This is a genomic window from Actinotalea soli (genome assembly GCF_017565425.1).
Classification (GTDB): domain Bacteria; phylum Actinomycetota; class Actinomycetes; order Actinomycetales; family Cellulomonadaceae; genus Actinotalea; species Actinotalea soli.
In genome coordinates this window covers 114,347-165,195 of the sequence record NZ_JAGEMK010000009.1, presented here as the reverse complement: position 1 = coordinate 165,195, position 50,849 = coordinate 114,347, and the positions used below count along the sequence as shown (strand labels likewise).

The 50,849-nt window shown below is 73.4% G+C and carries 45 protein-coding genes and 1 pseudogene (1 of these 46 cut by a window edge); 25 read left to right on the top strand and 21 right to left on the bottom strand.

Annotated features, from left to right (window positions below; translation table 11 throughout):
* Both J4G33_RS14840 and J4G33_RS14835 read left to right on the top strand, forming a co-directional pair.
* Positions 1–239, top strand: a pseudogene (locus J4G33_RS14840) (DEAD/DEAH box helicase); the annotation flags it as partial.
* Positions 240–300: 61 nt separating this feature from the next.
* Positions 301–882, top strand: coding sequence for a 1-acyl-sn-glycerol-3-phosphate acyltransferase (locus J4G33_RS14835; RefSeq protein ID WP_208056755.1), 582 nt, complete (start codon positions 301–303; stop codon positions 880–882).
* Between the two features lie 31 nt (positions 883–913).
* Here J4G33_RS14835 and J4G33_RS14830 read toward each other — a convergent pair whose 3' ends face one another.
* From J4G33_RS14830 to J4G33_RS14815, 4 genes are all read right to left on the bottom strand, one after another.
* Positions 914–4,345, bottom strand: coding sequence for an EAL domain-containing protein (locus J4G33_RS14830; protein ID WP_208056754.1), 3,432 nt, complete (start codon positions 4,343–4,345; stop codon positions 914–916).
* 106 nt (positions 4,346–4,451) lie between these two features.
* Positions 4,452–5,309 carry an anti-sigma factor gene (locus J4G33_RS14825; protein WP_208056753.1) on the bottom strand — a complete coding sequence of 286 codons (858 nt, stop codon included), beginning with the start codon at positions 5,307–5,309 and terminating at the stop codon, positions 4,452–4,454.
* Entirely contained in the window at positions 5,306–5,914 is a 609-nt protein-coding gene (sigK, locus tag J4G33_RS14820) for an ECF RNA polymerase sigma factor SigK (protein WP_208056752.1), read from the bottom strand. The genes J4G33_RS14825 and sigK overlap by 4 nt, the downstream gene beginning before the upstream one ends.
* 76 nt (positions 5,915–5,990) lie before the next feature.
* Complete coding sequence (locus J4G33_RS14815) at positions 5,991–7,283, bottom strand: hypothetical protein (protein ID WP_208056751.1); 1,293 nt, start codon at positions 7,281–7,283, stop codon at positions 5,991–5,993.
* A gap of 176 nt (positions 7,284–7,459) precedes the next feature.
* Between J4G33_RS14815 and msrB the strand changes: the two genes are divergently transcribed.
* Both msrB and J4G33_RS14805 read left to right on the top strand, forming a co-directional pair.
* Positions 7,460–7,873, top strand: a complete 414-nt coding sequence (gene msrB / locus J4G33_RS14810) for a peptide-methionine (R)-S-oxide reductase MsrB (protein ID WP_208056750.1) — start codon at positions 7,460–7,462, stop codon at positions 7,871–7,873.
* Positions 7,870–8,502: a hypothetical protein gene (locus J4G33_RS14805; RefSeq protein WP_243759163.1), complete on the top strand. Its 633-nt coding sequence runs from the start codon at positions 7,870–7,872 to the stop codon at positions 8,500–8,502. The genes msrB and J4G33_RS14805 overlap by 4 nt, the downstream gene beginning before the upstream one ends.
* Positions 8,503–8,828: 326 nt before the next feature.
* On the opposite strand, the gene J4G33_RS14800 is transcribed toward J4G33_RS14805, so the two are convergent.
* The 4 genes from J4G33_RS14800 to mshD form a co-directional block, all read right to left on the bottom strand.
* Complete coding sequence (locus J4G33_RS14800; protein ID WP_208056749.1) at positions 8,829–9,764, bottom strand: hypothetical protein; 936 nt, start codon at positions 9,762–9,764, stop codon at positions 8,829–8,831.
* Positions 9,765–9,974: 210 nt separating this feature from the next.
* On the bottom strand, positions 9,975–10,961 hold the full coding sequence (locus J4G33_RS17875) for an NUDIX domain-containing protein (RefSeq protein WP_307793934.1): 987 nt from the start codon (positions 10,959–10,961) through the stop codon (positions 9,975–9,977).
* 10 nt (positions 10,962–10,971) lie between these two features.
* Positions 10,972–13,242, bottom strand: coding sequence for an RNA degradosome polyphosphate kinase (locus tag J4G33_RS14790; RefSeq protein ID WP_208056748.1), 2,271 nt, complete (start codon positions 13,240–13,242; stop codon positions 10,972–10,974).
* Between the two features lie 99 nt (positions 13,243–13,341).
* Positions 13,342–14,271: a mycothiol synthase gene (mshD, locus tag J4G33_RS14785; RefSeq protein WP_307793933.1), complete on the bottom strand. Its 930-nt coding sequence runs from the start codon at positions 14,269–14,271 to the stop codon at positions 13,342–13,344.
* A gap of 211 nt (positions 14,272–14,482) precedes the next feature.
* Here mshD and J4G33_RS14780 point away from each other — a divergent pair, with 211 nt between their 5' ends.
* The 3 genes from J4G33_RS14780 (at position 14,483) to J4G33_RS14770 (ending at position 17,061) form a co-directional block, all read left to right on the top strand.
* Positions 14,483–14,959: a PAS domain-containing protein gene (locus J4G33_RS14780; protein ID WP_307793932.1), complete on the top strand. Its 477-nt coding sequence runs from the start codon at positions 14,483–14,485 to the stop codon at positions 14,957–14,959.
* On the top strand, positions 14,956–15,912 hold the full coding sequence (locus J4G33_RS14775; RefSeq protein ID WP_208056747.1) for a methyl-accepting chemotaxis protein: 957 nt from the start codon (positions 14,956–14,958) through the stop codon (positions 15,910–15,912). Before J4G33_RS14780 ends, J4G33_RS14775 begins: the two co-directional genes overlap by 4 nt.
* Positions 15,913–16,002: 90 nt before the next feature.
* Entirely contained in the window at positions 16,003–17,061 is a 1,059-nt protein-coding gene (locus tag J4G33_RS14770) for an NAD(P)-binding domain-containing protein (protein ID WP_208056746.1), read from the top strand.
* A gap of 143 nt (positions 17,062–17,204) precedes the next feature.
* Here J4G33_RS14770 and acs read toward each other — a convergent pair whose 3' ends face one another.
* Both acs and J4G33_RS14760 read right to left on the bottom strand, forming a co-directional pair.
* On the bottom strand, positions 17,205–19,193 hold the full coding sequence (acs, locus tag J4G33_RS14765) for an acetate--CoA ligase (protein ID WP_208056775.1): 1,989 nt from the start codon (positions 19,191–19,193) through the stop codon (positions 17,205–17,207).
* A 124-nt stretch (positions 19,194–19,317) separates the two neighbouring features.
* Positions 19,318–20,268, bottom strand: a complete 951-nt coding sequence (locus J4G33_RS14760; protein ID WP_208056745.1) for a hypothetical protein — start codon at positions 20,266–20,268, stop codon at positions 19,318–19,320.
* A 197-nt stretch (positions 20,269–20,465) separates the two neighbouring features.
* Here J4G33_RS14760 and J4G33_RS14755 point away from each other — a divergent pair, with 197 nt between their 5' ends.
* From J4G33_RS14755 to J4G33_RS14735, 5 genes are all read left to right on the top strand, one after another.
* Positions 20,466–21,857, top strand: coding sequence for an L-lactate MFS transporter (locus J4G33_RS14755; protein WP_208056744.1), 1,392 nt, complete (start codon positions 20,466–20,468; stop codon positions 21,855–21,857).
* 1 nt (position 21,858) lies between these two features.
* A complete protein-coding gene (locus tag J4G33_RS14750; protein WP_208056743.1) occupies positions 21,859–22,041 on the top strand; it encodes an MFS transporter small subunit in 183 nt (60 codons plus the stop codon).
* A gap of 77 nt (positions 22,042–22,118) precedes the next feature.
* Positions 22,119–23,201: an NADH:flavin oxidoreductase/NADH oxidase gene (locus J4G33_RS14745; RefSeq protein ID WP_208056742.1), complete on the top strand. Its 1,083-nt coding sequence runs from the start codon at positions 22,119–22,121 to the stop codon at positions 23,199–23,201.
* Positions 23,202–24,023: 822 nt separating this feature from the next.
* Positions 24,024–24,770 carry an RHS repeat-associated core domain-containing protein gene (locus J4G33_RS14740; protein ID WP_208056741.1) on the top strand — a complete coding sequence of 249 codons (747 nt, stop codon included), beginning with the start codon at positions 24,024–24,026 and terminating at the stop codon, positions 24,768–24,770.
* Positions 24,771–25,118: 348 nt separating this feature from the next.
* Positions 25,119–25,802, top strand: a complete 684-nt coding sequence (locus J4G33_RS14735) for an RHS repeat-associated core domain-containing protein (RefSeq protein WP_208056740.1) — start codon at positions 25,119–25,121, stop codon at positions 25,800–25,802.
* 1,031 nt (positions 25,803–26,833) lie between these two features.
* Here J4G33_RS14735 and J4G33_RS14730 read toward each other — a convergent pair.
* Positions 26,834–28,243: an NAD-dependent malic enzyme gene (locus J4G33_RS14730; RefSeq protein WP_208056739.1), complete on the bottom strand. Its 1,410-nt coding sequence runs from the start codon at positions 28,241–28,243 to the stop codon at positions 26,834–26,836.
* A gap of 29 nt (positions 28,244–28,272) precedes the next feature.
* On the opposite strand from J4G33_RS14730, the gene J4G33_RS17870 reads away from it, so the two are divergent.
* A complete protein-coding gene (locus J4G33_RS17870) occupies positions 28,273–29,121 on the top strand; it encodes a Fic family protein (protein ID WP_208056738.1) in 849 nt (282 codons plus the stop codon).
* Between the two features lie 281 nt (positions 29,122–29,402).
* On the opposite strand, the gene J4G33_RS14720 is transcribed toward J4G33_RS17870, so the two are convergent.
* Positions 29,403–30,182 (bottom strand): HAD family hydrolase, encoded by a 780-nt coding sequence (locus J4G33_RS14720; RefSeq protein WP_307793936.1) that lies wholly within the window; start codon positions 30,180–30,182, stop codon positions 29,403–29,405.
* A 242-nt stretch (positions 30,183–30,424) separates the two neighbouring features.
* Here J4G33_RS14720 and J4G33_RS14715 point away from each other — a divergent pair, with 242 nt between their 5' ends.
* From J4G33_RS14715 to J4G33_RS14685, 7 genes are all read left to right on the top strand, one after another.
* Positions 30,425–31,330, top strand: a complete 906-nt coding sequence (locus J4G33_RS14715) for a CpaE-like family protein (protein WP_208056736.1) — start codon at positions 30,425–30,427, stop codon at positions 31,328–31,330.
* Complete coding sequence (locus tag J4G33_RS14710; protein ID WP_208056735.1) at positions 31,327–32,496, top strand: TadA family conjugal transfer-associated ATPase; 1,170 nt, start codon at positions 31,327–31,329, stop codon at positions 32,494–32,496. Before J4G33_RS14715 ends, J4G33_RS14710 begins: the two co-directional genes overlap by 4 nt.
* A gap of 100 nt (positions 32,497–32,596) precedes the next feature.
* Entirely contained in the window at positions 32,597–33,214 is a 618-nt protein-coding gene (locus tag J4G33_RS14705; RefSeq protein WP_208056734.1) for a type II secretion system F family protein, read from the top strand.
* 221 nt (positions 33,215–33,435) lie between these two features.
* Entirely contained in the window at positions 33,436–33,843 is a 408-nt protein-coding gene (locus J4G33_RS14700; RefSeq protein ID WP_208056733.1) for a type II secretion system F family protein, read from the top strand.
* Positions 33,844–34,000: 157 nt separating this feature from the next.
* Positions 34,001–34,303 (top strand): DUF4244 domain-containing protein, encoded by a 303-nt coding sequence (locus tag J4G33_RS14695; RefSeq protein WP_208056732.1) that lies wholly within the window; start codon positions 34,001–34,003, stop codon positions 34,301–34,303.
* An 86-nt stretch (positions 34,304–34,389) separates the two neighbouring features.
* Entirely contained in the window at positions 34,390–34,707 is a 318-nt protein-coding gene (locus J4G33_RS14690) for a TadE family type IV pilus minor pilin (protein WP_307793931.1), read from the top strand.
* Positions 34,704–35,123, top strand: a complete 420-nt coding sequence (locus J4G33_RS14685; protein ID WP_307793930.1) for a histidine kinase — start codon at positions 34,704–34,706, stop codon at positions 35,121–35,123. Before J4G33_RS14690 ends, J4G33_RS14685 begins: the two co-directional genes overlap by 4 nt.
* 80 nt (positions 35,124–35,203) lie before the next feature.
* Here the strand turns inward: J4G33_RS14685 and sftH are convergent, their stop codons facing one another.
* Positions 35,204–37,594, bottom strand: a complete 2,391-nt coding sequence (sftH, locus tag J4G33_RS14680; RefSeq protein WP_307793929.1) for a DEAD/DEAH box helicase — start codon at positions 37,592–37,594, stop codon at positions 35,204–35,206.
* Positions 37,595–37,764: 170 nt separating this feature from the next.
* Here sftH and J4G33_RS14675 point away from each other — a divergent pair, with 170 nt between their 5' ends.
* From J4G33_RS14675 to J4G33_RS14665, 3 genes are read left to right on the top strand one after another with little or no spacing between them, the layout of a single operon-like run.
* Positions 37,765–39,906 carry a ribonucleoside triphosphate reductase gene (locus tag J4G33_RS14675; protein WP_208056730.1) on the top strand — a complete coding sequence of 714 codons (2,142 nt, stop codon included), beginning with the start codon at positions 37,765–37,767 and terminating at the stop codon, positions 39,904–39,906.
* A complete protein-coding gene (locus J4G33_RS14670; protein WP_307793928.1) occupies positions 39,903–40,613 on the top strand; it encodes an anaerobic ribonucleoside-triphosphate reductase activating protein in 711 nt (236 codons plus the stop codon). The genes J4G33_RS14675 and J4G33_RS14670 overlap by 4 nt, the downstream gene beginning before the upstream one ends.
* 39 nt (positions 40,614–40,652) lie before the next feature.
* The gene (locus tag J4G33_RS14665; RefSeq protein ID WP_208056729.1) at positions 40,653–40,994 is read left to right on the top strand and encodes an STAS domain-containing protein; all 342 of its coding nucleotides are present in this window, start codon (positions 40,653–40,655) and stop codon (positions 40,992–40,994) included.
* An 87-nt stretch (positions 40,995–41,081) separates the two neighbouring features.
* Here the strand turns inward: J4G33_RS14665 and J4G33_RS14660 are convergent, their stop codons facing one another.
* The 7 genes from J4G33_RS14660 to J4G33_RS14630 form a co-directional block, all read right to left on the bottom strand.
* Positions 41,082–42,350, bottom strand: coding sequence for a hypothetical protein (locus J4G33_RS14660; protein ID WP_208056728.1), 1,269 nt, complete (start codon positions 42,348–42,350; stop codon positions 41,082–41,084).
* Positions 42,347–42,925 (bottom strand): sigma-70 family RNA polymerase sigma factor, encoded by a 579-nt coding sequence (locus J4G33_RS14655; RefSeq protein WP_243759162.1) that lies wholly within the window; start codon positions 42,923–42,925, stop codon positions 42,347–42,349. Before J4G33_RS14655 ends, J4G33_RS14660 begins: the two co-directional genes overlap by 4 nt.
* A 149-nt stretch (positions 42,926–43,074) precedes the next feature.
* Positions 43,075–43,329, bottom strand: a complete 255-nt coding sequence (locus J4G33_RS14650; protein WP_208056727.1) for a hypothetical protein — start codon at positions 43,327–43,329, stop codon at positions 43,075–43,077.
* 255 nt (positions 43,330–43,584) lie between these two features.
* Positions 43,585–44,472, bottom strand: a complete 888-nt coding sequence (locus J4G33_RS14645) for an SDR family oxidoreductase (RefSeq protein ID WP_208056726.1) — start codon at positions 44,470–44,472, stop codon at positions 43,585–43,587.
* A 71-nt stretch (positions 44,473–44,543) separates the two neighbouring features.
* The gene (locus tag J4G33_RS14640) at positions 44,544–45,245 is read right to left on the bottom strand and encodes an HAD family hydrolase (RefSeq protein WP_208056725.1); all 702 of its coding nucleotides are present in this window, start codon (positions 45,243–45,245) and stop codon (positions 44,544–44,546) included.
* A gap of 45 nt (positions 45,246–45,290) precedes the next feature.
* Positions 45,291–46,544 carry a hypothetical protein gene (locus J4G33_RS14635; protein WP_208056724.1) on the bottom strand — a complete coding sequence of 418 codons (1,254 nt, stop codon included), beginning with the start codon at positions 46,542–46,544 and terminating at the stop codon, positions 45,291–45,293.
* Positions 46,541–47,149 carry a sigma-70 family RNA polymerase sigma factor gene (locus J4G33_RS14630; RefSeq protein WP_243759161.1) on the bottom strand — a complete coding sequence of 203 codons (609 nt, stop codon included), beginning with the start codon at positions 47,147–47,149 and terminating at the stop codon, positions 46,541–46,543. The genes J4G33_RS14635 and J4G33_RS14630 overlap by 4 nt, the downstream gene beginning before the upstream one ends.
* Before the next feature lie 200 nt (positions 47,150–47,349).
* On the opposite strand from J4G33_RS14630, the gene J4G33_RS14625 reads away from it, so the two are divergent.
* Positions 47,350–49,644 carry a sodium-translocating pyrophosphatase gene (locus tag J4G33_RS14625; protein ID WP_208056723.1) on the top strand — a complete coding sequence of 765 codons (2,295 nt, stop codon included), beginning with the start codon at positions 47,350–47,352 and terminating at the stop codon, positions 49,642–49,644.
* Between the two features lie 9 nt (positions 49,645–49,653).
* Here J4G33_RS14625 and J4G33_RS14620 read toward each other — a convergent pair whose 3' ends face one another.
* The gene (locus J4G33_RS14620) at positions 49,654–50,292 is read right to left on the bottom strand and encodes a hypothetical protein (protein WP_208056722.1); all 639 of its coding nucleotides are present in this window, start codon (positions 50,290–50,292) and stop codon (positions 49,654–49,656) included.
* A 139-nt stretch (positions 50,293–50,431) separates the two neighbouring features.
* Between J4G33_RS14620 and J4G33_RS14615 the strand changes: the two genes are divergently transcribed.
* A protein-coding gene (locus J4G33_RS14615) for an endonuclease/exonuclease/phosphatase family protein (RefSeq protein WP_208056721.1) crosses the window boundary here: on the top strand, positions 50,432–50,849 show its 5' portion. It continues 266 nt past the right edge of the window; 418 of the gene's 684 nt are visible here — the first part of the coding sequence; the start codon lies at positions 50,432–50,434; its stop codon lies off the right edge, out of view.

Sequence of the window (50,849 nt, the reverse complement as noted above, 5' to 3'; positions counted from 1 at the left end):
GAGCCGGCGCCCCGCAGGGTGCGGGGCGCGGCCGTCCCGAGCGCTCCGCCTCGGGCTCGGCCCCCAGCGGGCAGGGCGGCGGCGCAGGCCGTGGCCGTGCCTCGGGTGGCTCGAGCCGCTCGGCCGCGCAGGGCCGTGACGCGATCTCCCGCTTCCCCTCCCAGGGCGGAGGGTCGGGGCGCAGCGGTGCCGTCGACATGTCGCGCGGCAGCGGCGCGGGCCGTCGCCGTGGCCGCTGAGCCAGGCTCGCACCCGGCAGGAGGCCCGGGGCCTGAGCGCTCCGGGTCGCGGCGGGCGGGGATGCCGGTCCGCCGCACCCTCGCCCGCCTGCTGTTCCGGCTGAGCGGGTGGCGGGCCGTCGGCGACGCGCCCCGCTCGGGGCTGTTCATCGGTGCGCCGCACACCTCGAACTGGGACTTCGTCCTGACGCTCATGGTGCTGTGGAACGCGGAGGTCAAGCCCCGCATGCTGGTCAAGCGGGAGCTGTTCTGGTGGCCCTTGGGCCCCGTGCTGCGCGGGCTGGGAGCGGTGCCCACCGACCGGCGCGGCGCGGGTGGCCTCGTCCAGCGCCTCGTCGAGGAGGCGGCCGGCACCGAGGACTTCGTGCTGGTGATCGCCGCCGAGGGCACGCGGCGTCGGACCGACCACTGGAAGACCGGGTTCTACCGCCTGGCCCTGGGCACGGGCCTGCCGCTGACCCTCGGGTTCGTCGACGGCCCCACGCGCACCGCCGGGGTCGGCGAGACCTTCGTCGTCACGGGGGACGTGCGCGCCGACATGGACCGGATCCGCGCCTTCTACGCCGACAAGCACGGCGTGCGCCCCGAGCGGGCCGGCACGCCGCGCCTGCGCGAGGAGGAGCCGGACGGCCCGGCCGTCTAGACCTCGCGGCCGACGAGCCCCGTGACGGCCGTCAGGCCCGCGGGTGCCGGACTCCCAGGAGGGCGCTGCTCTGGGGCGGCACGGCCGTCCCGAGCAGGGGCGTGACCTGCGCAGCCGGCAGGGCCCGCGAGTACAGCCAGCCCTGCGCGTAGGTGCAGCCCAGCAGGCGCAGGTGGTCGGCCTGGGCGCAGTGCTCGACGTGCTCGGCGACCACCGCGAGGTCCAGCGTCCGGCCCATGTCGACGATCACCCGCAGCAGCTCGGTGGTCTGGGTCGAGACCCCCAGCTCGCGCACGAACGACCCGTCGATCTTGAGCGCGTCGAAGGGGAAGGTGCGCAGGGCCGTCAGCGAGGACTGGCCCGTGCCGAAGTCGTCGATGTGCAGCCGCACCCCCTGCGCCCTGAGGTCCTCCATCACCTGACGGGCCGTGTCCGGCTCAGCCATGAACACCCCCTCGGTGATCTCCAGGACGAGGTTCGCCGGGGGCACCTGGTGGCGGGCGAGGGCATCGGCGACGCGCTCGGCCAGCCCAGGGGCCCAGAACTCGCGGTGCGCCACGTTGAGGGCCACGCTCACGTCGTCGAAGCCCGCCGAGCGCCAGGTGGCGACCTGGCGGCAGACCTCGTCGAGCATCCACCCGCCGAGGGTCAGGATCATCGCCGTGTCGCCCTCGAGGGTCGGCAGGAACTGCGCCGGGCTCAGCAGGCCGCGGCCGGGGTGCCGCCACCGCACCAGGGCCTCGAGGTGGCGCAGCGGAGCGCCGCCGAGGTCGACCACCGGCTGGTAGTGGACCTCGAACTGCTCGTGGGCCAGGGCGGTGCGCAGCTCGGCCCTGGTCCGCAACCTGCCTGCGGCGCGCACGTGCATCGCGGGGTCGAAGATCCGCACGCTCCCGGGCTCGGCCTCCTTGGCGTGGTGCATCGCGAGGTCGGCGTCGCGGAGGGCGTCGTCGGCCGAGGCGTACCGCCCGGCCGAGGTCACGATCCCGATGCTTGCGGTGATCGTGACCTCGTGGCCGTCCAGGGTCACGGGGGCGGCCACGCGTCGCTGGAGCTCCTCGACCGTGGCGAGCAGGTCGGGGGGCACGGGGTGGGTGAGGAGCACCGCGAGCTCGTCCCCGCCGAAGCGGGCGGCGACGTCCAGGGCCCGGACCCCCTCGCGGAGCCGGTCGGCCATGACGCGCAGCAGCTCGTCGCCGCTGAGGTGGCCGAGGGAGTCGTTGACCAGCTTGAAGCCGTCGAGGTCGAGGAACACCAGCGCGAACTCCGCGCCCGGGTTCGCGGCGCACCGCTGGACCACGCGCTCGAGGTAGCGGTGGAAGGTGCGGCGGTTGGGCAGCCCGGTGATCGTGTCGAAGGAGGCGGCCTGGTGGAGCTCGGCCTCGAGGGCCTTGCGCCCGTCGATGTCGGTCAGGGTGCCGAGGAGCCGGACGACGATCCCGTCCTCGTCCGCGACGCCCAGGGCACGGGCGAGCAGCCAGCGTGAGGTGCCGTCGGCGCGCCGGACCCGCAGCTCGACGGAGGCGGGGGCGTCGGCGTGCCAGAAGAGCGCGCGGAGCGTGCTGCGGACGTGGCCGCGGTCCTCGGGGTGCACGCGGTCGGCCCAGGTCTCCGCGCTGAGGACGAACCCCTCGGGCAGGTCGAGGAGCTCACGGGCGCGGCGGGACAGCTCTGCGGTGCGCGTCACCACGTCGAGCTCCCAGAACCCGTCGTTCGCGGCCTCGGCCGTCATCGCGTAGCGCTCACGGCTCGCCCGGACGTCCTGCGCGAGCCGCTCGCTCTCGAGGGCCATGCACAGCGCACCCGCCCACTCCTGGTAGGGCTCGCGCTCCCAGCGCGTCGTCAGGTGCCCGAGCAGGGCGAGCAGCCCCCAGTCCCCGCGCGGCCCTCGGACGGGCACGACGACGCACACCTCACCCTCGGCCTGCCGTGCCCGGTCCACGAGTGCGGCAGGGGGGAAGTCCTCGACCGCGACCGCGGCACCGAGGAGGGGGAGCGGCAGCCCTGCCACCGAGGCGCCGTCGTCGTCCCCCGAGGCCGTCGCGGTGCGCTCGTCGTGGACTCCGACGACCCGCAGCTCACCACCCGGCCGACCCGCCCACAGCCCGAGCACCGCAGCCCGCACGTGGGTGCCGGCCAGCCAGTGCAGCTCCTGGGACTCGGCCGCGGTGCTGCGCAGCAACCGGGCCACGCCTTCCCCGGCCTCGACCACCGAGGCCTCGCGCTGACGGCCCAGGTGCACCGCGCCCCAGGCCTGCACCTGCCACAGCGCAGCCGCCAGGGCCGTACCCCCGGGGGAGCCGGCCCCGGTCCCGGTGCTGGCGAGCCGCTGGAGGTAGTCGGTCAGCGCCACGACCACCTCGTGCATCGTGTCGGTGCGGGGGGCGCTGCGGGACAGGGCGCGGGTCAGCCCCAGGACCTCCTCGCGGTCCACGTCACCCGGGCGCCCGATCACGGCGTCGACCTGCTCCAGGACCAGGTCGACCACGGCGGGGGTCACCGTGCCGTTGCCCCGGTCGTCGAGCACGGCGTGCAGCAGGGCCCCGAGCTCGTCGCGGCTGGTGGGTACGGCCGAGGCCCGGTCGTGCGGACGGGAGCGGTCCTCGGCCACGAGGTCCGCCCGGCAGCCGCACGAGCCGCGGGGGACCACCACGCTGGTGGCGGCGAGCTGCGCGTCCGGTCGCACGCTCTCCCCGCGGGCCATCGCGACCGCGAGCCTCCCGGCCTGCGCCCCGACGGCGTCGAAGCGCACGTGCACGCTCGACAGGCTGGGTGTGGCGTAGGCGGCGTCCTCGATGTCGTCGAACCCCAGGACGGCGACGTCCTCCGGGACCCGTAGGCCGGCGGCCGTCAGGCCCGCGACCAGGGCCAGGGCACCCCGGTCGGTCGCGGCCATCACGGCCGTGGGGCGGTCCGGGAGCCCGAGCAGGGTCGTGACGGCACCGTGCGCGTCGGACGGTCCGTAGGGGGTGTCCACCAGCGGCAGCTCGACGACCGGGAGCCCGTGCTCGGCCATCGCCTCGCGGTAGGCCTCGCTGCGCGCGCACAGGTCGTGCTGGTCCAGGTCGGCCGCGAAGGCGATACGTCGGTGCCCGTGACGCAGGAGGTGCTCGAGCCCGGCCCGCACCCCGCCGCGGTTGTCGGGGCTCACGCTCGGGGCGATGCCCTCGGGGCACTCCTGGCTGGTGAGGACCACCGGCACGGGCGAGGCGCGCAGGGCGGCCACGTAGGGAGCGGCGGAGGCCGGGGCGATCGCGACCACGGCGTCGACCGTGCGCGCCGCCATGGGCATCGCGAGGGGCGTGGGGGACGCCGAGCCACGCTCACCGGAGCTCGCGGTCTGCACGACGACGAGCCGTCCCCCCGCGGCGGTCACCTCCCGCAGGATCCCGCTGAGCACCTCACCCCCGTAGGGGCCGCTGATGTGCTCGGCGAGGGCGAGGACCGTGGATCGAGAAGGCACGACTCGCCCTCCTCCGGTCCGACCGCTCACGGGGGCCCCATCGGCACCGCGAAGAACGGTGTGAGGGAACACCCCGGACGTCACCCGGGCGAGGACCTGCGGGGTCTCAGCCCGGCAGCAGCACCACCACGGGCTCGGTGGTGGGCTGCGCGGAGCCGCCGGCGGGCTCGACCGACACCGCGAGGCCGTCCCCCGGCTGGTACTCGGCAGGGGTCGCCTGGACCTGACCCTCGCGCACCTCGAGCAGCCCCGCGTCCACGGGGACGCCGTCGCGCATGGCCCACAGCTGGTAGACGGTGTCCGCGTCGAGGTCGGGCAGGTCGCTCGCCACGAGGGCCGCGCTCCGGTCGCCCAGCAGCGCGACGGCCTCGCCCCCGCCGGTGACCTCGCCCCGGACGAGCACGGTCTGCGCACCGCCCAGGAGCTCGGTGAGGGTGGAGGCCTGGGCCTCGGCCTGCTGGGCACGCTCGGCCTGCTGCCAGGCCACCACCCCGGGGACCGCGAGGACGGCGACGGCCGCTGCCGCCGCAGCGAGCATGAGGGGGGAGCGCCGGCGTCGGCTCAGGTCCGTGGGGGCGGGCTCGGCCGCGCGGGTCGGCGTGACCGTCATGATCGGGGTGACCGGGTGCAGGCCCGACGGCGTCGTGCTGGCGTGGGAGCCCGCCGTCGTGCCGTCGGTGACGTCCGGGGCGGCCTCCTGCGGAGTGCGGGCGGCCTCGGCCAGGACGGCTTCGCGGAGCGCGGCGGGCGGGGCGAGGGCCGCGGCCTGCCCGAGGTGCGCGGCAGCGGCCTGGAGCCCGGCCAGCTCGCCCGCGGCGTCCTCGTCGGTCGCGACCAGGCGTTCGACCTGACGGCGCTCGACGTCGTCGACCGCGTCGACCGCGTAGGCCCCGAGCAGGGTGCGGGGGTCCTCGGGCGGGGTGCCCTGGGTGCCCTGGTTGCCGGTGGGCTGGTCGGTGCTCATGCGGGGACCCCCAGGCAGTCGCGCAGCCGGAGCAGGCCGTCGCGGATCCGGCTCTTGACGGTGGGCAGCGGAGCCGTGAGGCGGGCCGCGACCTCGCGGTAGGTGTGGCCGCCGTAGTAGGCCATCAGCACCGCGTCACGCTGGGTGTCGGTGAGGCTGCCGAGGCAGTCACGCACACGTGCTCGTTCCATCTCGTCCTCGACCTCCTCTGCCACCACGTCGAACGGGGGATGGTGCATGCCGTCCAGGGAGCGCTGGTCGCGCTCGCGCTGGGACTGGACCGCGCGGACCCGGTCCACGGCCCGTCGGTGGGCCAGGGTCATGACCCAGGTGCGGGCCGAGGCCCGGGTGGGGTCGAAGCGGGCCGCGGTCCGCCAGACCTCGAGCATGACCTCCTGGGTGACCTCGGCCGCGTGGTCGGGGTCCCGCAGCACGGCCCGGGCGGTGCCGTGGACCCCCGCGGAGAGCCGGTCGTAGAGCTGGGCGAAGGCCTGCTCCTCACCCCGTGCCGTGGCCAGGAGCAGGTCCTCGGCCGACGGCGCCGTCGGCTCGGTCCGGCTGGGCGGGGGAGCCGCAGCGGAGTCAGGGGCCTCGGGCGAAGTCACGGAGGTCAGTGTGCCCCAGGTGGTGCCGGCATGCGCCACCGGCACCCCTGGGGCACGGTCTGGACCCCTCAGCCGATCACTCGACCAGGGCTGCCGAGAGCGAGTCGATCGCCCCCGCGAGGGTCTCCACGTGGTGCGTCAGGCCCTCGGCCACGGCGTCGGACGGGAGCTCGCCACCACTGACCTCCTCGAAGAAGTCACCGGCCTGCGGGCGGTACCCGTCGAGGTTGCGCAGGGCGTCCTGCGTGCCCTGCTCGTCGCCACCGGCCCGGGCCACCGCGTAGTCGACGAAGTAGCCGATGTGCTCGCGCCACAGGTCGAGGAAGGCAGCGCCGTTCTCGTCCCCCGCGAGGGAGGTCACGGCCTCCGAGAGCGCGACGGAGTTCTCGTCCAGCACGCCGGCCGCGGCGGTGAAGGCCTCGGACTCGGGGCCGCCCTCGGCCGTGTACGCGGTGAAGACCGAGACGGCGGCCAGGTAGACGTGCTCCTGGAGGAGGTACGTCATGTCGGACCGCAGGGTCGAGGCGGGGTCGGACGGGTCGCCCTCGAGGTCGAGGGCGGTGTCCAGGCCCCCCGCGATGGTCTCGGCGGCCATCCCGACGTGGGACGCGGCCTCCTGGAGCGAGGCGTAGGCGCCGGTGTCGCCGGCGGCGAGGCCGTCGATCGCGGCGGTGAGGGTCGTGATGTGCATCTCGAGGGACTCGGCGATCGCGGCGGCCGGCAGCTCGCCGGCACTGATCTCCTCGAAGAAGGCACCGGCGTCGGTCGTGTAGCCCTGGAGGGAGGCGAGGGCCGCGTCACGGGCCTCGGCGTCCCCGGCCTGCTGGGCGACGGCGTAGTCGACGAAGAAGCCGACGTGCTCCCGCCACAGCGCGAGGAACTCCGCCTCGGCCTCGTCACCGGCGAGCTCGCCGATCGCGGTGGACAGGTCCACCGAGTTGCCGTCGAGGGCCTCGGCCGCGAGGGCGAACTCGTCGGAGTCGGGACCGGTGGTGTAGGCGGTGGCGACCGCGGTCCCGGCCAGGTAGACGTGCTCCTGGAGGAGGGCGGTCAGCCCGGCGCGAAGGTCGGCGGCGGCCGAGTCGACGTCACCCTCGGTGCCCGTCGCAGCGGCCAGGCCGGTCGCGAGGGTCAGGGCGGTCTCGGGCATGTGCGCCGCGGCGGTGCGGGCGTCGGCGAACGGGTCGCCGGTGCCCATCGGCATGAGGGCGGACGTCTCGGTCATGTCCTCCATGGCCGCGTCGTCGGGCATCTCCTCGGTCATGGTGGGCTCGTCCGCTGCCGGCTCCTCGCTCGAGCACGAGGTGAGGGCGAGGGTGGCGGCGACGGCCGCCACCACGGCGGCGTTGCGGGTGCGTGCGTGACGCATGGGGTCCTCCGTCGATCGTGGGATCTGCTGTCGGCTGTGGTTCGGAGCGACGCGGGAGGCGGATGGGTCGATCGGCGACGTAGTTTGGAGCCGTGGCACCGCGGGGTGCCGGGTGGGGCGCCGTCGGCGACGAGCCGAGCGGGCGCCGCGCCGCGCCAGGTGACAGGAGGACGGCCATGACGTACCAGGTGAGCAAGAGCGAGGACCAGTGGCGCGAGGAGCTGTCCGCCGACGAGTTCGCGGTGCTGCGTCAGGCCGGGACCGAGCGACCGTGGACCGGTGAGCTCCTCGACGAGAAGCGTGTGGGCACCTACTCGTGCCGTGCGTGCGGGGCCCAGCTCTTCCAGGCCGAGACCAAGTTCGACTCGCACTGCGGCTGGCCCAGCTTCTACGCCCCTGCCGAGGGGGACGCCGTCGAGCTGATCGAGGACCGCAGCCTGGGGATGGTGCGCACCGAGGTGCGCTGCGCCCGGTGCGGGTCCCACCTGGGTCACCTGTTCGACGACGCCCCGCAGACCCCGACCGGGGACCGGTACTGCATGAACTCGGTGTCCCTGACCTTCGAGCCGCAGCAGGACGCCCCAGGATGAGCGAGGCCCGCCGGCCCCGCCGCCCCGCGATGCTCGACCCGCGCGCGGCGGACGAGCTGCCCGGGGACTCCGACCCGGCGCTGCGCCAGGAGGTCGCGCACATGACGGCCAACGTCATCGTGCGGCAGGCCCGGGCGGCCGAGGACCCGGAGGTCGTGGACCGGCTCGTGCGACTGGTCGAGGCCGAGGGGCTCGACACCGTGGCGGCCATGTGGTCGGACAGCCCCGCGACGACCCTGCCGGGGGCCCTGTGGCGGCTGTACGTGCTGCGCGAGTGGGTGCGACGGGACCCGCACATCGTCGCCGAGCGGTACCGGACGGGCGTCGTCCGGGCCGAGGTGCACGACGTCGTCGCCGGGGTCGCGAGCCCGCCCGGCCCGAGCGACGTGTCCCGGGTGGTGGACGCGGTGCTCTCGGGGGTGTTCACGGCGGACCTGGCGATCGCCCTCGAGCGGGGGGCGGCCTTCTGCCGGGTCCTGGCGACGGGGGCCGCCTTCGACGCCGACCACGTCGAGGACCGCGACGTCGAGCTCGCCGCGCACATGACCCGGGGGGCCTCGGGGCTCGTCCGCACCGCCGAGGAGCTCGAGGCCGCTGCTGCGCTGTGGCGGGCCGACCGCCTCGAGTGAGGCTCATGTCACCGCCCGATGAGGCTCATGTCACCGCCCGGGGAGCTGCCCTGACGGGACCTGGGCCGGGCGGGCCGTTAAACTAGGGGGGACGCCGGGCCGCGGTAGCCCCGGGCTCCACACAAAGCCGCTTCGAGCGGCCTTCGCGCCGACAGGCGCTCCCGGTCCGGCGTCGCCCCCTTCCCCCTTCCCCCTTCCCCCTCCCCACATCTCGTGTCAGAACCTGGGATACCTCTGGGTACCTGTGCTTCTGACACGAGATCGCGCCCACCTCGTGTCAGAACCTGGAGTACCCAGAGGTATCTGTGCTTCTGACACGAGGTTGGTCAGGGGGCGATGAGGTGGCGGCGGAGGATGGCCAGGACGCGGTCCGGGTCCGTGCGAGCCGCCGCGGCGGGGAGCCGGAGGAGGGCGCGGGCGTCCGGCACGGGCAGCTCGGCGGTACGGAGCAGGTCGTCGTACCACCGCTCCTGCTCCATGTGCCCGATCCCGTCGATCTCGAGCAGCAGGCGGCGCCCACCGCTCAGGTCCCACTCGGCGTCGAGGTACCGCCACCGGCCCCGGCTGTCCCGACGGCGGGACTGACGACGAGGCTCGGGGAGCCCTCCGCGTCGGCACAGCCGGACCAGGTCGATCTCCGCGAGGCTCTGAGAGCCCCCGGCCAGGTCGTCGAGGGACCGACGCCTCAGCAGGTGATAGCGCACGCGTCCCGCCGTCAGCAGCGCCTCGTGCAGCTCGGCGACCGTCGCGCGTCGTTGCTGCACCACGGCGGCCAGGAGCCCGACGGCGGTGCGTGGCGACCTGCTCCAGGCCGCCGCGTCCACCGCCGCCCGAGCGCAGGGGTGAGCGCGCAGACCACGGTGCACCACGACGTCGTCGGACCGGTGTCTGCGGGACTCGTGCAGGACCACGCCAGGCAGGACGTCGGGGCGCGCACCGCGTGGCACGACGACGTGCACCGCCGACCTCTGCCAGCCCTGGAGTCCCCACAGCTCGAGCGCGGTCCAGCTCGCGAGGGCCGACGTCGGTCCGCAGCTCAGGAGGGCGGCCCACAGCCGCGAGGTGCCCACGACAGGGCCCGTGTGCAGCGCGACGACCTCTCGGCCGAGGACCTGCCAGCGTTGAGCGGCCACCTGGTGGGCGATGTCGTGCGCGGTGACGCCGAGGTCGCGGAGCTGGTCTCGGCTGACGATCATCGCCTGGGCCGCAGCGAGCTCCTGCAGGCCCGGGACGGTGGCGAGGGCGTCGGCTGCTCCGGACATGAGCCGAGCATCGACGCCAGGCCTACCGGGTGCCGACGCCGACACCACTCCCTGTGGACCCCGGGCCCCACCCGCCCCCTGTGCACACCCCCACCTCGTGTCAGAAGCTGGGATACCCAGGGGTACCCGTGCTTCTGACACGAGGCGGGGGCGATCTCGTGTCAGACGCTGGGGTACCCAGGGGTACCTGTGCTTCTGACACGAGATGGGTTAGAGGGTGGAGGGGGGGCGGTGGCGCTCGACGGCGACGATGCGGGCCTTGTCCCCCTCGCCGGCGACGTGGGCGACCATGATCTCGCCCGTGCGCAGGTACGGGTCCTTGGCGGGCAGGGTGCCGACGGTCCAGCGACGGGTCGCCTCACCCACGGTGTCGACGACGTCGCCGAGGACGGGCCGGTGCGTCGAGACGGCGGCGTCGCGCGGGTGGACGATGAGCTCGCCCATCACCTCGGAGGTCGCGGCGGGATCGTCGGCGTGCGCCGCCTCGGTCAGGGCCTTCTGGCTCACCAGCGTGATCCCGGCCTTCGAGGCGTAGGGCTCGATCGTGTCGAGGCAGCGCTTCCACGGGCTGGTGACGACCTCGCGCACCCCGAAGGCGGCGAGCACGGGCACCAGCGCCACGGCCTGCGCGGCGCCCTTGGGGGTCAGCGGCCGGGAGGACTCGCCACGTCGCCAGGCCGACCGTCGTCGGGCCCGGCCGTGGCGGACCACCGTGACCGTGCGCGTCGCGAGACGGTCCCGGGCCCAGAAGGCCGTCAGGGTCGCGAGCGGCGAGCGGTCGGCCCGGCGGGTGAGCAGCTCCTCGGCCGTGGCCGCCCCGACCCACACGGCCTCGTCGACCTCCTCCGGGCTGGCCAGCTCGATCGGGGGGCGCACCGAGAGCGGGGCGGCGTCGGCCTCCTCGGCGGGCCGCGCGGCCCAGTAGTGCACCTGCTTCACCCGGCCGTCGGACAGCGCGTAGCGCAGGCCGGGCAGGGGGATGCCGAGGACGACCTGGAGCCCGGTCTCCTCGGCGACCTCGCGCACGGCCGCGGCGGGCAGCGACTCACCCGGGTCGACCTTGCCCTTGGGCCAGGACCAGTCCTTGTAGCGGGGCCGGTGCACGAGCATGACCTCGAGCCTGTCCTCACGCACCCGCCAGGGGATGGCGCCCGCGGCATGCACGGCCGTCGGCCGCCCGTTGCTGACCTCGCTCACCGCGCGCGACTCACCGGTCGCGGTGGTGGCGACGGCGCTGACGCTTGATCAGCATCGCCTGGAGGTCCTGGAGAGGCGTGCCGTCCTCGCCCTGGCTGTGCCGCTCCCAGGTCGCGTCGGGGCCCAGGTGCCAGGAGGCGGTCTCGGGCGACATGGAGATCTCGAGCAGCTCGATCAGCTCGGCGATGTGCTCGGGGTCTTGCAGGCTCACGAGGGTCTCGACGCGCCGGTCCAGGTTGCGGTGCATGAGGTCCGCCGAGCCGATGAAGACCTCGGGCTCGCCCCCGTTGGCGAAGGCGAAGACCCGCGCGTGCTCGAGGAAGCGCCCGAGGACCGAGCGCACCCGGATGGTCTCGCTCAGGCCGGGCACCCCCGGGCGCAGCGCGCAGATGCCGCGGACCACGAGGTCGATCGGCACCCCCACCTGCGAGGCACGGTAGAGGGCGTCGATGGTCTCCTCGTCGACCACCGAGTTCACCTTGAGCCGGATCCACGCGGGCTGGCCGGCCTGGTGCGCCTGGGCCTCGCGCTCGATCCGCTCGACCAGCCCCGACCGCACGCTGCGCGGGGCCACGAGCAGGCGGTGGAAGCGGGACTTGGGCGCGTACCCCGAGAGCTGGTTGAACAGGCGCGTGAGGTCCTGGCCCACCTCGGGGTCGCAGGTCAGCAGGCCCAGGTCCTCGTAGAGCCGCGCCGTCTTGGGGTTGTAGTTGCCGGTCCCGACGTGGCAGTAGCGGCGCAGGCCGTCGCTCTCCTGACGCACCACGAGGGAGAGCTTGCAGTGCGTCTTGAGCCCGACGATCCCGTAGACGACGTGCACGCCGGCCTGCTCGAGCTTGCGCGCCCAGGAGATGTTGGCCTGCTCGTCGAAGCGGGCCTTGATCTCGACGAGGGCGAGCACCTGCTTGCCGGCCTCGGCGGCGTCGATGAGGGAGTCGACGATCGGGGAGTCCCCCGAGGTCCGGTACAGGGTCTGCTTGATCGCCAGGACCTGGGGGTCGGCGGCGGCCTGGGCGAGGAAGGTCTGCACCGACGTCGCGAAGGAGTCGTACGGATGGTGCAGCAGGACGTCCCGGCGTCGTAGGGCCGCGAAGACGTTGGTCGGCTTGGCGCTCTCCACCTCGGCCAGGTGCCGGTGGGTGCCACCGACGAACCGGGGGTGGTGCAGGTCCTGGCGGTCGAGGTCGGCGATGAGGTTGAGGCCGGTGAGGTCGAGCGGGGCGGGCAGCTGGTAGACCTCGGACTCGTCGACGCCGAGCTCGCGCACCAGCAGCTCGCGCACGCGGTCGCCGATGTCCGCCGCGAGCTCGAGGCGCACGGGCGGCCCGAAGCGCCGCCGCAGCAGCTCCTTCTCCATGGCCTGGAGGATGTTCTCGGCGTCGTCCTCCTCGACCTCGAGGTCCTCGTTGCGGGTCACCCGGAAGGTGTGGTGCTCGACGACCTCCATCCCGGGGAACAGGTGGTCCAGGTGCTGGGCGATGACCTCTTCGAGGGGCACGAAGGAGGTCGGGCCCTTCTCCGGGTCGGCCGCCTGGGTGCTGGGGGCGCTGGGCCGGCCGCGCTGGTCGACGGCGATGAACCGCGGCAGCAGGGGCGGCACCTTGACCCGCGCGAAGTGCTCCTTGCCGGTCGACGGGTTGAGCACGACGACGGCGAGGTTGAGGGACAGGCCCGAGATGTACGGGAAGGGGTGGGCAGGGTCAACCGCGAGCGGGGTCAGCACGGGGAAGATGTGCTTGCGGAAGAACTTGTGCAGCCGGTCCTGCTCGGTCGGGGCGAGGTCGTCCCAGTGGACCAGGGTGATGCCCTCGGCGGTCAGGGCGGGCTGGACGGAATCGGTGAAGACCCTCGCGTGCCGCTCCATGAGCTCCTGGGCGCGGGCGTCGATGGCCTCGAGGACCTGCCGCGGGCTGAGGCCCGAGACGGCGGTCACGGCCATCCCGGTCGCGATGCGCCGCTTGAGGCCGGCGACCCGCACCATGAAGAACTCGTCGAGGTTCGAGGCGAAGATCGCGAGGTAGCGCACCCGCTCGAGCAGCGGCACCGACTCGTCCTCGGCCATCTCGAGCACGCGCTGGTTGAAGGCCAGCCAGTCGATCTCGCGGTCGCTAAACCGGTCGGTCGGCAGCGGGACGAGCGCGGCCTCCTCGGGCTCGGTGCCCGACGGCGCCTGCGACGGTGCGACGCCGTCCTGGCCGGGCTCGGCGTCGGTGCCGGGCCGGGCGGCCGCGCCCCGACCCTGGCCGGAGGCTCGCGTGCGGGCGTCGGGCTGCGCAGTCATGGGTGCATGGTCGCACCCCCGGGCGGCCTCCGGGAACCCGGGCGGCGCGTCGGCCGGAGGACCACGGGCCGACGTGCCGTGCCTCCTCGACGCCTCGGCTCAGCCGTACTGGACGTCGACCCGGGAGCGCTCGAAGCCGGCCCTGGTGTAGGTGCGTACCGCGGCGGCGTTCTCGGCCTCGACGTAGAGGGTGGCTCGCGCGAGCCCGCGGTCGCGCAGGTGGGCCAGCACCAGGGCGGTCAGGTGCCGTCCGAGCCCCGACCCCTGGGCCGCGGGGTCCACGCCCAGGGCGTAGAGCTCGCCGTCCTCGGCCCCGGGCTCGACCTTCATCCACGCCGAGGCGACCAGGCGTCCGTCCTGCTCGGCGAGCAGCAGGTCCTCGGCGCGGAACCAGGGCTCGCCCTGCCGCGCCTCGACGTCGCGCAGGGTCATGCGGCCCTGCTCGGGGTGGTCGGCGAAGGCGCGGGCGTTCACCTCGAGCCACGCCTGCTCGTCCTGCCCGACGACGAAGGGCCGCACGGTGACGCCGGGGGGCGTGACGCCGGGGGGCGTCGCGGTCGCCGGGCCCGCCGCCTCGGTCAACGGGCGACTCATCTGCCAGAGCTCGCGCCGCACGACCAGACCGCTGCGGGCCGCGAGGGCCTGGGCCCCGGGGAGGTCGCCGTGGGCCCAGACCCGCAGGTCCGCGAGACCGGTCGCCGCACCCTCGGTGAGCACGGCCCCGAGCAGCGCGCTGCCCCGGCCGGCCCGGCGGGCGCCCGGGTCCACGACCAGCTCGGCGCTCGCCGTCCCGCGGTCGAGCTGGGCGTACCCCGCGAGGGGGGCCGCGGCGGTCGATCCGCCTTCCGTCCCAGCGTCCCGGTCGAGGAGCAGGTGCACGACGTCGGCCTCGCCCGTCAGCTGCAGGAGGGTCTGCTCGCCGAGGGCCTCGATGCCGTCCTCGGTCTCGGCGCGGAGGGCGAGGTCGCGGACCGCCCGGGCGACGGCGGGGTCGAGGTGGTCGAGGCGGGTCACGGGGTGGTCGCTCACCTGGCCATCCCATCACGCCGGCGCACCTCGCGGCCGGGTCGGCGGGCGGTCGGGCTTCACCCGGGAATCCCCTCAGCCGTGACCCCGGGCTGCCGATCCGACCTCCATGTCACACCAGACCATGACTGCCGCGCCGGAGCGGGCCTGCCAGGCCTCGGGAGGCGTGCGCCCCACGGGGGTCGAACGTCGCCTCGGTGCGGAGGAGCTCATCGTGACGAAGACCGACCTGCAGGGCCGGATCACGTACGCGAACGACACCTTCCTGCGCATCTCGGCCCTCGTCGAGGAGGAGACCCTCGGCCGCCCGCACAACATCATCCGGCACCCGCAGATGCCCCGTGGGCTCTACTCCTGCCTGTGGTCGACCATCGCCGCCGGCGAGGAGATGTTCGCGTACGTCAAGAACCTCGCGACCGACGGGGCCCACTACTGGGTGCTCGCCCATGTCACACCGTCCATCACCCCGGACGGCAAGCCCTGCGGCTACCACTCGAACCGCCGCTCGCCGTCCCGCTCGGCCCTGCCCGTGGTCGAGCAGCTCTACGCCCGCATGCTGCGGGCCGAGCGCGGCCTCCCCGCCAACGAGGCTGCCCGTGCCGGGGTCCAGGTGCTCGAGGAGGCTCTCGCGGAGGCCGGGACCACCTACTCGGGCTGGATCTGGTCTCTCGAGGAAGAGGGTGCGTCATGATCGGCTCCCGACGACGGGTCCGTGAGCTCGAGTCGCAGGTCGCGGCCTACCGCGAGCTCGTCCAGGTGATCGCGGCGACGGTCGAGCGTGCCTCGACGGGTGACCTCGAGGCGCGCATGCCCACGCCCCCGGTGCTCGGTGACGGGGGGTGCGACGGCGAGGTCACGCGGGTGCGCAGCCACCTCAACCACCTGCTCGACGTCGTCGACGCCTTCGCCCGCGAGGCCGGCGCCTCGCTGACGGCCGCCGCGGCGGGGGACCACCAGCGTCGACTGCTGCTGCGCGGCCTGCCCGGGGCGTTCCGTGAGCGCGCCCAGGTGATCAACCGGGCTCGTGACCACCTGAGGCTCTCCGAGGAGGAGGTCACCCGCGGGGTCGATGCCCGTGAGGCCCTCGCCGCCGACTTCGAGCGTGAGGTGCTGGCCTCGAGCTCGGCGCTCGGCGAGCAGGCCCGCGCGATGGCCGGCAACGCGAGCTCCCTCGCCCGGTCGGCCGGTTCAGCGGTAGCCCAGGCCGACGGCGCCCACGTGGCCGTCAGCCGGCTCGAGGAGGCGGCCGGGGTGATCAGCGAGGTGGTCCGGCTCATCGCCGAGGTCGCCGCCCAGACCCGCCTGCTCGCCCTCAACGCCACCATCGAGGCCGCCCGCGCCGGGGAGCACGGGCGCGGGTTCGCCGTCGTCGCGAACGAGGTCGAGCGCCTGGCGGAGGAGACCAGCGGCGCGACCAGCCGCATCGAGCTCCAGGTCGAGACCGCGCAGGCAGCGGTGGCCGACGTCGCCTCGGTCCTCGCCGTCGTCCAGGACGCGGTGCGGTCGATGGACACCGACGTCGCCGAGCTGCGCTCGCGGATCGACGGCGAGGGGCGCTCGGGAACCGACGTGCTCCCCCTGGTCCCCTCGGCGGCGCGGCTGGACCAGGAGGTCGCTCGCTTCCTCGGGGAGCTGCGCGCCTGACGGAACGTCCGGGGCGTGTGCCGCGTTGTCCCGGCAGGGGCCGTCCGCGCGGGGCGGTGCGAGGGACGAGCGGGGGGACACGCTGTGCAGGTGGAGGTCGTCGTCGTGGGCGCGGGCCAGGCCGGGCTGACGGCCGCCTACCATCTGCGTCGCGCGGGGCTCGAGCCCGGGACAGGCTTCGTCGTGCTCGACGACGCGACGCGGGCCGGGGGAGCGTGGCAGCACCGGTGGGAGTCCCTCACCATGCGTGAGGCCCACGGGGTGCACTCCCTGCCCGGTATGCCGGCCCCCGAGGCCCAGGACGACGCCCCGGCGGCGGGTGTCATCCCCGAGTACTTCGCGGCCTACGAGGACCGCTACGGGCTCGCCGTGCGGCGGCCGGTGCGGGTCCGGTCCGTGACCGCGGTCGAGGAGGACCTGCTCGAGGTCCGTACCGATCAGGGCACGTGGCACGCGCGCGGGCTCATCAACGCGACCGGCACCTGGCAGCGGCCCTTCTGGCCCGCCTACCCCGGGCGGGAGACCTTCCGTGGCCGCCAGCTCCACACCCGGGACTACCGCGCGGCGGGGGACTTCGCGGGCGAGCACGTCGTGGTGGTGGGTGGGGGCACCTCGGCCGTGCAGCTGCTGCTGGAGATCGCCCCCGTGGCCGAGACCACCTGGGTGACGCGCCGCGAGCCGTCGTTCGACGAGGGCGACTTCGACGAGGAGACCCGCCGCGCCGCCGTCGCGCGGGTGGCCGAGCGGACGGCGGCGGGGCTGCCTCCGCAGAGCGTGGTCGCTGCGACCGGGCTGCCCCTGACGGAGGCGTACCGCCGTGGCATCGAGACGGGGGTGCTGCGCCGGCTGCCGATGTTCGAGCGCATCGTGCCCGACGGCGTCCGGTGGGCTGCGGCCGACGTGCCCCCGGCCCCCGAGCACCAGCGGGCGGACACGATCCTGTGGGCCACCGGGTTCCGGCCGGCGCTCGACCACCTGGCGCCCCTGCGGCTGCGGGGCCCGGGGGGCGGGATCGTGCTCGACGGGACCGAGGTCGTCGTCGACCCGCGGGTCCAGCTGGTCGGGTACGGGCCGAGCGCGAGCACGATCGGCGCCAACCGCGCGGGCCGCCAGGCCGTCCGCAGCCTCCGCCTCCGCCTCGGCTTCTGACCCGCCCCATCTCGTGTCAGAACCTCAGGGTGCCCTGGGTATCCCGCCTTCTGACACGAACCTGGCCCCGATCTCGTGTCAGAACCTGGGATACCCAGGGGTATCCCAGGTTCTGACACGAGATGGGGCCTGGGGGACGGGGGTCAGGGGGTGGTGGGCTTGTCGAGGCCGGTGGCGATGAGGTCCATGACGGAGGAGTCGGCGAGGGTCGTCACGTCCCCGACCTTGCGGTGCTCGGCGACGTCGCGGAGCAGCCGGCGCATGATCTTGCCCGAGCGGGTCTTGGGCAGCTCGGTCACCACGAGGATGGTCCGCGGCTTGGCGATCGGGCCGATCTGCTTGGTCACGTGGGCCCGCAGGGTGGCGGCGACGTCGGCCCCCTCGCCCTCCTGGTCGACCTGGTCCAGGTACTCGGCCCGCAGGATCACGAAGGCCACCACGGCCTGACCGGTCGTGGTGTCGCTCGCCCCGACGACGGCGGCCTCGGCCACCATCGGGTGCGCGACCAGCGAGGACTCGATCTCCGCGGTCGAGAGCCGGTGGCCCGAGATGTTCATGACGTCGTCGACCCGGCCGAGCAGCCAGATGTCGCCGTCCTCGTCCTTCTTGGCCCCGTCCCCCGCGAAGTAGATGCCGGGGAACCGCGACCAGTACGTGTCGGCGAAGCGCTGCGGGTCGCCCCAGATGCCACGCAGCATCGAGGGCCACGGCTCGGTGATGACGAGGTACCCGCCCGAGCCGTTCTCGACCGGGTGGGCCTCCTCGTCGACGACGTCGGCCGCGATCCCGGGCAGGGGCGTCTGGGCCGAGCCGGGCTTGGCCGTGGTGACCCCGGGGAGCGGGGAGATCATGATGGCCCCGGTCTCGGTCTGCCACCAGGTGTCGACCACCGGGGTGCGGTCCCCGCCGATCACGCGGCGGTACCAGGTCCAGGCCTCGGGGTTGATCGGCTCGCCGACGCTGCCGAGCAGCCGCAGGGAGGACAGGTCGTACCGGCCGGGGACGTCCTCGCCCCACTTCATGCAGGTGCGGATCGCGGTGGGCGCCGTGTACAGGATGGTCACGCCGTGCTTGGCGACGATCTCCCACCAGCGGCCCTTGTCCGGGGTGTCGGGGGTGCCCTCGTAGATGACCTGGGTCGCTCCGTTGAGCATCGGCCCGTAGACGACGTAGCTGTGCCCGGTGACCCAGCCGACGTCGGCCGTGCACCAGTAGACGTCGGTCTCGGGCTTGAGGTCGAAGACGTTGAGGTGGGTGAAGGCCGTCTGCGTCAGGTAGCCGCCGGTGGTGTGCAGGATGCCCTTGGGCTTCCCCGTGGTGCCCGAGGTGTAGAGGATGAACAGCGGGTGCTCGGCCTCGACCTGGACCGGCTCGTGCCGCTCCGAGGCCTGCTCGAGGGCCTCGTGCCACCACACGTCGCGCCCTTCGGTCCACGCGACCTCCTGGCCGGTGCGCCGCACCACCAGCACGTGCCGCACGCTCGCGCCGCCCCCGGCCAGGGCCTCGTCGACCGCGGGCTTGAGGGCCGCCGCCGAGCCGCGCCGGTGGCCACCGTCGGCCGTGATGACTGCGACCGCCTGGGCGTCCTCGATCCGGGACCGTAGGGCCTCGGCCGAGAACCCGCCGAAGACGACCGAGTGCACCGCGCCGATCCGCGCGCAGGCCAGCATCGCGACCACGGCCTCGGTGATCATCGGCAGGTAGATCGCGACCCGGTCCCCGGTCCGGACACCGATCTCGAGCAGGGCGTTGGCCGCGCGCGAGACCTCGATCTGGAGCTCGGCGTAGGTGAGGGTGCGACCGTCCCCGGGCTCCCCCTCGAAGATCAGGGCGGTGCGGTCCCCGCGCCCCGCCTCGACGTGCCGGTCGACCGCGTTGTAGCAGGCGTTGAGCCGGCCGTCGGCGAACCACCGGGCCACCGGGGCCCCTGACCAGTCGAGGGTCTCGGTGAACGGGGTCGACCAGGTCAGCAGCTGACGGGCCTGCTCGGCCCAGAAGGCGGGGCGGTCGGCCGCCGCCCAGGAGGACATCTCCGGGCCCGCGTTGGCCTGGGCCACGAACTCCGGGGCGGGCGGGAAGCGGCGGTCCTCGGCGAGCAGGTTCTCGAGGGAGGTCGACGACTCGTGGTTCACAGGTCCTCCGGGCGCAGCGGCGATGATGCGGTCGGTGCAGCCCCGTGGGGCCACGCTTCGGATCGTAGACGCACCGTGCCCCGCCCGGGACCTCGGTCCCTGGCGTGGACGCCGTCGCCCCTGCTCAGGCGGTGATGGCCTGGTCCTCGCGGGCCTGCTCGGCGCGTGCTGCCTCGGCAGCGGCCACGCCCTCGGCCCAGCGTCGGCCGAGCCGGCGGGCACGCCCGGCGGCGATCCCGGCAGCCACCAGCAGGGTCCCGGTCACGAGCAGCTGCCCGCTCATGGCCGTGGTGGTCAGCTGCTCGACGGCGGCCGGCAGCACCCGGGTGCCGGTCATCGCGGTCACGGCGTCGTCCATGATCCCGGGGACCACGAGGTAGGCGATGCCCAGCGCGAGGCCCCACACGAGACCTCCGGTCAGCGGGACCGCCGGGGACCACGTCCCCAGCAGCACGATGACGGCGAGCAGCACCACGCCGATGATGAGCAAGGTCAGGCCCAGGGCGTCGGTGCCGGCCGACGAGGTCCCTGCGACGTCGGCCAGGCGCGCGGTGCCGATCCCGACGAGCAGCAGGGCGACGGGGGTCAGCACCAGGCCCAGCAGCACGCCCAGCAGGTGTCGGCCGAAGCCAGGCTTGCTGGGGGCCTCGATCTCGCGCCGCTCGGCCGCGGCGGCGCTGCGGCGGGTCTCGTGGGTCGCGTCCGACGTCGAGGCCGTCTGCAGCGGGGGAGTCGCGGGGCCCTGGGGGACGGTGGGCTCCTGCCGGGAGGGTGCCGGCGCTCCCGTCGTGTCGTGCGTGGCGCTCTGGGCGGGCAGCACCGCGGTGCCCTCGTACGGGGTCGACGTCGCCCCGGCGGTCGCAGGGTCCTCGCCGCGCGGGGCGGGGGTGATCGGGGCCGAGGGTGGGTAGGGCCGCGGGGCCGCGTGCTGGCCCGTCGTCTGCTCCCCCGTGGTGGGCCCCTGGGTGGTGGGCGCCCCGGTGGTGGGCGCTCCCGTCGCGGGCTCGGTCGCCGGGGTCTGCTCGGCGTCCCGCCCGGGCTCGTCGATCGGGTGGTGGGGGGTGGGGGTGCTCATGGTCGACTCCTGTCGGCTCGGCCGCGCGGCACGGTCGGGTGCCTGCGCCACAACGTAGCGCCGACCATGGCGCGCCGCTCGCGGGAGATCTCCCGGCCAGGGCCGTGGATCTCGTGACAAAGGTCCCCCGTTCTGGGCGCGCGCAGCCGGAACCATGGTGACGACGGCCACATGGGCCCGCACCTGGGAGGACCCTGATGAACCTGCTCGACCGCAGCCGCACCATCGCGCCTGCCGGCTACAACCGGTGGCTCGTGCCGCCGGCCGCCCTCGCCGTGCACCTGTCCATCGGGCAGGTCTACGCCTTCAGCGTGTTCAAGAACCCGCTGCTCGAGCGTTTCGACGCCTCGCACACCTCGGTCGCGATCATCTTCTCGATCGCGATCGTCATGCTCGGCCTCTCGGCTGCCTTCGGTGGCACCTGGATGGAGCGCAACGGGCCCCGCAAGGCCATGGCGCTCTCGGCGGCCTTCTGGGTCTCGGGCTTCTGCGTCGCGGCCCTGGGCGTGCAGGTCGGCCAGCTGTGGATCGTCTACCTGGGCTACGGGTTCCTCGGCGGCATCGGCCTCGGCATCGGGTACATCTCGCCCGTGTCGACCCTCATCAAGTGGTTCCCCGACCGCCCGGGCCTCGCGACCGGTCTGGCGATCATGGGCTTCGGCGGTGGCGCGATGGTCGCCTCCCCGCTCACCGCCCGCCTGCTCGACACCTACGCCGCGACCCCGGCGGAGGCCATCGTGCCGACGCTGCTGACCCTCGCGGCCATCTACGCGGTGCTCATGACCCTGGGGGCCGTGGTGATCCGCGTCCCGGCGCCGGGCTGGAAGCCTGCGGGCTGGACCCCGAGCCCCAAGAAGAACGCGATGCAGACCCACGCCCACGTGCGGGCCCGCAGCGCGGTGCGCACCCCGCAGTTCTACCTGCTGTGGATCGTGCTCTTCACCAACGTCACCGCGGGCATCGGCATCCTCGAGCAGGCCTCCCCGATGATCCAGGACTTCTTCACCACCGTGACCCCCGCGACGGCGGCCGGGTACGTCGGGCTGCTCTCGCTGGCCAACATGGCGGGCCGGTTCGTGTGGTCCTCGACCTCCGACGTGCTGGGACGCCAGCGCATCTACGTGATGTACCTCGGCGTCGGTGCGGCCCTCTACGCGGTGCTCGCGGCGTTCAGCGGCACCTCGGTCGCCCTGTTCGTCGTCGTCACCTTCTTCATCGTCAGCTTCTACGGCGGTGGGTTCGCGACCATCCCGGCCTACCTCAAGGACCTCTTCGGCACCCTCGAGGTCGGCGCCATCCACGGGCGCCTGCTGACGGCGTGGTCGGCCGCCGGGGTCGCCGGGCCGCTGATCGTCAACGGCATCGCCGACGCGAGGGCCGCGCAGGGGGTCGAGGGGGCCGCGCTCTACCTGCCCTCGCTCGTCGTCATGACCTGCGTCCTGGTCGTCGGGTTCATCGCCAACATGCTCGTGCGCCCCGTCCACGAGCGGCACCACGAGCCCGCGACCACCACCACCGGGCCGGCCGACGCCGTCCCGACCACCACCACCGAGCCCGCGCTGGCCGCGGCCGGCACGAAGGAGAGCTGACATGGCTGCCGTGACCGAGTCCGTCCCGAGCCCGACCGCCCCGTCGGCCCCGGCCCCCGCTGCTGCGGCCGGGGCCGGCACGACCATCCGTGTGATGGCCGTGGCCCTGTGGGGCGTGGTCGGGACCCTCCTGGGCTACGGGGTGCTGCAGACGGTCATCAAGGCCTCGGCGCTGTTCGGCTGAGCCTGGCCGTCTGACTGATCGAGGCCGCGTCGGGCACGCCGACGCGGCCTCCGTCATGCCCGGTACCTTCAGGCCCCATGACCCACCTCTTCTCCCCCCTCACCCTGCGCGGCACCACGATCCGCAACCGGGTGTGGCTCGCCCCCATGTGCCAGTACTCCTCGGTCGACGGCTTGGTGGGGGACTGGCACCTGGTGCACCTGGGCGCACGGGCGGCCGGCGGGTTCGGCCTGGTGCTCAGCGAGGCCGCGGCGGTCGTCCCGGAGGGGCGGATCAGCCCCGAGGACCTCGGCATCTGGTCCGAGGCCCACCTCGCGGGCTGGACGAGGCTCGCGGGGATCGTGCACGCCCACGGCAGCCTGCTGGGCGTCCAGCTGGCCCACGCGGGGCGCAAGGCCTCGACCTACCGGCCGTGGGCCTCGACCCAGGGCACGGTGCCCGCCGAGGCCGGCGGTTGGCCGACGGTCGGACCCTCCGAGATCCCTTTCGAGGGCTACGCCGCCCCGGGGGAGCTGAGCGAGGGCGGGCTGGGCCAGGTGGTCGAGGCTTTCGCAGCCGCCGCGGCCCGGGCCGAGGAGGCGGGGCTCGACGTCGTCGAGGTGCACGCCGCGCACGGGTACCTGCTGCACCAGTTCCTCTCGCCCCTGTCGAACCAGCGCACCGACTCCTACGGGGGTCCGCTCGAGAACCGTGCCCGGCTGCTGCTCGAGGTGGTCGCCGCGGTGCGCGCGGTGTGGCCCGAGCACAAGCCCCTCATGGTCCGCGTCTCGGGTACTGACTGGACCGAGGGCGGGCTCACCCTCGAGGAGGTCGGGACGATCGCGTCGTGGCTCGTGCCGCTTGGCGTGGACCTCATCGACGTCTCGAGCGGGGGCAACGTCCTGGCGCCCATCCCCGTGGGGCCCGGCTACCAGGTGCCCCTGGCGCGGTCCGTGCGTGAGGCCTCCGGGCTGCCGGTCTCGGCCGTAGGCCTGCTGACCTCGGGGCCGCAGGCCGAGCAGGTGCTGGTCGACGGCGCGGCCGACGCGGTCATGATCGGTCGCCCGGCCCTGCGCGACCCGATGTGGGCCCTGCGCGCGGCGCACGAGCTCGGGCTGCCGGCCTCGCTCGAGGGGGCAGCGCCGTGGCCGCCGCAGTACGTGCGGGGGGCGTGGCGCTGACTAGACGCCCGCCAAGGGGTTCGGAGGTGCGGTCGTGGACAGCGGAATGATCTGGATCTTGGTCGCGTTCGGAGTGCTGGCTGTGGCGACACGGGTTTTCGCGGTGGATTCCAACCGCAATGGATCGCCGTCCACGTCTCGTTCCAGGTCTCTCTATGTGCTCGGTGCGGCCATGGGCGTTGCGACGATTGCTGTTGCGGTGTGGGCAGTGAACCAGTAGATCGCCGAGTGAACCAGTTGAGGAGACCTTTCGCTGTCCTGTTTGCTCTGGCTTGTCTTGCGTCGGTCAGCTATGGATGGGTGATAGTGAGTGCCAGGTCCACCCCAGTTCGCTGGAACTTGCTCACGGGGAGCATAGTTCTCTCTGTGATCTTCGCTGCGGTGGCCCGCGGAAGTCGCCACAACGGGCAATCCCGGGACGCGCATCAGGAACGAGACTGACCACGCCCGGTGTTGGTGGCTGCCGCCGCGCCAGTCACGGTAGGGGGTTCGTTGGCAGCTAGCGCTGGGTGCCTAGCTCTCGGAGCTTTCGCGGGATCTGCCGGTGAAAACTGAGCTAGCTGGGCAATTTGGTTGAGGAGCTTACGTGACCGTCGACGCAGTTTTGCTGATCGCCCCCCTCAGTGTTCTACTGGTTCTGGCGGTTATTCTTGTTCCTCGAATTAGAGCTGACCGACGAGGCCGTGCCCTGAGCCCGGAGCGACGCAGGAACGCTGAACGGGTCTGGAAAATTAACACCTTTCTTCTGTGGCTAGCAGTCGTCAGTTTCGTCGCAATGGTCATCGTCTACTTCCTGGTGATTCGGGCTTAGCGACCGCCACCGTGGACCGGCCGATCATCGAGCAGGTCCAGGTCGACTTCCAGCGCGCGTTCATCGAGAACGACCCCACCGGTCAAGCGGTGATGCTGCGCTCGCACTCGGCCAACCAGCTGCTCTACGTCCACGACCACCTCGGCTCACCGATCGCCTTGATCGCCGACTCACGGTTCCACGCGTTCGGGTGGAAGTACGACCCGTTCGGTGCCCACCAGTCCATCCGCGACTCCGGCGGTACTGCCGATGACTTCGCTCCGCACCGGTTCACCGCCGGCACCTTTGACCGCACCACCGGGTGGATCAAGAACGGGGCCCGCTACTACAACCCCACCGAAGGCCGCTGGACCCAGCACGACACCCTCGACGCACCCCTAGACCCCGCCAACGCCAACCGGTACGCCTACGCAGCCAACAACCCCATCAACTACACCGACCCCACGGGAACCGTGACGCTGGCTGAGGGGCTCGGCTACGCGGCAACGGCAGTTGCGGCAGCAGGCTTGGTGGCGACTGGAGTGGGCGCTCCAGCAGGGGTCAGCCTCGGTATCGGGTTGGCGAGCACCGGGTTGAGTGTTGGTTCCCAACTTGCAGCAGGGAATCGTACTGGAGCCGTTGTGGCAGGCACATTCGGTATTGTCACGGCTGGCATCGGAGGCGCGGGCGCCGCGCTCGGCGTGGGTAGAGGCCTTTCGGCACTAGTTGAAACGGGGTACGCTGGCTTGTCCTACGGGGCTACTCTCGCGGCGAACTGAAGGGAAGGGTGGCATGGGTGGGCTTTCAGGGGCTGCTAACGTGCCCTATGGAGGGGTCATAGTGGCCCTTGTGCTTATTGCTGGCGTGCTTTGGAGCGTATGGCTTATTCGCAAAGGCAAATGAACGCAGTGCGCCTGCCTTGATGGGCAAAATATGATCTGCGTGCCCGAAACCAAGCCGGCCGCCTACACCGTCCGGGGATGGCGCAATGCGTCCACCGTCACCGCGAGGATCTCGAGACTTGACTCGCCATGGCATTTCGGCGCTGGGCGTGTCGTGGGAGACGATGTGCTCATGGCCCAGCACGCGAGGGGGAGTACACCTACACCTACGGGCGCACCGACCAGGTGGGCCGCCCGATCATCGAGCAGGTTCAGGTCGGCACCCAGCGGGCGTTCATCGAGAACGACCCCACCGGCCAGGCGGTGATGCTGCGTTCGCACTCAGGCACCCAGCTGCTCTACGTCCACGACCACCTGGGCTCACCGATCGCGCTGGCCTCGGATGGGCGTTACCACGCGTTCGGGTGGAAGTACGACCCGTTCGGTGCTCACCAGTCGATCCGCGACTCCGGTGGCACCGCCGATGAGTTCGCCCCGCACCGGTTCACCGCCGGGACCTACGACCGGACCACGGGGTGGATCAAGAACGGGGCCCGGTACTACAACCCCACAGAGGGCCGCTGGACCCAGCACGACACCCTTGACGCACCCCTGGACCCTGGCAACGCCAACCGGTACGCCTACGCCGCCAACAACCCCATCAACTACGTCGACCCCACCGGGAGATCCGCGTGGACGGCAGGCATCAACTTCGTCAGCGGCATTGGTGACATCGTTAATTTCGCCAGCGGCACGCAGATCACTTCGACCCGAGAGGCTGTGGCGTGGGTGGGGGGAGTGTTGACGTCAGCAGCCTGTTACGCTTTTGCAACTGCAGCTGGGGCAATGTCAGGCGGGACGGGACTGCTTCTTGCGTTAGCTTGCGAGGGGCTCGGATACGCGGTCGAACAGGCGGTTCTCGCATACTAGCGCCAATCGCCCGTTCCTAGAGGTGCAAGGGATGATTATGGATAGCCGAATCGTATGGGTTCTGGTCGCCGTCGGCATTGTAGCGTTGGGCGTCAAGACGTTTGCATTCTCATCTGGCCAGGATGGTCCGCCATCCAGGGCTCGCTCCAAAAAATTGTACATTACCGGCGGAATACTGGCCGTTGCTGCAATCGGATTCTTGCTCTTCGCACTGTCGCTCGACTGAGAAAGCGGTGTGCTGCCTAGTTCGATGCGAGTCGCTGGCGCCAGCGCACAACTGGAATCCAAGGGTTGCCTTAGGCTGGCAAAAAGCGACCTTGCTTTAGCCGAGCGATGACACTATCGACTAAGCCGCTTTCGGATCGCCATGACAATCAAAGTGATGCCCAGGATCACAAGCACCACGACGAGCGAGCCGATGGAGAACGGCCACCTGCCGGCTCCTTGCTCGTCCAGGTCGCCGCTAGAGTACGTAACCAGCGCCCCGAGCATGAGCAGCACTCCTAGCGTGGCCATGAAGATCCATGCGTGAGGTGAGGTCTTACCCGTCGACTTACCCCTGCCAGCTTGATCTCTCATGACGAGCACAATAGTGGCTAGCCGGTCGTAACGCTTGCTTACCGTGGGGTCGTCACACGGTAGGGCGCAACTAGCTGGCATGCGTGCTTGCGGCGGCGGGATCAGACTGGGTCCAGTGACCCAAGTTGGGGGAGTCCGACCCGGATTCACGCAGCCGGTGGCCGAAGATCCAGGACTCGCTCTAGACTGCATATGTCATAACACGGATTTTCGGCTAACCAGATCCAGCGCTCGGACACGAGCACCTCGGGCTACTGGCAAATGCTGCGGCGTACGGACTGCGGTGGGAAGCCTCCAGAGGCTGTAGCCCGCATGACCGGCCGGCCGGCCCTGCGGGACCCGATGTGGGCGCTGCGCGCGGCGTGCGAGCTCGGGCTGCCCGCCTCGCTCGAGGGAGCAGCGCCGTGGCCGCCGCAGTACGTGCGGGGCGCGTGGCGCGTGGCGCTCGTGGCTCAGCCCGCCCCAGTCTCGCCCTGGTCCGCCCGGGCCGCGGCCTCGACCGCCGCAGCGACCCGCGTCGTCACCTCGGGGTTGAAGACGCTCGGGATGATGTAGGTCGGGTTGAGCTCGTCCTCCGTGACGACCTCCGCCAGGGCCTGGGCCGCCGCGAGCAGCAGCCGCGAGCTGACCTGATGGGACTGCGCGTCGAGCAGGCCCCGGAACACCCCGGGGAAGGCCAGCACGTTGTTGATCTGGTTGGCGAAGTCCGAGCGTCCCGTCCCCACGATCGCGGCGTGCTGGGCGGCGTCGTCGGCGTCGACCTCGGGGCGGGGGTTGGCCATCGCGAAGACGATCGCATCCGAGCCCATGGTCGCGATGTCGTCCCCCGTGAGCAGGTCGGGGGCGGAGAGGCCGATGAAGACCTCCGCCCCGACGAGGGCCTCGCGCAGGGTGCCCGTCGCGCCGCGCGGGTTGGTGTTCTCGGCCGTCCAGCGCAGCGAGGCGTCCAGCCCGGGGCGGTCGGTGTGGACGACCCCCTCGATGTCGCAGACGACGACGTCGCGGGCCCCGGCGGCGAGCAGCAGCTTGAGCACCGCGGTGCCGGCGGCCCCCGCCCCGGACATCACGATCCGGACGGTGCCGATCTCCTTGCCGACCACCTTGAGGGCGTTCGTCAGGGCTGCGAGCGCCACGATCGCGGTGCCGTGCTGGTCGTCGTGGAAGACCGGGATGTCCAGGCGCTCGCGCAGCCGCTGCTCGACCTCGAAGCAGCGCGGGGCGGAGATGTCCTCGAGGTTGATCCCCGCGAAGACCGGGGCGATCGCGCAGACGGTCGCGACGATCTCGTCGACGTCGGTGGTGTCCAGGGCGATCGGGAAGGCGTCGATGTCCGCGAACCGCTTGAACAGCGCGGCCTTGCCCTCCATGACCGGCAGGGCAGCGAGCGGGCCGATGTTGCCCAGGCCCAGCACCGCGCTGCCGTCGGTGACCACGGCGATGGTGTTGCGCTTGATCGTCAGGTTGCGGGCGTCCTCGGGCCGGGCCGCGATGGCCTCGCAGACCCGGGCGACCCCCGGGGTGTAGACCATCGACAGGTCGTCACGGTTGCGGATCGGGACCTTGGACTCGATCGACAGCTTGCCGCCCAGGTGCAGCAGGAAGGTCCGGTCGCTGACCCGTTCGACGACCACGCCCTCCAGGACGCGCAGGGCCTCGACGATCTGCTCGGCGTGCTCCTCCCCGCGGGTCGCGCAGGTCATGTCGACGCCGATCCGCTCGTGCCCCGAGGTCGTCACGTCGAGGGCGGTGACGATGCCCCCGGCGTGCTCGATGGCGGTGGTGAGCTCGCTGACCGCCGTCGGGCGGGCCTGGACCTGGAGGCGGACGGTGATCGAGGACGAGACGCTCGGCGCTGAGACCATGGCCCCAGTCTGGCCTCTACGCTGGCCGGGTGCCTTCCCACCCGCTCGACACGCTCGTGACGCTCCCCGGGGTCGAGCAAGCGGTGGGCCGCGCGCGCGAGGCCTGCGAGGAGCTCCGTTGGCACCGGGCCCTGCGTCGTCAGTGGCCCGTCGCCCGCACCGAGGCCGGGGTGCGGTGCGCCCACGCGGGCGGGGTCGTCGACGGCCTGCGCCTGCCCCTTGCTCTCGTGCGGGACCTGGCCCGGGGTGCGGCCGAACCGCCGTCGGGCCCCGAGGGGGAGGCCGCCGTCGGAGGGCTGCGGGCCCAGGCCGAGGTCGAGCGCCGGCTGCCCGCCCCCGGGGCCCGCCGCGCGGCCGCGATGCCCCTGGGCCAGCTCCTCGCCCGCCTCGACGCCGCCGCGGTCGGGGACACCCCGGAGGCCGGTCGACCGCGGACCGCTGCGCCTCAGGATCTGCGTGGGTTGGGCGAGGCCGTCGGCCCGGACGAGCTGGGGGTGCGGCTCGGGATGCTCGCCGAGCTCGTCGCGGCCCCGCTGCCGGCGCGCATCCCCGCCCTGCTGCGCGCCGCCGTCGTGCTCGGTGAGGTGCTCACCCTGCGGCCCTTCGTGCGGGGCAACGGGGTGGTCGGGCGCGCCGCCTTCCGCTACCTGCTCACGGTCGACGGCGTGGACCCGGTGGGGGTCGTGGTGCCCGAGGTGGCCTGGGCGGCGGTGCCCACGGTGCATCTCGCCGCCGCCGCCGGGTTCGCCACCGGGACCGAGCAGGGGGTCGCGGGCTGGCTGGTCCACTGCGCCGAGGCCGTCGTCGCGGGGGCCGAGGAGGGGACGCGGGTCGCGGACGCGGTGCTCGCGGGGAGGCTCGCGCCGGTCGAGGGCTGACACCTGCAGGGAACTGACTGCGTCGACCGCCGCACACAAGACGACGGCGCCCCCGGAGGGACGCCGACGTCGACAGCACAGGTGGCGAGGTATCAGGCGCTTCTTTGCGCTGCCGCTACGGGACAAGCCCGGTCGGCAGGTCCACTCGGGGACCGGTCGAGCGTGGGTTCTCGCCATCCGCTGTGCTGCTGTAGTTCCTTTGTACGCCTCCTGCGGACCAGAGGGAAGGGACCTGCGGGACTTTCTCTAGCCCCCTGCTCAGCGTCCCGGGAGGCGGACGATCATCGCCCACGAGGCGGACGCCGTCGTCGTGCCAGGAGCAGCCCGACGACGGTCCCCACCAGGACCAGCCCGAGCACGGGCAGGGTGCGGCTCGGTGGGGGCAGGCGTGACCCGAGGGTCACCGGCCGCTCGAAGGACAGCACCTCCCAGCCGTGCTCGACGGCGACGCGGCGCAGCCCCCGGTCGGGGTTGACCACCGCCGCGTTGCCCACCGCCTCGAGCATCGGCACGTCGGTGATCGAGTCCGAGTAGGCGTGGCAGCGGGTCAGGTCGTAGCCCTCGGCCTCGGCGAGCTCGCGCACCGCGGTGGCCTTGTTCTCACCGTAGGCGTAGAACGCGATCTCCCCGGTGTAGAGCCCGTCGCGGACCTCCATCCGGCTCGCGACGACGTGGTCCGCGCCCAGCAGGGCGGCGATCGGTCCGACCACCTCGGACCCCGAGGCCGAGACGACGACCACGTCGTGCCCGGCCGCGTGGTGCTCGTCGATCAGGGCGACGGCCTCGGCGTAGACGGTCGGCTCGATGTGCAGGTGCAGGGTCTCGGCCACGATCGCCGAGACCTGCGCGACGTCCCACCCGGTGACCATCGCGGACAGGTGCGCGCGCAGGCGTTCGGTCTGGTCGGCGTCGGCCCCGCCCAGCAGGAAGAGGAACTGGGCGTAGGCGGTGCGCAGCACGTCGCGCCGGGTGATGAGGCCGCCCGCGTAGAACGGGCGGGAGAAGGCCGTCGCGGAGGAGGTCGCGATGATCGTCTTGTCGAGGTCGAAGAAGGCCGCCACCCGGGGCTCGGTGCGGGCCTGGTGGTGGTCGACGACCTCGGTCCCGTCGCCGTCCGCCTCGTGTACCCGCACCTGCCCGAGGGTACCGAGCCCGGTCAGTCCCTCCACAGGCCCTGGGGCTGCACATCCGTCCACATGCGGCCCGGACCCGCGGTGGGTGGCGGCGCGGGCTCGGACCAGGGTGGTCGAGCCGGGAGGTCCGGCCCAGGGCAGGGGCCGGTGCGCCGGCGGGAGGGGGCGGCGTGGCCGAGGTGATCGTCGTGGTGGGGGTGGTCGGCGGGGCCGGCGCCTCGACCCTGGCCGCGCTGCTCGCCCGACGCCGGGCGCTCACGGCAGGACGGCGACGCGGCGAACCGGCTGGGCGTGGCCGCGGGGGGCCCGGTGGGGCTCGGCTCGGCGGGACGAGGGACGACGGCGTGGTGCTCGTGGACCTCGATCCCGGGTCGGGTGGGATCGAGGTGCTCCTGGGGATCGAGGAGCGTCCCGGAGCGCGATGGGCGGCCCTGCGTGAGGTGCGCGGCACCCTGACCGAGGACGACCTCGCCGGGGTGCTGCCCCGCTGGGAGGGCGTCGAGGTGCTCAGCGGGGATCGTCGCCGTGGTGCGCCCTGGGGGGACCCCGCGTCGGCGGGGCGTGAGGGCGGGTCGACGGCGGTGGCTGGGGACGGGCTCGTCGCGGTGTGGTCGGCCCTGTGTGCGGGGAGCGGGACGGTGGTCGTCGACCTGCCGGGGCATCGGCTGCCGGCAGCGGCGCCGCTGCTGGCCCCGGGACTGGCTGCGGCCGACCGTGCTCAGGTCGTCCTGCTCACGGGACAGGACGTGTTGGGCGTGGCGGCGGGTCTGGCCCTGCGCCCCGGGCTCGAGGCGCTCGGTGGGGCGTCCCGGGCCGGGGCGGTCGACGACGGCGCGCGTCCCGTCCGCGCGAGCGACCCCGCCCTCCCGGGGACCCTCGTCCTGCGGCGTCGTCCCGGGGCGCGGGTGGCCCCCCTCGAGGCGGCCGAGGTGCTGGGCGTGCGGCTCGCGGGGCTGCTGCCCACCGACAGGTCCTTGCCCCGGGCGACCGACCGGGGTCTGGGCCCCGTCGTCCCCGGCCGAGGACGCCTTGCTGCGGCGGTCGCCCGGCTCGAGCGCCGGTTGGCGTCCGCGTGACAGCGACCTGGGCGGGAGCTGGGGTCGACCCCGCGCTGGTCACGCGAGTCCGGGAGCGGGTCGCCCGCGCCGGGGCGGCGGTCAGTCAGGAGGAGCTTGAGCGGACCGTGCGCGAGCTCGCCGGGGTCGTGGGGCGCGAGGACCTGGGTCGGTTGGTCACCTCGGTCCGTGCCGAGCTCACGGGGGCCGGTCCGCTGCAGCCCCTCCTCGAACAAGCGGGGGTCAGCGACGTGCTGGTCAACGGGCCCCGCGAGGTCTGGGTCGATCGCGGCGCCGGCCTCGAACCCGTCCCGGTGGACCTGGGGGACGCGGCCGCGGTCCGTGCCCTCGCGGTGCGCCTCGCGGCCGCGGGTGGCCAACGCCTCGACGACGCCGCGCCCGTGGCCGACGCGCGCCTGCCGGACGGGACCCGTCTGCACGCGGTCCTGCCGCCGGTCGCAGCCGACGGGGCGCTGATCAGTCTCCGGGTGCTGCGGCCCCGCTCCTTCAGCCTCGACAGCCTGGTGGCCTCGGGCAGCGTGGCCCCCGCGGTCGCCCCCGTACTCGAACGCCTCGTCGCCGCGCGGGCGAACCTCCTGGTCTCGGGAGCGACCGGGACGGGCAAGACGACGCTGCTCGGGTCCCTGCTGTCCCTGGTGCCGCGCCACGAGCGGATCGTGTGCATCGAGGAGGCCGGGGAGCTGGCCCCCGACCACCCGCACGTGGTCCGCCTCGTGGCCCGCCGTGCCAACGTCGAGGGGGTCGGCGCGGTCGACCTGACCGACCTGGTGCGCCACGCCCTGCGGATGCGACCCGACCGCATCGTGCTGGGAGAGTGCCGCGGGGCCGAGGTCCGTGAGGTCCTGTCCGGGCTCAACACCGGGCACGACGGCGGCTGCGCCACGATCCACGCCAACGCAGCGCAGGACGTCCCCGCCCGGCTCGAGGCCCTGGGAGCCCTCGCCGGGCTCGACCGTGCCGCTCTCGCTGCCCAGGCGACGAGCGCCCTGCACGCCGTGGTGCACCTGCGGCGCGACGCCGGGCAGCGACGCGTGGCCGAGGTGGCGCAGGTCGTCTCGCGCGGCGGGGAGCTCACGGTCGAGACGGTCCTGGTGCAGGACGCCGGTGGTCGGGTGCTGCGGCGCCCCGGGTGGGCGGGGTTCGCCGCGCGGTGGGGGATGCGGTGAGGGCGTGAACCGGCAGGGAACCGACGGCGTGGGTGGAGGCGGAGGTGGGCGTGGGGGTGGAGCCCCTCTCGGTCTCGGGACGAGCCCCAGGTTGGCGCGGTTGGCTCCGGGCTCCGGTGAGGTGGCGGCAGCCGTCCGGACCGGCGCGGCCCGCGACCCCGCGTCGTGGCGAGCGCGGCTCCGCGGGGCCGTTCGCGCCGAGGCAGCAGGCGGCACCTTCGGCGAGGTCGTCGCGCAGGTGTGCGGCGCCCTGCGGGCCGGTGCCCCACCGACCACGGCCTGGCACCGGGTGGGGGTGCGGGCGCTGGACGGGGTCCCCGTGCGCGAGGACCTGCTCGACGCGGGACTCACCTCGGAGCAGGGGCTCGCCGTCACGGCCGCCTGCCGCGTCGCGGGCGAGGTGGGAGCCGCCCCGGCCCCGGTCCTGGAACGGGTCATGGCCGCCGTGGCCCACGAGGCCGAGGCTGCAGGGCAGCGTGAGGCCGCCCTCGCCGGCCCCCGGGCCACGGCACGGCTGCTCGCCTGGTTGCCGGTGCTGGGCCTGGTCCTGGGCGCTGCGCTGGGGGCCGAGCCGTGGGCCGTGCTGCTCGACGGCGGGCTCGGCACCGTGCTGCTGGTCGCCGGGGCCGGGCTGATGCTCGTCGGTCACCGCTGGGCCGGGCGCTACGTGCGGACGGCGACCGCCGCCGGTCAGGAACCGGGACGGGGCAGCCGGTGAGCACGCGACGGCTCCGTGGTCTCGAGCCTGGTCCTGGCGACGCGGTCGACGGGGCGACAGGCATCGGAGGCGCGCCCCACAGAACCTCGCCCACCGGACCCGCTCGGGGAGGGGCCTCCCGCGCGAGAGGTCGGGCGCATCGCCGGGGTGGGCGCCACGGGCGCGGACGGGGCTCACCTCCCCAGGAGGACTCGGATCCTTCGGTCGAGCTCGAGCTGGGGGTGGTCCTCGACCTCCTCGAGGCGGCCTGCAGCGCGGGGGCGGGCATCCCGCGAGCCTTGGACGCCGTCGGCCGAGCCGTGGGTGGCGCCACCGGGACGAGCATGCGTGCCGCGGGGGCGGCGTTGGTCGTCGGCGCCCGGTGGGAGGAGGCCTGGCACGGCGGCCCCGCCACCCGGGTGGTCGCGGCGGCCCTGCGTCCGGCGTGGGAGGACGGCGCGCCCCCGGGTGGAGGTCTGCGGGCGACCGCCGAGCGGGTCCGTCGTGAACGGCACGCGGCGGCCCTCGCGGGGGCCGCGCGGCTGGGCGTGCGCCTCGTGCTCCCGCTCGGGCTGTGCCACCTGCCGGCCTTCGTCCTGGTCGGCCTCGTCCCGGTGCTGGTCTCGATGGCGGCGGGATCCCTCGGGTGACGGCGCGATCCACAGCCCCGGAGATGAGGCGGGGTGTCCACCAGCCCCCAGGTCCGTCCGGCCGAGCACCCCAGCCCGGGCAGGACGGTGGGACCGGCGCGACCGACGCGCCGCGCGGGCCGGCCTCGGCCGGTCCGCCTGACCGGAAGGACGAACCATGACGACCCTCCACACCAGCACGGGCACCCCACCGGACCCCGAGCCCGGTGGTGCCCCGGCCCGACGCCTCGTGCCCCCGGGCCCGCCCCGCCCGCCCGCCCGGGCCGGGGCCAGCCGTCCGGCGCGTCCGCTGAGCGTTCTTCGTGACCGGCTCGGCCGCGACGAGGGCATGGCCACGGCCGAGTACGCCATCGCGACCGTGGCGGCCGCGGGCTTCGCGGGGCTCCTCATCACGGTGCTGCGCAGCGACGAGGTCCGTGGCCTGCTCGTCGGCATCGTGCGCGGAGCGCTGTCGATGTGAGCCGGGAGGCAGCCGCACGGGCGCTCGCGGCGCACAGGGCTGGCGCCCCGGGGGGCCGGGCCGTGGCCTCGGGGGATCGCGGTGCAGTGACGGCCGAGCTGGCCCTCGCCCTGCCCGCGGTGATCCTCGTGCTCGCGGTGCTCCTGGTGACCGGAGCGGCGACCTCCGCCCAGCTCCGGTGCGCCGACGGGGCACGGGCCGGTGCCCGTGCGGCTGCCTTGGGCATGACCGACGGCGAGGTGGCCGAGATCGCCCGGCAGGTCACGGGCGGTGCGGCCGAGGTGGAGGTCGCCCGCGCCCACCCGTGGGTCGAGGTCCGGGTCAGCTCGGCCGTGGCCGGAGGGTGGTTCACGGGAGGCCCGCTCGGTCTGTCCGCGACGGCGACGGCGTGGGTCGAGCCGTGACCCGCTCTCGGGCGCGCGCCTCGATCCTGGACGACCCCGAGCGCGGCGCCGGGACGGTCCTGGTCCTGGCCCTCGTCGCGGTCGTGATCCTGCTGTCGGCGAGCGTCGCCGTCCTCGGGCGGGCCCAGGCCGCCGGGGCGTCGGCGCAGACGGCGGCGGACCTCGCCGCCCTCGCCGCGGCGGCCTCGATCGCGGTCCCGACCGGCATGGTCCTGGCCCCCGAGGCCCGCAGCGCAGCAGGCGGAGAGAGGGGCTGCGCGCTCGCGGCCCCGGTCGCGGAGCGCAACGGTGCTGCCGTGCTGGCCTGCGAGGAGCAGGGCGGCGGGGTCGTGGCGGTCGAGGTCGGTGCGCCGGGCCCGATGGGGCAGGCGACCGGACGGGCCGTGGCCGGTCCGCCGTCGGCTCGTGCGCCGTGAGTCGGCGGTCCGGGGCTCCGCACGCGATGAGCCGGTGCTCCGTGGTCCCGCGCCACCACCCGCGTCACCACCCGCGCGGCTCAGCCGGGGTCGTGGGTTAGCACGACGTCGAGCAGCCGCAGGGCCCCGGCCTTGTCGAGGGGCTCGTTGCCGTTCCCGCACTTGGGGGACTGCACGCACGCCGGGCAGCCCTGGGCGCACCGGCACCCCGCGATCGCCTCCCGGGTCGCGCGCAGCCATCCGGCACCCAGGTGGAAGCCGCGCTCGGCGAAGCCGGCCCCGCCGGGGTGCCCGTCGTAGACGAAGACCGTGGCGCACTCGGTGTCCACGTGCAGGGCCGTGGACACCCCGCCCAGGTCCCAGCGGTCGCAGGTCGCCAGCAGCGGCAGCATCCCGATCGAGGCGTGCTCGGCGGCGTGCAGGGCCCCCGGGGCGGCGCCGTCGGCGACCCCGGCCTCCTCGAGGACCGAGAGCGGCGCCGTCCACCACACGGCCGTCGTGGTCAGGGTGCGCGCGGGCAGGTCCAGGGTCTCGCCCCCGACGGGGGTCATCTCCGGCAGGCGCCGCTTGGTGTAGCTCATCACCTGCGTGGTGACGTCGACCGGCCCGAACCCCCAGGTGATCGGCCCGGCGGGGCGCTCGGCACGCACCCCGCGGATCTCGATCGAGGTGAGCCAGCGCGACCAGGTGCCGTAGTCGACCGTGCGCGGCCGGACCACGGCGACCGACCCCTCGAGGTCGAGGTCCTCGACCACGTAGGTCTCGCCCTGGTGGACGTACACCGCCCCCGGGTGCACGGTCGAGTCGGCCGCGGCGGCATCCACCGTCCCCAGGAGTCGGCCGGTCCGCTGCTCGACCACACGCACCGGGTCGCCCCCCGTCCCACGCAGGTCGGTCAACCCCACGGCGGACTCGGCATGCGTCCAGTACCAGCCCGACGGACGGCGGCGCAGGGCCCCGCGCTCGACCAGCACCCCGAGCAGCTCGGCCGTGCCGGGGCCGAAGAGCTCGAGGTCGGCGGCGCGCAGCGGCAGCTCGGCAGCGGCGGCGCACAGGTGCGGGCCCAGCACGTACGGGTTGGTCGGGTCGAAGACCGTCGCCTCGACCGGTGTGCCGAAGATCGCCTCGGGGTGGTGCACCAGGTAGGTGTCGAGCGGGTCCTCCCGGGCGATCAGGGCCACCAGCCCGTCGCTGCCGGCCCGGCCCGCGCGGCCGGCCTGCTGCCACAGGGACACCCGCGTGCCCGGCCAACCCGCGATGAGCACGGCGTCGAGCCCCGCGATGTCGACCCCCAGCTCGAGGGCGTTGGTCGTGGCCAGGGCCCGCAGGTCCCCCGAGCGGATCGCCTGCTCGAGGGCCCGACGCTCCTCAGGCAGGTACCCGCCCCGGTAGGCCGCCACCTGGCTGCCCAGACCCCGGCGCACTCGGTCGAGGTGGTCCCTGGTCGCCGCAGCGACCGACTCGGCCCCCCGCCGCGACCGCGTGAAGGCCAGGGTGCGGGCCCCGGCCAGGGTCAGGTCGGTCAGCAGATCGGCCATCTCCGCGGTCGCGGTGCGGTGGGTCGGTGCGGTGGGGGAGGGGGTGGTCGGCGAGGCCGGGGCGTCCGGCTCCTCGGGCACCGGAACCGCCTCGCCCGGCAGCTCGGGGGGCTGCCACAGCACGAAGGTCTTGCGCCCCTGCGGGGCGGTGTCCTCGGTGACCGCCACGACCTCCTCAGCCGGCACCCCGAGGAGGCGGGCGGCGCTCGCGGCCGGGTCGGAGGTGGTCGCCGAGGCCAGGACGACGACGGGCGCGCTGCCGTAGCTCGCGGCCAGGCGTCGCAACCGTCGCAGCACCGCGGCCACGTGCGCGCCGAAGACCCCGCGGAAGGCGTGGCTCTCGTCGAGCACCACGTAGCGCAGCGAGCGCAGCAGCCGCGACCAGCGCCGGTGCCCGGGCAGCAGCGAGAAGTGCAGGAAGTCGGGGTTGGTCAGGACGACGTCGGCATGGTCACGGATCCACTGCCGCTCGGACATCGCCGTGTCGCCGTCGCAGGTCGCAGCCCGCACGCTCACCTCGGCCGCGCCCAGCAGGCGCTCGAGGCCGGCGAGCTGGTCGGCCGCCAACGCCTTGGTCGGCGCGAGGTAGAGCACCGAGCCGCGCCGGCTCACGTCCCCGGCGCCCGTCGCCTGCAGCTCGGCGGCGCGCACGGCGGTCAGGGCCGGGAGCCAGAAGGCCAGGGACTTCCCGGAGCCGGTCGAGGTCGCGATCACGGTGTGCCGCCCCGACCACGCGGCGTCGGAGGCGACCACCTGGTGCTGCCACGGGCGCTCGACCCCCAGGCGCCGGTACCCCGCCACGAGCTCGCCGTCGGCCCACCCGGGCCAGTCGGCCTGGAGCCCCGCACGCGGCGGGAGGTGCTCGACGTGGGTCACGCGATCGCCGCGGGCTCCCCCGGCCAGCAGCACGTCGAGCAGGGGGGAGTCGGGCACCGCCCGATCATCCCACCGCCGGTGCTGCCCGGCTTGTCCCGATCCCCCGAGGGACGAGGGACGTAGGTCCCCGCCCGCCGTCGCCGGGAGGGAGTTACATGGCACATCTAGTGGCCAGGCGCGAGCGGCCCTACTAGATGTTGAGATCACCAGCCAGGAGGACACCCCGCATGAGCACCACCCAGCCCGACCGGGACGCACTGCTGCCTCGGGGGGTGATCAAGCGGTCCGGAGCGACCGCCACCTTCGACCGGGTGCGGATCAGCGCCGCGATCGAGCGGGCCGGGCTCGCCACGGGAGGGATCGGTCGCGAGGAGGCCGACGCGTTGGCCGCCCAGGTGCACGCGGCCCTCACCGTCGAGGGTGCCGCCTACCCGCACGTCGAGCACGTCCAGGACCTCGTCGAGCAGACCCTCCTCGCGGCCGGGCACACGGCCACGGCCCGCGCCTACATCGCCTACCGCGAGCAGCACGCCCGGCTCCGGGAGGACGCCCGCACGGTGGTCGACGTCGGCTCCTCGATCAACGAGTACCTGGACCGCTCGGACTGGCGGGTCAACGCCAACGCCAACCAGGGCTACTCCCTGGGTGGGCTGATCCTCAACACCGCGGGCAAGGTCACCGCGAACTACTGGCTCTCGCACGTCTACGCCCCCGAGATCGGCCACGCCCACCGCGACGGGGACCTGCACATCCACGACCTCGACATGCTCGCGGGCTACTGCGCGGGCTGGTCCCTGCGCACCCTGCTGACCGAGGGCCTCAACGGTGTGCCCGGCAAGGTCGAGGCGGGACCGCCCAAGCACTTCAGCTCGGCCGTGGGGCAGATCGTCAACTTCCTCGGCACCATGCAGAACGAGTGGGCCGGGGCTCAGGCCTTCAGCTCCTTCGACACCTACATGGCCCCCTACGTCCGGACCGACGGCCTGAGCTACACCGAGGTGCGGCAGGGCATCCAGGAGCTCGTCTACAACCTCAACGTGCCCTCGCGCTGGGGCACCCAGACCCCGTTCACCAACCTGACCTTCGACTGGACCTGCCCCGCGGACCTGCGCGACCAGGTCCCGGTGATCGCCGGGGTCGAGCAGGACTTCACCTACGGGGACCTGCAGGTCGAGATGGACGTCATCAACCGCGCGTACATGGACGTCATGACCGCGGGGGACGCGAGCGGGCGGGTCTTCACCTTCCCCATCCCGACCTACAACATCACCGAGGACTTCCCCTGGGAGTCCGAGAACGCCGACCGGCTCTTCGCCATGACCGCGCGCTACGGGCTGCCGTACTTCCAGAACTTCCTCAACTCCGAGCTCGAGCCCGGGCAGATCCGCTCGATGTGCTGCCGCCTCCAGCTCGACCTGCGTGAGCTGCTCAAGCGGGGCAACGGGCTCTTCGGCTCGGCCGAGCAGACCGGCTCCCTCGGTGTCGTCACGATCAACTGCGCTCGGCTGGGCCACACCCACCGCGGGGACCTCGACGGCCTGCTCGTGGCCCTGGACCGGCTGCTCGAGCTCTCGCGGGACTCCCTCGAGGTCAAGCGCAAGGTCATCCAGCGCTACATCGACGAGGGCCTGTTCCCGTACACCAAGCGCTACCTCGGCAGCCTGCGGAACCACTTCTCGACCATCGGCGTCAACGGCATCAACGAGATGGTCCGCAACCTCACGGGCGACGAGCACGACCTCACCACCACCGAGGGCCACGCGATCGCCGTCCGCCTGCTCGACCACGTCCGCGCCCGGATGGTCGAGTTCCAGGAGGCCACCGGCCACATGTACAACCTCGAGGCCACCCCGGCCGAGGGCACCACGTACCGGTTCGCCAAGGAGGACCTCAAGCGCTTCCCCGGGATCCTGCAGGCGGGCACCGACGAGAACCCCTACTACACGAACTCCTCGCAGCTGCCCGTGGGCTTCACCGACGACCCCTTCGAGGCCCTCGACCGGCAGGACGAGCTGCAGACCAAGTACACCGGCGGCACCGTGCTGCACCTGTACATGTCCGAGCAGGTCTCCAGCCCGGAGGCCTGCCGAGAGCTGGTCCGCCGTGCGCTGAGCACCCACCGGCTCCCGTACATCACCATCACGCCGACCTTCTCGATCTGCCAGGCCCACGGGTACATCGCGGGGGAGCACCACACCTGCCCGCAGTGCTCCGAGCCCTGCGAGGTCTGGACCCGGGTCATGGGCTACCACCGCCCCGTCAGCTCCTTCAACGTCGGGAAGAAGGGCGAGCACGCCGAGCGCACCCACTTCACCGAGCAGGCGGCCACGCCCCGGGTGCCCGACGACGTCCCGGTGCCGGTCGGGTGAGCCCGGTGCAGGTCCAGGCCGGGGCGGGCACCCTGCAGATCGCAGGACTGGTGCCGTTGTCGACCTGCGACTGGCCCGGCAGGCTCGTGGCGACGATCTTCCTGCAGGGCTGCCCGTGGCAGTGCACCTACTGCCACAACCCCGGCCTGATCGACCCGCGGCTGCCCGGGGTCGTGCCGTGGGAGCAGGTCACCGACCTGCTCTCGCGGCGCCGTGGCCTGCTCGACGGCCTCGTGTTCTCCGGGGGGGAGCCCACCCGGCAGGGCGGGCTGGGCGCCGCGATGCAGCAGGTCAGGGACGCAGGCTTCGGCGTCGGGCTGCACACGGGGGGCGCCTACCCGCGTCGGCTCGAGGCCGTGCTGCCCCTGGTGGACTGGGTGGGCCTGGACATCAAGGCCCCGGCCGACCTGTATCCCGCCATCACCGGGGTGGCCTCGAGCGCCACCCCGGCCTTCCGGTCCCTGCGCGTCGTCCAGGAGGCCGGGGTGCCGGTCCAGGTCCGCACCACGGTCGACCCGACGGTCCTCGACGAGGACGCGGTGCGACGCCTGGGTGAGCAGCTGGCGCGGGACGGGGTGCACGACCACGTGCTGCAGGAGGTACGGTCCGCAGGGACCAGACCGGAGTACGCTGCCGCTCTGGCTGATCTTGCGGCCGGGTCGGCAGGCGCGCCGACCCGCGGTGCGGCGCAGGGTTTGGTTGAATGAACGCGATCAGCACGCAGCAGACGTTGAGTGGAGGCCGGTGTGGACGTGTCCGTCACGAGCCGCGTCGTCGGCGACCGGACCGTGGTCGACGTGACGGGTGAGATCGATGTCTACACGGCCCCGGCCCTGCGGGAGGAGCTCGCGTCGCTGATCGACCGCGAGCACACCGACCTCGTCGTCGACCTGACCGCGGTCAAGTTCATGGACTCCACAGGCCTGGGCGTGCTGGTCGGCGCGCTCAAGAAGGTCCGCACCATCGGCGGCGACCTGCGTCTGGTCATCGACCAGGAGAAGATCCTCAAGGTCTTCCGCATCACCGCCCTGACCCAGGTCTTCACGATCCACGCCTCGATCGACGAGGCCCTCGCCGAGCAGGGCTGACCCACCCCGCACGTCCCACGTAGCGCTCGAGCCCCGCGACCCTCAGGGTCGCGGGGCTCTGCTGCGTCTGTCAGCAGGCGGCGTCGGTCACCAGTCGGTGAGGGTCACCGGGTAGGGGCCCCCGAGGACCGTCGCGGTGACCCTGGTGCCGTAGACGGCGGTGGCGCGGACCTGGTCGTAGACGTAGAGGTCCATGACCTCGCCGGGCTGGGGGGCGAGCCCGGCGGCCTCCGGCCCGCCCAGGCACGTGAACCACTGGTAGAGCGAGGTCTGGACAGCGTCCCCCGGGGCCGTGTGGAGCGGCTCGGCCGACCGGTAGGCAGGCTCCATCGTGGTGCGGACCCGCCCCTCGTCGTCGACCAGGATCGCCCGCACCGACTGCGGCGCGTAGCCGGTCAGGGGCACGCCGTCGAGGGTGTCGGTGCGGCGCAAGGTGACGGGCAGGTGGACCCCGGCGACGCTCACCGGGTCCACGAGCAGGCCAACGTCGAGCTCGGCGCGGAAGTCGGGGTCGCCCACCGCCTCGAGCGCCGACGACGCGTCGTCCCCGCACCGGGGCAGCGCACTGACGGTGCGGTGCGGGTCGGCAGGGCCTGCATCAGCGCCGAAGGTGACGGGCTCGAGCTCGACGATCTCGATACCCGGCTCATCCTGGTCAGGTAGGCCCGTCCCCGGGGACGCGACGCTGAACGCCCGGTACGTCCCGAGCAAGGGCTGGCCGGTGCGGCAGTCGACGGCGTCGCGCAGGCCGGCGATGTTGAACGCCCCGCTCCCGTTGGTGGCCTCGGAGCCGAGCTCCTCGGTCGGCGGGTCCCACAGCGCGATCGTCCCGGCCTCGTCGACCAGGTAGGTGTGCAGCGAGGCGAGTGCGCCCCCAGGCTCTCCCGGGGTCTCGGGGTAGGCCGTCACCGCCGGGTGCAGCAGCTCCTCCCCGACCCCCACCCGGTACAGGCCGTCCTCCTCGGCGAGGGCCCCGACGGTGACCCCACCGAGCAGCTCGAGCCCAGGGGAGTCGACCGGCTCGAGCTCGAAGCGCACCCCGCACGGCGCCGCACCGGGCTCCCACCCGGGCAGCACCTCGGTCGAGGCCACGGGTTCCTCGCTCGCACTCGGCTCGGGGCTCGGCGCCACGGGTGCCTGGGTGGCGGGCGGCGCGACCGGGGCAGGGGAGAGCAGGCCGATCCCGCCGACGGCGAGCAGCCCCACGGCTCCGACCCCCGCGACCGAGCTGGTCACGGTGCGGGTCGCACGGCGCCGGTGCACGCGACGCAGCAGGCCGTCGGTCGGAACGGGCCGGGCCTGCGCCCGGCCGCGGGCGGCGACCTCCTCGAGGGCGCGCTCCAGGTCGATCCTCATGCGGACTCCTCCCCGTGCAGCAGCACGCTCTCGTGGGTCTCGACCGGCCCGCCGACGTCGGCGGTGGCGGTGGTCAGGACGGGGCCGAGCAGGGCCTCCATCCGGTGGACGCCCAGGCTCAGGTACCTCTTGACCGAACCGTCGGCGATCCCGAGCCGCCCGGCGATCTCGGGGATGGTCAGGTCGTCGTAGAAGCGCAGGACGACGCAGGCGCGCTGCCGCGGGGGCAGGCTCTGCAGGGCGGACTCGACGTCGACCCGCTGGGCAGTGGGCCCTTCGGGGCCGTCGAGCCGCTCCGGGCGGGCCAGCAGGTGACGCAGGGACTCCCAGCGCCGGCGGCGTCGGTACCCGTCGATGTAGAGGGTCAGGATCGCGCGGCGCACGTAGCCCTCGTCGATGGTGATCTCGCGGGACCGGGCCCGGACGTAGCTCTTGACCAGGGCGTCCTGGACGAGGTCCTCGGCGTCGCGCGTGTTGCCGGCCAGCAGGTAGGCGTACCCGGTGAGCGAGCGCCCGTGCTCACGCGCGAGGGTCACCATCGCCTCGTCGGCCCGCTGGCGCCATCGTCCCGGCATGCGCCCGTCCCCCTGTCCCGGCCACCGCCCTCGGCGACCCCTCACCCCCAAGAACGCACGTCACCCGCCAACCGTTGTCCACCCACAAAGCTCGTGTCAGAACCTGGGATACCTGGGGGTATCCCAGGTTCTGACACGAGCTTGTGGGGTCAGGGGTCCGCGGGCGTGAAGGTGTAGTCGACCAGCCAGCCGCCTCCGGTCTCGTCGGACACGTCGGCGAGCACCGCCCCCTCCGGGCCTGAGGCCGCCACCTCGTGCCAGAACGGCCGGGCGTCGTCGGTCGACTCGTCGTCGACCGCGTAGCCGGCCTCCTCGAGGGCGAGGATCACGGCGGCCGCCGACTCGCGGCCCGTCCCTGACTCGACGACGAGCCGCACCGCGCCGGCCTCGCCCTCGGCAGCCATCAGGACCCGCCCCTCGACGAGCGGCAAGCCATCCGCGGGACGGCCGCCGCGACGACCGCGAGCCCGGCGGTCCCCGTCACCACGGCACGGATCGACCTCGTGCGCACTGTGCCCCCTTGACGCAAGCGGCCCCGGTGGTCGCCCTGCGACGAGGGCGGCCACCGGGGCCGTGACGATGCCCCGCTGACTCAGCGGATCATCTCGTGCGAGGAGGGCAGAGGGCCAGGGCCCCACGTCCCGCTCACCTGGAGCGGATCAGGGCATCATCTTGCCGCCGGCCACACCCAGGCGCTGGCCCGTGGTGTAGCTGGACTCCTGGCTGGCGAAGAAGACGAAGGCCGGGGCGAGCTCGGCCGGCTGGCCCGGGCGGCCCTCGGGGGTGTCGTCCCCGAAGCCCTCGACCTTGTCCCCGGTCATGGTCGCGGGGATGAGCGGCGTCCAGATCGGACCGGGGGCGACGGTGTTGACCCGAATGCCCTTCTCGGCGAGCTGCTGGGCGAGCCCGCGCGTGAAGTTGATGATCCCGGCCTTGGTGGTCGCGTAGTCGAGCAGCTGGGGGCTCGGCTGGTAGCCCTGGATCGAGGAGACGTTGATGATCGACGCCCCCTCCTTCATGTGCGCCAGGGCGGCCTTGGTCAGCCAGAACAGGGCGTAGATGTTCGTCTTCATCACCCGGTCGAGCTGCTCGGTGGTGATGTCGAAGATCCCGCCCTCCTGGGCCATCTGGTACGCCGCGTTGTTGACCAGGATGTCGATCCCGCCCAGCTCGGCGACGGCCCGCTTGACCAGCTCCAGGGAGTAGGCCTCCTCACGCAGGTCGCCGGGGACCAGCACGGCCAGGCGACCGGCCTCGCGCACGTGGCCCGCGGTGATCTCGGCGTCCTCCTGCTCCTCGGGGAGGTAGGACAGGACGACGTCGGCCCCCTCCCGGGCGTAGGCGATCGCGACGGCCCGGCCGATGCCCGAGTCACCGCCGGTGATGATCGCCTTGCGGCCCTCGAGGCGGCCCGAGCCGCGATAGCTCTCCTCGCCGTGGTCGGGCTGCTCGTCCATGTCCCGGGTCAGGCCCGGGTGGGAGATGGTCTTCGACGCGTGGCTGTCGTGCTGCTCGGTCGGGTCCTGCGGGGTGGTCTGGTCAGCCATGTGTGCCTCCGGTGTGATGGGTGTCGGCCCGGGGTCCAGGGGCCGTGATGGATCGGTCGGACGAGGTCAGGTCAGGCGGGGGTCCAGGCCCGGGCGAGCGGGCTCTGGTCCAGGTCGGCCAGGAGGGCCGCGACGTCGGTGTAGACGGCGGCGGCCCCGGCCTCGCGCAGCTCGGCCTCGCCGACCCCACCGGTCATGACCCCGACGCAGGTGACCCCGGCGCGGGCCGCGGCCGCGACGTCGTAGCCGGTGTCCCCGACGAAGACGGCGCGCTCGGCCTCGACGCCGGCGATCTCGAGGCCCGCGTGGACCAGGTCCGGGGCGGGCTTGGCGTTCTCGACGTCCTGGGCCGAGGTGATCCCGGTCAGTGCGTCGCCGAGGTCCAGGGCCGCCTCGAGCTTCTCGAGCTCCTCGGGCCCGGCCGAGGTCGCGAGCACGCACCGCGCACCGCGCTCGACGACGGCGTGCACGAGCTCGCGGGCCCCGGGCAGCACCCGCTGCAGGTCGCCGAGCTCGGCGTAGATGGCCGAGTGGCGCTCCTTGGCGTCCGCGCCGACCCTCTCGGCGACCTCGGCCCCGAGGAGCTCCTCGAGGAGCAGGGCCGAGCCCATGCCCACGGCCCGGTGGACCCGCCAGGAGTCCACCGGGTGACCGACCTCGTGGAAGGCCTTCACCCACGCGTAGGTGTGCAGGTAGTTGGAGTCGACGAGGGTGCCGTCGATGTCCAGCAGCACGGCGCCGGGGGAGTCGGACGAGGTCTCGGAGTGGGTCACCCCTCCACTCTCACCCGCCGGCGCCGTGCTCGCGCGTCGAGACTGCTACCTGAGCTCGATGTCCTGCGGGGAGCTCCAGGCGGGGGAGCTGCCGGCGACCGTCTCCGGATCCTGCCCCGGGTAGGCGACCTCCTCGACCGTCACCTCGAGCCAGGCCATCGCCTCGTACTCGCCCGGGGGCAGGCGCAGCGCCGGGGGCTGCGCCGTGCCACCCGTGCCGCACAGCGTCCGGGCACCCAGCAGCGGGAGCTCCTGGGCCTCCCCGTCCTGGAGGTCGAACTCGACCAGGTCCCACGGGTCGAGCCACTCGTGGCCGACGACGACGCCGTCACGCAGCAGCACCAGGCTCGCCCCGGAGGCGTTCGCGGTGCCGGTGACCCGGCGTCCTTCGGTGGTCCGCAGCATGACGGTCCCGGTGAAGGCCCCCTCGGCGTCGGCCTCCGACAGGTCGAGGTCCATCTCGAGGGCGAGCGGGGGCATCCCGTCGTCGAGGGAGTCGGTCGTGGTGCCGCACTGCGGGAAGGTGGCGGTGGGGTCCTCGTTCCCGTACGAGACCAGCTCGTTGAGGGTGATCAGGGCCGCGGTCTCCTCCTCGCTGAAGTTCTCGTCGCCGGCCGCATCCTCGTCCGGGTCCGGTGTGGGCACGGCTTCCCCGTAGACGTTCAGCAACGAGACGTCACGGAGGCGCTCGTGGACCGTCGGTTGCTCGCCAACCTCGACGCTCTCGAAGACAACGACCTGGTACCCCCCGCGGGGCAGCGCAGCTGCGGTGCCGCAGGCCGTCACCGAGAGGTTCGCCGAGAGCGTCGGGGCGTCGGCGGTCGGAGCCCTCCCCTCGATCCGGACTGGGTCCGACACGACGAGGTCGTCCTGCACGAGGGCCACCGTGTACGTGGGGGTGCCCACGGTCTGGAAGGTGTCGGAGGCCTCGACGTCGAAGTCGACCTGGAGGGACCCTCCGGCCATGACGGTCGGCTCGTGGTCGAGGGAGTCCGGGGCGGTGACCGAGATGCCCGTGGTCCGCACCTCGGCCCCGCAGGCGAAGCGTTCGATTCTCTCGCTCGGCGCCGCCGGCGGCACGGGCTCGTCGACCGCCACGTCGGCCAGCTGCAGCCCGCCGAAGGCCAGCGCGGCCGCGGCCCCTACCCCGACCATGCCCACCGCGGTGTGCCTCGCCGCCCGCCGGCGGCGCACGATGGTCACCATCTGCCGCACGCGCCCGTGCATCCGGTCGGCGGCCGCGTCGTCCTGCACGGATCGCGCCATGTCGTTCAGCGCCTGCTCCAGGTCGATCTTCACCGCTCTCCCCCTCCGGTCAGGACGTCGATCTCCTCGACGCTCGTCGGGTCGTCCTCGGGCCGTGGCTCGTCTGCCACGACCGGCCCGAGCAGGCCCTCCATGCGGCGCACCCCGTCGCTCAGGTACCTCTTGACCGACCCGGTGCTGACCGCGAGCTCCTCGGCGATCGCCGGCACGGTCATGTCCTCGTAGAAGCGCAGGACGACGCAGGCCCGCTCGCGGGGGCTGAGCCGGTCGAGGGCCTCCCGCACGTCCACGCGGTCGGCCGAGGGCCCCTCGGGGCCGGCCTGCACGTCAGGGACCGCGACGAGATGGCGGACCGCTGCCCACCGCCGTCGTCGTCGGAACCCGTCGAGGTAGGTGGTGAGCACGGCCTTGCGGACGTAGCCCTCGACGTTGCTGGCCTCGAGCCCGCCGCGGCCCCGGGTGAAGGTCTTGACCAGGGCGTCCTGCACCAGGTCCTCAGCCTCACGCCGGTCACCGCACAGCAGGTACGCGTACCCCACCAGTGCCGACCCGCGGGTGCGGACCAGCTCGTCGAGGGAGTGCTCCCACCGCGCCATCCGTGCTTCCCCCTCGACGTGGGTGAACGCTCCTGCGCCCATCCCGACCGGCCATGATGTCGAGGATGCGCGCCCCTGCGGCGCACCCTCTGACCATGATGACGACGGGCAGGCCCAGAACGTTGGGGTCGCCCACCAGATCCACCCCCTGACCCGTAGACTGCGCGCGTCTGCGGCTCAGGGGGCCGCGCGAGCCGCCGGCAACGACGCCGGGCCGGCACCGCACACGTCAAGGAGGACGGATGCCAACGCTCGGGACCTCGAGCCTCACCATCGTCGGGGTGATCGCCGCGATCGCGGTCGTCTCGCTCGTCTTCGCCCTGGTGCTGCGGCGCCAGGTGCTCGCCGCCGACGAGGGCACGCCCAAGATGCAGGAGATCGCCACCGCGGTCCAGGAGGGTGCGTCTGCCTACCTGAGCCGCATGTTCCGCACCCTCGTGCTGTTCGCGGTGATCGTCTTCGCCCTGCTCTTCCTGCTGCCCGGCGACGCGGGGGTCAAGATCGGGCGGTCGGTGTTCTTCCTGCTGGGGGCCGGGTTCTCGGCGGCCATCGGGTACCTGGGCATGTGGCTCGCGGTGCGGGCGAACGTGCGGGTGGCCTCGGCCGCGACCCGCCCCGGCGGCCGGGCCGAGGGGGCGCGCATCGCCTTCCGCACCGGCGGCGTCGTCGGCATGTCCGTGGTCGGCCTCGGCCTGCTGGGTGCGGCCTCGGTGGTCCTGATCTACCGCGGGGACGCCCCGGCGGTGCTCGAGGGCTTCGGCTTCGGCGCGGCCCTGCTCGCCATGTTCATGCGGGTGGGCGGCGGCATCTTCACCAAGGCGGCCGACGTCGGCGCCGACCTGGTCGGCAAGGTCGAGCACAACATCCCCGAGGACGACCCCCGCAACGCGGCGACCATCGCGGACAACGTGGGGGACAACGTCGGGGACTGCGCGGGCATGGCCGCCGACCTCTTCGAGTCCTACGCGGTGACCCTCGTGGCGGCCCTCATCCTGGGCAAGGTGGCCTTCGGCGAGCAGGGCCTCGTCTTCCCCCTCATCGTCACCTCGATCGGGGCGATCACCGCAGCGCTGGGCGTGGTCATCACCCGGGTGCGCGGCACCGAGAGCGGCCTCAAGGCCATCTACCGCGGGTTCTACACCTCGGCCCTGCTGGGCGCCGTCCTCGCCGCCGTCGCGGCCTTCCTCTACCTGCCCTCCTCCTTCGACCAGCTGACCGGCGTCGGGGACGTCCTCGTCGGGCACGACGGCGACCCGCGGCTCCTCGCGACCCTCGCCGTGGTCATCGGCATCGTCCTGGCGGGCGTGATCCTGTGGGTCACCGGCTACTTCACGGGCACGACGTCGAAGCCCACCCTGCACGTGGCCCGCACCTCACAGACCGGGGCCGCGACCGTGGTGCTCTCGGGGATCGGGGTCGGCTTCGAGTCGGCCGTCTACACCGCGGGGATCATCGCGGCGGCGATCTGCGGGGTCTTCCTCATCGCGGGCGGGTCCGTCTGGCTCTCGCTGTTCCTCATCGCCCTCGCGGGCTGCGGGCTGCTCACCACGGTGGGCGTGATCGTCGCGATGGACACCTTCGGCCCCGTGAGCGACAACGCCCAGGGCATCGCCGAGATGTCCGGGGACGTCGACGCCGAGGGAGCCCAGATCCTCACCGACCTGGACGCCGTGGGCAACACCACCAAGGCCATCACCAAGGGCATCGCGATCGCCACCGCGGTGCTCGCGGCGACCGCCCTGTTCGGCTCCTACTCCGACGCGGTGCGCCAGGCCGTCGCCGACCTGGGCGACCAGATCCAGCCCGAGGGCCTCAGCTTCGCGATGCTCTCCTACGAGGTGATCTCCCCGATCACCCTGGTGGGCGTGATCCTCGGGGCAGCCACCGTGTTCTTGTTCTCGGGCCTGGCCATCGACGCCGTGACCCGCGCCGCGGGGGCCATCGTCTTCGAGGTGCGCCGCCAGTTCCGCGAGAACCCCGGGATCATGACCGGGGAGGTGCGCCCCGAGTACGGCAAGGTCGTGGACATCTGCACCCGCGACTCCCTGCGCGAGCTCGCCACCCCCGGCCTGCTCGCGGCCTTCGCGCCGATCGCGGTGGGCTTCGGCCTGGGCGTGGGCCCGCTGGCCGGGTTCCTCGCGGGCACCATTGGCGCGGGCGTCCTCATGGCCGTGTTCCTGGCGAACGCGGGCGGCTCGTGGGACAACGCCAAGAAGATCGTCGAGGACGGCAAGTACGGCGGCAAGAACTCCCCGGCTCACGAGGCCGTGGTCATCGGCGACACCGTCGGCGACCCCTTCAAGGACACCGCCGGCCCGGCCATCAACCCGCTGATCAAGGTGATGAACCTCGTCGCGCTGCTCATCGCCCCGGCCGTGGTGCAGATCAGCATCGGCGACGACGCCAACCACGTGCTGCGGCTGAGCATCGCGGTGATCGCCGCGGGTATCGCCTTCGGCGCGGTGATCGCCTCGCGGCTGCGCGCGGCGCGCGTGGACCGGGAAGGCCGCCTCGAGCAGGAGGCCCACCTGGTGTGAGCCGCCGGGTCAGCGGCGGGTCAGCACCTGGGTGAAACCGTCGGCGCCCTCCACCTGCGGGGTCAGGGAGAGCTCGTCCCCCTCGCAGGTGTAGGCCGAGGTGACGCCCAGGTTCACGCCCCTGGTGTCGAGGTCGTCGAGGTCGGGGACCTCGATGGCCTCGCCGTTGACCGTCGTGGCCGAGTCGATCTGGACCCCGGACATGTCGACGTCGGTGACCTCGATCGTGCCGTCGGCGACCGCATAGCTCGCCGTCATGGTGCCGTTGTACGTGCTCGTGCTGATGACCTCCTGGCCCTGCAGGGCCATGGCGACCTCGGTGGTCTGCTGGTCGTACTCGGTGGTCATCACGCCGTCGGCGAAGGTCACCGAGGACTCGCCGCTGACCTCGACCTCCGGGTCGAGCGCGGCCATGCCGGGGGCCGAGAGGGTGGCCTCGCGGATGGCCTCGAGGTCGGAGGTCCACTCACCCTCGAGGCAGTCGTCCCGGCTCGCGGTGGCAGGCCCCTCGGTCTCGGCCGGATCCTCGACGGGGGCCGTGGCCTCGCCGGTGGGCGTGCTCTCGGAGTCGGTGTCGCCCGAGCACCCGGCCAGGAGCACGAGGGCCCCGACAGCGGCAGGCAGGACGAGGCTGCGGGTCGAGCGCATGGGGGTCTCCGGTGATCGCTGGGTCGCGTGCGGGTCGTGGCCGCGGGCGAGGTCGGTCTGGTCATCGTGGCACGTCATGCTGGTCACGACGACCCCCCGAGGGGTGGCCGGTGGCCGCCGAACGGTGTCGACTGGCCCCGTGACCGTGCTCCGAGCAGCGACCTACAACCTGCGCCAGCTGCGTGACGACCAGGGCGCCCTGGCCGAGGTGCTCCGTGACCTGGCCCCCGACGTCCTGGCCGTCCAGGAGCCCCCGCGCGGGCTGCGGGGGCGTCGTCGGCTCGCGCGCCTCGCGGCCGCGGCCGGGCTGGTGCCCCTGGTGGTGGGCCGGGGAGCGCGGACCACGGCCCTGCTGGTGCGCCCGGACCTGCCGGCCTCAGGGGGCCGGGCGATCCGGCTGCCGTGGCGCCCGTGGAGCCGGCGCACCCTGACCCGTCGGGGCCTCGCGGTCGCGACCGTCGCCGGGGTGCAGGTGATCAGCGTGCACCTGCCCCTGACCCCGGGGGAGCGGCGGCGCCACCTCGAGGACGTGCTCGACCTGGTCGACGCCGCCGTCG

Coding starts and splice junctions, on each gene's coding strand:
- J4G33_RS14835 (WP_208056755.1), top strand. CDS start 301: ATGCCGGTCCGCCGCACCCTCGCCCGCCTGCTGTTCCGGCTGAGCGGG.
- J4G33_RS14825 (WP_208056753.1), bottom strand. CDS start 5,309: ATGAGCACCGACCAGCCCACCGGCAACCAGGGCACCCAGGGCACCCCG.
- J4G33_RS14815 (WP_208056751.1), bottom strand. CDS start 7,283: ATGCGTCACGCACGCACCCGCAACGCCGCCGTGGTGGCGGCCGTCGCC.
- msrB (WP_208056750.1), top strand. CDS start 7,460: ATGACGTACCAGGTGAGCAAGAGCGAGGACCAGTGGCGCGAGGAGCTG.
- J4G33_RS14805 (WP_243759163.1), top strand. CDS start 7,870: ATGAGCGAGGCCCGCCGGCCCCGCCGCCCCGCGATGCTCGACCCGCGC.
- J4G33_RS14800 (WP_208056749.1), bottom strand. CDS start 9,764: ATGTCCGGAGCAGCCGACGCCCTCGCCACCGTCCCGGGCCTGCAGGAG.
- J4G33_RS14790 (WP_208056748.1), bottom strand. CDS start 13,242: ATGACTGCGCAGCCCGACGCCCGCACGCGAGCCTCCGGCCAGGGTCGG.
- J4G33_RS14775 (WP_208056747.1), top strand. CDS start 14,956: ATGATCGGCTCCCGACGACGGGTCCGTGAGCTCGAGTCGCAGGTCGCG.
- J4G33_RS14760 (WP_208056745.1), bottom strand. CDS start 20,268: ATGAGCACCCCCACCCCCCACCACCCGATCGACGAGCCCGGGCGGGAC.
- J4G33_RS14755 (WP_208056744.1), top strand. CDS start 20,466: ATGAACCTGCTCGACCGCAGCCGCACCATCGCGCCTGCCGGCTACAAC.
- J4G33_RS14750 (WP_208056743.1), top strand. CDS start 21,859: ATGGCTGCCGTGACCGAGTCCGTCCCGAGCCCGACCGCCCCGTCGGCC.
- J4G33_RS14745 (WP_208056742.1), top strand. CDS start 22,119: ATGACCCACCTCTTCTCCCCCCTCACCCTGCGCGGCACCACGATCCGC.
- J4G33_RS14730 (WP_208056739.1), bottom strand. CDS start 28,243: ATGGTCTCAGCGCCGAGCGTCTCGTCCTCGATCACCGTCCGCCTCCAG.
- J4G33_RS14695 (WP_208056732.1), top strand. CDS start 34,001: ATGACGACCCTCCACACCAGCACGGGCACCCCACCGGACCCCGAGCCC.
- J4G33_RS14675 (WP_208056730.1), top strand. CDS start 37,765: ATGAGCACCACCCAGCCCGACCGGGACGCACTGCTGCCTCGGGGGGTG.
- J4G33_RS14660 (WP_208056728.1), bottom strand. CDS start 42,350: ATGAGGATCGACCTGGAGCGCGCCCTCGAGGAGGTCGCCGCCCGCGGC.
- J4G33_RS14655 (WP_243759162.1), bottom strand. CDS start 42,925: ATGCCGGGACGATGGCGCCAGCGGGCCGACGAGGCGATGGTGACCCTC.
- J4G33_RS14650 (WP_208056727.1), bottom strand. CDS start 43,329: ATGGCTGCCGAGGGCGAGGCCGGCGCGGTGCGGCTCGTCGTCGAGTCA.
- J4G33_RS14645 (WP_208056726.1), bottom strand. CDS start 44,472: ATGGCTGACCAGACCACCCCGCAGGACCCGACCGAGCAGCACGACAGC.
- J4G33_RS14630 (WP_243759161.1), bottom strand. CDS start 47,149: ATGGGCGCAGGAGCGTTCACCCACGTCGAGGGGGAAGCACGGATGGCG.
- J4G33_RS14625 (WP_208056723.1), top strand. CDS start 47,350: ATGCCAACGCTCGGGACCTCGAGCCTCACCATCGTCGGGGTGATCGCC.
- J4G33_RS14620 (WP_208056722.1), bottom strand. CDS start 50,292: ATGCGCTCGACCCGCAGCCTCGTCCTGCCTGCCGCTGTCGGGGCCCTC.